The organism is Roseovarius sp. (assembly GCF_030373445.1).
GTDB lineage: Bacteria > Pseudomonadota > Alphaproteobacteria > Rhodobacterales > Rhodobacteraceae > Roseovarius.
Map to the genome: position 1 here is coordinate 1 of NZ_JAUCYU010000003.1, position 57671 is coordinate 57671.

Here is a 57671-nt window from a genome sequence, read left to right on the forward strand (position 1 = left end):
CCCGGTCGGCGCGATCCTCTTCGACCACCCCGACCCGTCGATCTTCACCGTGCTCACCGCCCCCTCAGGCGTGCCCGGCACTGCGAATATCGACTTCGTCCTGTTCCGGGAACGCTGGATGGTGGCCGAGGATACCTTCCGCCCGCCCTGGTACCACAAGAACATCATGTCCGAGCTGATGGGCAACATCTACGGCCAGTACGACGCCAAGCCACAGGGCTTCGTCCCTGGCGGCATGTCGCTGCACAACATGATGCTGCCCCACGGCCCGACCGCGACGCGTTCGAGAAGGCCTCGAACGCCAATCTCGGCCCCGACAAGCTCGACAACACCATGTCCTTCATGTTCGAAACCCGCTTCCCGCAGCACCTCACCAGCTTCGCCGCCAACGAGGCCCCGCTGCAGGACGACTACATCGATTGCTGGGACAGCCTCGAGAAGAAATTCGACGGCACACCGGGCCGCAAATGAGGCTCCACACATACTGGCGGTCTTCCACGTCCTACCGCGTCCGGATCGCGCTCGACTTGAAGGGGATCGCCTACGAGGCGGTCCCCGTCGATCTCCTTGCCGGGCAACAAAACAGGGCCGACCACGCTGCGCTGAACCCAACGCGCAGCGTGCCGGTATTGGAGCTCTCGGACGGCACGGTGCTAACCCAATCGATGGCGATTCTCGATTGGCTGGACGAAACACACCCCAAGCCCCCGCTCCTGCCCACCGGTCCTGCCGCACGGGCCCGGGTGCGCGCAGCAGCGCTTGCCATCGCCACTGAGATCCACCCGATCAACAACCTTCGGGTCTTAGATCAGTTGAAATCCATGGGCCACGGTCAGGCCGAGATCGTGGACTGGATGAACACCTGGATGAGCCGCGGCCTTGTGGCCTTCGCCGGTATGATCGCCAACGATACGCCTTTCTGCTTCGGTAAGACGCCCGGACTCGCTGATATCTGCCTCGTTCCGCAGCTCTACAATGCTCACCGCTGGGGCTGCGACCTGGACCCCTTCAGGCGGCTGAGAGAGATCGAAGCTCGCTGCCTCGCTCTGCCTGCCTTCGACGGTGCGCGCCCCGAGCAACAACACGATGCGACATGAAGAAAGAGATATGCCATGACTGACCTCGTCCGATCCTGGATCGACAGCGCCAACTCGCCCGATACTGATTTCCCGCTCAACAACCTGCCCTGCGGCGTTTTCTCCGCTGGGGAAACGGCGCCTCGTTGCGGAACGGCGATCGGTGATTTTATTCTCGACCTCCATGCGCTCGAGGAAAGCGGGCGGCTGGAGTTCGGTGGGGCACTCAAAACCGGCCGTTGGAACGCCTTCATGTCACTTGGCGCACAGGATTGGGCCCGCCTACGCAGCACGTTGACGCAATTCCTGGGAGAGGATTCGGACTTGAAGGCCGCGATCGTTCCTCATCTTGTACCGATGGACGCAGCCGCGCTTCACATGCCATTTGACGTCGCAGAGTACACCGATTTCTATTCAAGCCGCCATCACGCCTCCAACGTCGGCACCATGTTTCGCGGCCCCGAAAACGCGTTACCGCCTAACTGGCTGCACATCCCTATCGGCTACAATGGACGCGCCTCGTCTGTGGTCGTTTCTGGCACGCCGGTCATCCGGCCGCATGGCCAATTAAAGGGGCCGAACGAGACCAATCCACGCTTCGGCCCCTCGCAGCGCTTCGACATAGAGCTTGAAATGGGTGCAATCGTCGGGCAGCCATCGTCGGGGCCGATCAGCGTTACTGAGGCTTTCGAGAACATATTCGGCTACGTGCTTCTCAATGACTGGTCGGCGCGCGACATTCAGGCTTGGGAATATCAACCGCTCGGGCCGTTTCAAGCCAAAGCCACGGCCACTTCGGTCAGCCCGTGGATCGTGACCGCCGCCGCGCTGGAGGCGTTTCGCACCCCCACCCCTCAGCGCGAGGTAGAGCTCCTGCCTTATCTCGCCGAAGCCAGACCGATGCTTTACGACATCGACCTTGAAGTTGGCCTTGCGCCCGAGGGGCGAGCTGAGACGGTAATCGCGCACACGAACTACAAAGAGATGTACTATTCGGCCGCCCAGCAGCTGGCGCATCATACGAGTTCAGGGTGCCCGATGCGAGTGGGTGACCTGATCGGGTCGGGCACAATTTCCGGTCCCGATAAGACCAGTCGCGGCTCTCTTCTAGAGATATCCTGGGGCGGGAAAGAGCCCATCGCCATCGACGGCGGCACGCGTAGTTTTATCGAGGATGGCGACACGCTGACCCTGCGCGGACATGCGCGAGGTAATGGTTACAAAGTGGGTTTCGGGGAATGTACAGGCCAGATCCTACCGGCACCTACAACTTGAGGGGGGGAGCTCATTTCATTTGAATGGATGGCGATCGTTCGGGTATCTACTGGTCAAGAGGATTGAGAGCCACAATCTGCCAGTCAACTCCGGCTGAACGAATTTCCCCCACGATCTTAGCCCGTATGGCGGGCCGATGAGATCAGACAACCCTGAACAGAGCTAACTGATAAATGCGGACTCCAAGGGGAGCAGGTCACCTGTTGTCCAGTATCAGCTCCGCGACCACTTCCTTCAGCGCGGTTGCATCAGAGCGCAAGTCCTTGTCCTCGGGGGTGGTAGCCTGACGCACCGCGCCACCCGCCAGCCGGTTCTTCCCAGCCTCAAGAAAGTCCTTCGATCAGCTGAATAACAGGCTCGCAGCTATCCCTTCACGACGGCAAAGAGGTGCTATGCATTATTCGCCTCGCCTCCCGGCAAGCACAATGCGGATCTTCCCTTCCGCCGAGCAGCGTTTGCGCGTCTTACGCTTGATGCCTCTGACAAGCTCGTCAGCAGCATCCTTTGATGTTCTGGATCTCTTGTTCATCTTCACTCCATTATGGCTTCAATGAAATAGAAATCCTCCGCTACCAAAAACACCTGAAGCTGTCCGGTGGGTGCTAACGTTAGAAAGTAAACTCCATCAGCCCACCTATCTTGACGAAAACCATCCCGCACCCGGGCTCGACCAACGGGCCCGGGTGCGGGAAAATCGGCGCGCGGCTTAAAGCTTCATCCCTGCTCGATCCCCCCCTTCCGGAACTGCGTTGCCATGCCTGCCGACTGGCGGGTTCCCCACGTGCGGGGACGACAGACGGCATGACAAGCATCGCTGCAACAGCAGGTTTCATTTTTTAAGACTCTCCTCCATTCAACAAACTCTGGACGACAGGCAGCAGTCGACCGCGCCGCCCTGTTATCCCGGGTTCGCCCGACTGGTCTCATTCAACTTTGATCACCTTGCGCGACAGAACCGCCTGGTTCGCTACATCCAGGAAGCGCAGCTCGTACATGCCTGGCTCCTCCGGCAGGGTGAGCTTCACCGGCGGCTCGCCCGAGATCTTGATTGCCTCCAGCCAGGTGAAGATCTCTTGGTTGCCGCGCGCTAGGGTAATCCGCTGATCCCCGCTTTCGGTCTCCACCTCCCAGCCAACGTCGATTTCGGCACCGGGCGCACCGGTTTCCGGGGCGCTCAGGCTGGCACCGCTTTCCAGCGGCGCGTCAGCGGCCAGGATCTCGATCTTGTGACGGGCCATCGTGCGTTTGCCCTCCTCAAGCACATAGCGCAGTTCATAAAGCCCGGGCTTTTCGGGCGCCTGCATCGTTTGTCGACTCCTGTCCTTCACGCGGAAGTACTCGCCGTGGCTGCCCTCTTCGGCCCCTACCGGCACGATGGTGATGTAGTCCCTGCCATGCACGGATCCGGTCCATTCAATTGTAGCTTCCGTGCCGGCCCTGATTTCATCCGGCCCGCTCAGCGTCACCTCGGGCTCAGTGATCTCGATGGCCTGGCTCGCCATCGTCCGCTCACCTTCCTCGAGCACGTAGCGCAGCTCATAAAGCCCCGGCTCCGCCGGCGCCCGCAGCTTGTTGCGGCTCCTGTCCTTCACGCGGAAATAGTTGATGTGGCTGCCGTCCTCGGCACCCATTGCGACGATCGTAATGTAATCCCGGCCGTGCACCGTCCCGGTCCATTCCACCGGGAACAGCTCACCGGCCAGCGCCGTCTCCGGGCCGCTCAGCGTCACCTCCGGCTCGGTGATCTCGATGGCCTGGCTCGCCATCGTCCGCTCACCTTCCTCGAGCACGTAGCGCAGCTCATAAAGCCCCGGCTCCGCCGGCGCCCGCAGCTTGTTGCGGCTCCTGTCCTTCACGCGGAAATAGTTGATGTGGCTGCCGTCCTCGGCACCCATTGCGACGATCGTAATGTAATCCCGGCCGTGCACCGTCCCGGTCCATTCCACCGGGAACAGCTCACCGGCCAGCGCCGTCTCCGGACCGCTCAGCGTCACCGCGGGTTCGGTGATCTCGATGGCTGCGGTGCCGAGCACCTTATCGCCCTCGTCCGTCATGTAGCGCAGTTCGTACATGCCGGTATCCGCAGGGGCCCGGAGGTCACCCCCGGACCTGTCCTTCACGCGGATGTAGTTGCCGTACTCCCCCGCCTCGGCACCGGCGGGCACGATGGTAACGTAATCCCTGTTGTCCAGGGCCTTGTCCCAACCCACCCGCACGAGCGACCCTGCGGGCGCCGTCTCCGGGCCGTTGACGATCACTTCGGGGCGTTCCGGCTCCGGTTCCGGCTCGGGCTCCGGTTCGGAAACCGCACTGGCCACGGCGCTGAACGCCTGCCCCAATTCCTCGGCATTGCCGGCCGCAACGTACTGCCCGCCGGTCTTCTCCGCCAGGCAGGACAGCGCACCCGCATCCGCATCGCCAAGACCGAACCCAACCACATGCGCCGTGAACCCGACGCCCCCCTTCTCAAGCGTTTCCGCCAGCGCGCACGGGTCGCGGTCGCAGCTTTCGAGCCCGTCGGAGATAAGCACCACGGTGGCAGGCGTATCGGTATAGGACAGCTCTGTCGCGGCCTGTTCCACCGCACTGGTCAGCGGCGTTTTCCCCGTTGGGGTGACCCCGCCGATCCGGTCGAGAATATCGGCGCGGGTGCCGTCACCCGGGGCGACGATGGTTTCGATATCCGTGCAATCCCCGCGCCGCCGGTGGCCATAGGCCATCAGCCCGACCCTGCGGCTCTCGGTCCAGTCTCCCAGCAGGTTGTCCATCACGCCCTGGGCGATCTCGATCTTGGCGGTGCCCTCGATCTGGCCCCACATCGAGTTCGACCCGTCGAAAACGATCATGACGTTCTCATCCTCCGCGATGGCAGGGGTGGCGCACGCCATCCCCCCGGCAAGCGCGAAGGCAGCTCTGCGCAAGGCAATCTGTTTCATGTCCTGTTTCTCCCTGGTCTTGTTCTGGCACTGTCCGGCCGTGGCATATCCGTGACGGTCATGCCGGATGATCGCCATGCAGGCGGTCGATGATGCGGCGCACGGTGGTGATGTCCTCGAAGACACCGTGCAATTCCTCCTCGATGTCATCGGCCGGCGTGGTGAGGGCCCCCATCTGCAGGAAGTCGTCTTCCCTTTTGAGCGCCATGAAGAAGGACTCCTCGTGAAACCCCGCTTCCAGCCCCTCCGGCCCGTGCCGGCCGCTCTCGGCGTCCGCGATCTTTACGAAACTGTCGAGGAACCCCGGCGCCAGAATGTTGCGCGCGACGGAGGGGTTCGAGGAATAGACCTCGAAATACCGTTCAAACACCTCGTGCCCCGTGTCTACCTTCGGCAGGTCGCGCCCGGTGCCGCCCCCGAACATCTCGGCCAGCTTGTTGCCCGGCCCCTGAAAATCGCGCGCAATCAGGATGCGGTGCGAAATCGGCTCCGGCACGCGAACGCGCATCAGCAAGCCCTTGAAATGCGTCTTCGGGGAATTGTCGCCGTGCCGACGCGAATTCGAAGACAACTCCGCATGGACAAGTTCGAACGGCGTATCGCGATAGGTTCCCTCCAGCCGATCCCGGATCCTGGTTTCGCTGTACGGGCGGATCACGCCGAGCTTCTGCATCCGCTCGAGTTCGAACCCTCTCAGCGCCTCGTGGTCGTATGTCATGTCGCCAAGGAAGTCGCAGATGACGGGCATCACAGTTTGTGCCGCAGAGCCACGCCATTTCGCGGCCTGCCGCTTCCACAGGAGGAACGCGGCAACACCGCCAAACGCGACCGGAATGAAAAACCCGACAAGCAGGCCCCCGATCCCGTCCGCCCCTTCCCCGAACACCCTGAACACAAGGCCGAAGACCGCCCCGACCGCCAGCGCGATGATCGCGTGTCGCTTTGCCACTGCCAGGATCGCTTTTCTCTTATCCTCGAGTTCAGCCAGGCGCGGCACAATTCGGGCAGAGAATACCTTGGAAAAGCCTGTCTCAATCTCGACGTGCTCGGTGAATGTGGTCGTCATGATGCCTCTGTTCTTTGGGCTTTAATGCGCTCTTCTGGAATTCCGGACAGGGTGAATGAGAAGATCACGGGTCACGGAAATTCCCAGCCGTCATGTTCGATCCGGAAAATGCGAACCGGGGCGCCTGGCCTTGCGGTATCGGCGCGCAGCCGGAAGACGGCACGCTGCGACTTGCCCCAGTTGGTGAAATCCACTTCGATGGTGATCATTCCCCGAAGCATGGGCTGATCGGAGTCAGGCGCGATGCGCGTCACTTCTCCCTGGAAATCCTGTGCGTCGTAAAGCAGGTCCGCGCCACGCCCCGACAACTGAGGCGCAATCGACGCGAAGAAATAGGCTTGGCGATTTTCCGGGGAAAAAGGGTTGGCCGCGACTGTGCTGGCGGTTTCGAAGCTGCTGTAAAGATCACGCACAAGCGCCTGTGCCTCGGCCACCGACGGCTCCATCTCCGCATGCACGCCCGACATATCCTCCTGCAGGTACTGCGCGGAAACCCACCCCTTTGTCCGGCGGTCCGGGCTTGCCATCAGGCACCATCTGGGCGGCAGGTTCGCGCGTTGGGCCTCCGTCATTTGGTGATATTTCTGCCGAGTCAGGAACGGAACGCAGGTGGTCATCCGCAATCCCGTGGCATCATGCGCGAAGGTGCCGATGACCAGATGCTCCGTCCCCGGCCCCGTGCGCACATTCAGCGTGTCATTCGGTGCAACGCCCGTGACCTGCCATGCGTCCGGCCCATGCCCGTCCATCTGCGACAAGGCGGCCGCCGGAGGCAGAAACAAGGAAAGCATGATGATCAAACGCTTGGTCAATGTCAGCAAGACATCCTCCGTCACTCGTAGAATGTGAATAGTCACACCGCGTCACGCCGGCTTGGCACCGCCGTCCTGGGCCGCCTCCCCGCCCACGGCCCCAACGGCCCGTTCTTTCAACTCGCGGAATTTCCCCGACATCTGCTCCAGCTTGGCCTCCCATTCCGGGTTGGGCGTCTGGCCTTCGATGGTGCGGAAATAGACCTGCATCATGCAGGCGATGGCGAAGGGCTCCAGCAGCGCCGCCTTGACGCTCCACGCAAACAACAGCGCGAAGACAACACCCCCGGCCGCCCACGCGCCAGGCATCATGTAGACGACAAGCGCCGCAGGGGCGAGCATGACCAGAAACACCAACAAGCCCAGCCCGTACACGATAAGCGCCAGCCACGCCGCGTTCTTCAGCATGACCTTGTAGTTCTGCCCGTAAAGCACCAGCGCCTGCTTAGCGGACATCCAGGAATTCTCCGAATTGGTGCGGATTGCGTAGGCAAGGATCACCTCGTCCACGAAGCCGACCGCGACGCGCATGAAAGCCGAAAAGATGTTTGAGATCTGCTGCACCCCGGGTATCGGCAAAATGGTCAGGATCCCCTTCACCAACCCGGATATCGCCTTGATGACCCCCTTGATCAGCTGATCGATTGCGAACAGCAGGCTCGCCTGCGGAAAGCGTTCCTTTACCACGGCGGTCGCATGCGCGACCTGCCCGCGCCCCTCCGGCATAGGCTTGCCGTCGATCAGTTCGATCAGAACCGCGATATGGCCAGCCTTGACGATGTAGAGGATGTACTCCCGCACCCAGTACATGATCGCCCCGAATATCCCGAGGCCCGCAAACCCACCCCACATGGTGGCGCTTGCGCGAAAGTCCTCATCCCCGAAACCGCCGATTCCGTACCCGATCCCGGCCCCGGCCCCGGTGACCAGAATGTAGCCAAGCGTGATCCCGAAATAGACGGCCATGCGCAGAAGAATGAAGGGCATCGTGCGCGCCATCATCCCCAATGCGCCGCCAAGGCTGAAATCCCACATATCCATCTTCCCCTTGTTCAGGCTCCCGCCGGTTTCGGGCCAAGACGTCAACCCGCCGCCTGATTCTGAATTTGGGTGGAAGGGTCGGCCAACTTTCCCCGTCGCGCCCCGTTCGTTCAGAGGGGGAAGCCTAATTATTTGTAAGATAAGGGTTTGCGCAACGGTCTGAGGGCTGGTGAAGTAAGGCGCAAAACAAGGGGAGTAAGATATGCTGAATCCAACAGCCTGTATGGTGGCTACGTTGATGCTGGTCAGCGGCGACGCTCTCGCCGGTCAGGATGATATCATTCTGGAAGTCACGGGCAATATCACCGAAGGCACGGTCAGGCTCGATCGTGAGGCCCTGCAGAAGCTACCCCGGGCCTCGCTGGAGACATCCACAGTCGTCACCGACGGCACGCACAAATTCACCGGCTTCCTCATGCGCGACCTGCTCAAAAAACTCGGCGCCGAGGGCGATGAGGTCATCGCCTCCGCGCTGAACGATTACATCGTCGAAATCCCGATGACGGATTTCACCGAATTCGATGTGATCGTAGCCTACAGCATGGATGGTCAGCCCCTGCGCCGTAATGACAAGGGCCCACTCTGGATCGTCTATCCGCGCGACCAGCACCAGGCGCTACAGGATATCCGGTTTGATTACCGCTGGGTCTGGCAACTCTCCCGGCTCGAGGTGCAATGATCCGGTTTCGCAACCTGGCCTTCGGCCTGCTTTTGCCCCTCGTCGCCGTCGTTGTCTTCGCGGTACTGCTGACGTTCTCGCTTATCCGCATGCTCGAGGTCGAGAACGCGATGCGGGTCGGTGCGGAAAAGAACATGCTCTGGGTCTTCCACCAAAGCGAGGTCGCCGCCCGCCGTCTGACGGAAACGGCAGCGCTCATCGGACTGGGCGAAGCCGACACCGAGGAACTTTCCCTGCGCTTCGACATCCTGAAAAGTCGGATCGCCATCCTGAACGACGGCCCGCAGCGCCGCTTTGTCGAAGGGATCGGCTATGATGACGACCTCGACCGGATAGCCGCGGTGTTGGACGCCATGACGCCGGTCGTCGCCGACTTATCCCCGGGCGACGGGGCGCGCCTGCGAGACGCCCTGAAACCCGCAGCCAGGTTGTTCGGGCGTGCGGCCAACAAGGCAATGATCGCGGAATGGAATGATCTAGGTGAGCGGCTCGAAACCTATCGCGCCCAGCTCCGCCAGATCATCCTGTTTCTGATCGGCATCATGGCGGCGGGCGGGATACTCGCTGCGACGCTGGCGGTCGCCCTTCGCCAGTCCCATCAGCGCAACCTGATGCTCCGGCAGTCCCGGGATTTCTCGGCGCTGCTGGTCTCCTCCAGCGGCGAAGGCATCCTGGCGGTCGATCGCGCCGGGCTCTGTACCCTGTGGAACGACGCCATGGCGGGCCTGATCGGGAAATCTGCAGAACAGGCCATGGGCCGACCGCCGGCCGAGCTTGCGGGCTTTTTCGGCATCGCCCCGCTGCAAGCCGGCCTAGCCAGGGCGCTTGAGGGCCAGTCCTCCGAGCTTGCCATGCACCCGCTTTTCCAAAACGAACAAACGGAGCCACGCTACGTAGATCTCCGGTTTTTCCCCATGCGCAACGACGGCGTGGTGATCGGCGCGATACTCTTCCTGCATGACGCCACAGACCGTCACGCCGCCCAGCAACGCGAGGCCGAGGACCGGGACCGGCTGGAAGACCTGGTGACCGAGCGCACCCGCGATCTCGACGACGCGCTACAACGCGAACGCTCCGCCGCGGATCTCTACCGCAACTTCGCGGCGATGGTCTCGCACCAGTTCCGCACCCCGCTGGCCGTGGCGGATTCCGCCCTGCAACGGCTGATCCGGCGTGGGCCCCGCGTGGAGCCGGGCGAGATCGCGGAACGGGCCAACCGTGCCCGCAGCGCGATCGCCGGGCTGACCCGGCTGGTTGAAAGCACACTGGATGTAGCCCGGTTGGACGCAGGCCAACTCGGCGTTCAAAGGGTGCGGTGCGACCTGAACGACATCGTCGACACGGTCTGCGCCCGCCAGCGCGAGACCGACCCGGCCCGCGAAATCAGTATCCTTCCCTCACCGAACACCGACGATGCGGTGTTCTGCGACCCGGCCCATGCCGAACAAATTCTCGAAAACCTCCTCTCGAACGCGATAAAATATACTGCTCCCGGATCACTGGTTTCGATCCGCGTGCATGGTGACCGGCAAAACCTGTTCTGCGATGTGCACAACGAAGGCAGCCCCATCCCCGAGGACGAACGGAACCTGGTCTTCAATCGCAACTACCGGGGCACCAACAGCACCGGAAGCGCGGGCACCGGGCTCGGCCTCTTCATGGCGCGCACGCTGGCGCGGATGCAGGGCGGCGACCTCACCCTACGACCCGGCAGCGACGGCGTCACCTTCCGCATGACCCTGCCCCGCTTCAAACCGAGCATCGCATGACCACCTCCACCGATCCCCGCCTGATCTTCGTCATCGAAGACGAGGACGCCCTGCGTCGCGACATCGTCGAGGAGTTGCAAGACGCCGGCTATCGCGCCATGGAAGCGGCCAATGGCGAGGCGGCGCTCGAATTTCTAACGAGCGCCAAGCCCGATCTGGTTCTGTGCGATATCTCCATGCCCGGTCTCGATGGCTACGGCGTCCTCGAGACCCTGCGCGAGATGCCGCCCGAACTGGCAACAACCCCGTTCGTCTTCCTGACTGCCCTGTCTGAACCGCACAAGGTCGTCGAGGGAAAGCTCCTCGGCGCCGACGATTACCTGGTCAAGCCCGTCGATTACGACCTGATGCTGGCAACGATCGCGGCCCGCCTGCGTCAGGTCGAACGTATCCGCGAGCATCATCACGACGAGCTCTCCGCCTTGCGCCGCGCCCTTGCCGGGCTTTCGGGCAAGGGGGCCGAACAGGTGCTGAACCTGGTTGCATTGGGCGTGGTCCTTCTCGACGGGTCGGGGCGGTTGCTTTACGCCAACAGCGCAGCTTACGACCTGGCGGCCGCCGCCAACTGGATCCGTATTCAGAGCAAGAGTGTGATCCCGCTGGACCAAGGGTCAGGCCGTGCCTTCCTGCGCGCACTGGCCGAAACGCTAGAGGCGGCAAAAGCGGGGGATGACAAGGTCGTGGGCATCCAGCTGCCTAGCGTTACCGGCGAAGGCGCACTCTCATCGCTGGCCTGCGCCTTACCCGTACTGGAAGACGACCCGCCCGACGCCCCGGCCCTGGCCCTGTTCCTCGCGGCTCCCGACCGCCGCAGCCGCGCGCCGGAAACCCTGTTGATGGATCTATTCGGCCTGACCCCCACCGAGGCGCGTGTCGCGGGCGCCTTGGCCAACGGCGCCCGCACGGTCGACGTTGCCGAAGAACTGGACGTCTCGCAAACCACCATCGCTTTCCATATGCGCAACCTGTTTCAGAAAACCGGCACGAACCGCCAGGCCGATCTCGTAGCGCTGATCCTCGCCGGGCCGATGATGATCAAATACGAAGGGCTCACGTAATTCCGTGATATCTTCTTCGTTTTTGTGGCATCTCAAGACCTTTAAATTTTCAGGGCTAGCTTCGAGAAACCGTCGAACCTACGGCGAAGTCATCGCTTCTGAAGGAATCTCGGCGGCACGCGATCCTGATCAGCGTTTATACGCAGGGGAACTCAAACGGCATTCCTCCTCGAACCGGGCCTCAGAGGTTTTTTCCGAGCATCTCTTTCAGGGTGGCAACGTTGAGTATCTGCTCCGCCAGCATCTTCTTCAGCTTCACGTTCTTAGCGTCCAATGCCTTCAGAGGCCGAGCGTCAGACACGTCCATGCGCCCATACACCTCGACCGCAACTCGTATTACGTGGCGTCGCTGATCCCGTGTTTCCGGCACAGCTCCTTCGCACCGAAACCAGCCTGGTGCTCCTTCAGGACGCCAATGATCTGCTCTTCATTGAAACGGCTTCACTTGAGCTGACTAACCTTCCTGGGCCGTTAAAACAACAACACCAACCCCAATCTCACCCTGAGCAGAACACCACGAAGACGTCTTCCCCGGGGTGCGAATTACCCGCATGTCGAGGGGGCCCGGGAAGGACCAAACCGGCAAGCGGCATCAGTTCATCGCTCTTTACTGAGCGACTCGTATGTCTCAAGGAGGCGGCCCACCGCCTTCGAGAATGACAATTCGCCAGCCAACATCTGGCTATGCGCCAGTTCCAGTTCTCGTGCTGGAAGTTTCATCAGCCCCATGTAGCCGAAACCCTTGCGTTCAAATACTTTCACGACCCGCCTTTCGAACTCCCCTAGCGCCATTGCCTCCGAAGGCTGCCGTTGCCCTTGTGCACGTGACATCGCGGCTGACACACTCATTCTCTCAGCATTTTCTTTTTTCTTCTTTGTTTCCTTTATTGTTTCGGGTGCAGGGCGCTTCAGGTTTGAGCGGCAGCGTATTGCAGGCGTTGCGGCAACCGGGTGCATGCCAACTCGCTTTGCCCCTCTCATCTTCAGCTCCGCCAACCGCGCATTTTGCCCCAGCTCGTCCACCGAAAAAATCAGGAACTGATTGCGCGATCGCCGCGCTGCCCGATATCGTATCAAAGCGCCTCTTTCTTCCAATTCGGCAAAGGCGCCTCGGATACTCCTTTCTGAAAAGCCAGTTTCCTCCATCAGCCCAACGGCCGACGGGTCACAGCGACCGGTCTTGGGGTTCTGGCGATCCAACAATCTCATCAGGACGGCAAAGCTTGCACGGGTAAGTGGCGGATCCTGGCGGATCCAATACTGCGAAACCAGCCATTTCTGCATCAGGTCCAGGGGCTTTCGCTGGGTCATCGGGTGGTCCGCGCTCATCGTGCTGCCACGCCCGAAGCGGTGTCGACCCGGCAGGACTCGATCCAGGCCCGGAGATCGCCAACGCGATAGCGAACACTCCGGCCAATCTTGACCATCGGGGGCCCGTCCCCACGCACTGCGGAGACTTCCAGAAAACGTTGTGTGAGACCGAAGTAGCTGTGTACTTCACTCCGGCTCAAGAGACGGTCATCATTGAGGATTGTTTGCATTGGGACTGCTCCATGTTGCTCGATGCAACCCAATGTTCACCGTTCAGGCAAAGAAATCATTGGTCGGGATTCGCTTCGATTGGATTGAAACGAAATCCAACTACAGGTTCCGCTTTTTTCGTTCTTTGGCGATTGCCTTTTGAAGTCGAATTTCAGCGGCCCCCAATGAATATGAGCGGATTTCCTTTCGCCCGGGTTCCCACTTGCTCTCAGGGATTTCGCCGTATTTTGCCACCAAGAGCTGTGCCGCATTGAGCGCGCTCTTTGCCTGGCCGGTTTCAAGCATGTTCAGGCCTTCCTCGATGAAGGGCGCATCCACGGACGTGAACCCCTGATTGGATTTGCGAGTTTGTTGTCGCCTCGGCTGATCATCAGTCGCTGAGAGCATTGGCACCTTAGCAGAAGGCGCCATATCGCGGACCAAGACAAACCGCAGCCTATCGGCACCGAGTGCGAGTTTCGCCCGTTCATCCAGATCGAAGCATCCGGTTATGCCCAGGTCTTCTGGAAGTGCAAGGTCGCCATTCTCAGTAAGGCTCGGAAATCGATCCGGCGGAACCCAGGTGAAGTACCCGCCTTCCAGACCATCTTCGGCAAGGCAAAGCGCCCATCCTTCCTTCACTGCTTGCCAAGCCATTTGCGTGGAAAAGAAGATGAGTACATTGAGAGGATCAGCATCCGCCCGATAGTTCTGGTGATCGGACATCGCGCCATAACTCGGGAAAAGCTCGCTAATCGTCTGGTCGGGCACGAGCGGCTCACTATAGAAAACGGACCCCAAGTCACTCAACCCGTCTAGAACAGGAAAGTCTTCATCCTTAATGGCATGACCGAGTTGTTCTAGGTGGAGACCAAGTTTGGACACAACGAGCTCGGATTGCGTATCAGCATATGACCGAGTTGCGGGTTCTAGCACGTGTCGCCGTGCCTTTTCTCGCATTTCCTCGAGCCACCCGCTTTCCCGTCGGTTTTGGCGAGCCAACTCGCTATTCCAGAAATGCCATTTTGGTGGCAATCTATGGGCTCTCTTCCTCACCAAGCCATCCAAGCCGACGAAAGCAGCCGCTGCCCTGGTCATACCCAGCTCGAATGCTGCAAGATCAGTCATGTAATCGACCACAAGCGCTCTCACGGCGTTCATCAATTCGGATAGTTCAGAACGCGCGATCACCGCCTGCAATTCCTCTGGTTTGGCATCAGCAAGTGCGTCGGCAATGCGATACCTCCTAGAGACAGCGGACGGAAAATCGAAATCTCCAAACCGGACGTTTGCAATATCGGCGTCACTTTCTGCGATTTCTTTTAGGCGATGATATCTGTTGGCATGACCCTCGCCGGGCTTATCCCTTGTGATGTCCATTGCCTTCGAAAGCCGATCGTCGAGCCTTGCGGCGGCAAAAAGTGCGTCACTCAGCTCCTCGCATCTCTCGAAACGGTAACCAGTCTTTTTCAGCGCGGCTTCGTCCGAACTTGGCGCATGTCGGCAAGCATTTGTTAATTCGCCGCACAGAAGAAGCGCGTTGCCAAGCAACGCGACAACAAGATCGTTCAAGGTAATCGGACCGGTATCTGTCACTGTTCCTCGCCGTGACTGCATATAGGGATAAGCGCGGAGCTCTTTTCCGCGACGTACATCAAGACCCTTCAGAACGCAGGGCCAGTTCTTTGCAAATTACGTCCATCGGTGGCCTCAGGGCATCCAGCGATGGTTTGGCGTATCTTTGACCTGTAATCGACAGCGGCGTGTGATTGAGTAACCGCCCCACGATCTCTTCCAGAACCCCTGCCTCCATGGCCACAGTCGCAAACGTGCGCCGGTGGGCGTGCGGAGACCATTTGATCTTCTCAGGGGCACCTACATGGCCGGACGGGGCCTTTGGCGATGGAAACACCCACTTTCGGCTCAACCCCTGTATCGGCGCCAGTATCTCATGATGTTTTTGAAGGATTGGCAGATCGAAGCTACGGCCGTTTTTCGTCATCGGAAGATGAATGTGATCTTCGCGCACGTTCTTCCATTCAAGGGTCAGCGCTTCAGTTTTGCGCAACCCGGTGAACAGTATCAGCTCATAAAAAACCTTGTGTATCGGATTGTAGAGATCATCCACTGCATGGCGCCAGCCTTTCAGATCTTCGATAATGGTGCCCTTCGGCTGCTCGTCGTACCATTCGATTGCCATAGTTGGAGCCTCTGGCAGATCATGAATGCGCCTAGCATGGTTCCAAACCGTCCGAAACATTTTCAAAGTGTGGTTGGCTGCAGATGGCGTGGCGGCCATGGACCGATGCCGCTCCACCACCATTGACTTGGAGATCTCGTCGAGCGGTAGGCGCATCCAGTCTTTCAGATGCAGGTCGAACTGGTGTCGGACGTTATGTTTGTGCGTCTCCGAACGAAGTCTGGGCCTGACAAGATACGCTTCCATCGCGGCAGCCAATGTCGGGGCCCCGATTTGAGTTTGCTTGCCAGCCCCCCTACCCCATTCGAGTGCAAACCCCAAGGCCGTCTGACGAGCCGCGTCTGCCGAGATCACCGGAAATCGACCTATCAGGATCCGCCGCGTCTGACCGCCCACATCCTTCTGATAATACCAGGTCTTGGACTTCTTCCCCACAAACAAAACGAGGCCTCTGACCTCGCTATCCCAATACTTGTCTGTACCTGATTTTGTCTGTGGAACTTTGCGAGCGAACGTTTCTGTGAGCTTGGGCATTTTGTCGGCTTTTTGTCGGAATTGAAATGAAGCACGGTGGTACTGAGTGATAGTCAGCGCATTTCATTATTAAATGAAATGAATGAATTAGCAACTCAGTGCAGCTACGTGAAAGTCAGGTCTCTTCCTTGGAAGGCTGAGGTCTTACTATTACACAACGCCCGCTCAACACTGCAGACCAATATTTCATGCAGATAAAAGGGTCAAGTGCCGCGTAGTGAACGGCCCGCAGCCAACACTCACTATCTCAAAATCGAGGGTCCACATGTCACCAAATCAGCCGTATGACGGCACCAAGCAGGCTTGGGCTTCAGCTTTCTCCTGATCCGCATCAGGTTCTATTACACGGCCTCTTGCCCGAGGCTCATGCCAAACGTCGCTTAACCGCGGCCGTCCAGTTGCGCCGGGCAAGCACCTGACCTTTCCACACCACCTGGAGCGATGTGGCCAGATGGTAGGTATTGGCCGTGCATTGGACGTGCAGATGGGACTCAATCTGCGCAGTACCATCCGGCCGCTTCACTTCCATCCGGTGCGTAAAAGCGGTCGTCGCGCTGAGCGGGTCGTCGGGCCGAATTGCATGCTTTGCCGAGGTCTCGAAGGAAAAGGTCGTGTCGATGTCGCCATAGAGCGTCGTGACTGGCGGCTGATGCCAATCCACAACGACTGCTCCATGCGCCTTCCTCTCGCAACCGCGGCGCAGCACGGGTGCCGAAAGTACTTGAATGTCGTTCGTCGCCGTCATGCCCAGCGGCGCGGGAAACGGGGCCGAAAGCGCCCGGGGGGCGGTATTCAGAACCGGAAGGGCCAGACGCCCCGAGAGGATGCGCAGCTCGCCAAGCCGCGGAGGTGTCCAGACAAGCGGCCAGTAGGACGAGCCGACTGACAGCCGGATCCGATTCCCGGCCTTGAAACGATAGGCGCTGGTGTGAAACCGGATGCGTACGCGGCGCGGCCCGGACCCCTGCGGCGCGTCGGGATCATCAAGTCCGTCGTCCAGCGCAAGGTTGCGGATTGACAGCCCCACGCGCGACGAGGTGCCTTCGGGCGAGACGTCGTTCAGCCTAAGGCAAATCTGGCTACGCTCGACTTCGGCCTCCACCACAAGTTCCATCTCGGCGCTACCATAGAGCAGCACATCCTCCTCCAGCGGCCCGGTCTCGAACACGAGGGCCCGGGCGTCATCCTCGTTCTGCCGCAGGGGCAGCCCGCCATATCGGCCGAAATATCCCGTATCGCCCGAGGCCAACCCGTGCAGAAGGTCTGCCGGAACATCCCAACCGGTCTCATTGTCGGACGGCGAGTCGGCAAGCGCACCTCCGACGGCGAGGTGCAGCGCGGTAACGGCGGTCTCATCCGACGGTGGGCCGCTCTCGATCCAGCCGCCGTTGCGCATGTCCAGAACATCCTGCGGTACGTCGAACTCGCGCAGCCAGACCCGCAGTTTCGGCCAAGGCGCATCGCCCGGCTCCGCTTTGAGCCAGTGATCCCACCATTCGAGCGCCACTTGCTGAAATCCGATGGCGGGGCCGGGGTGGCCCTGGTCGGGGTAATGGTGCCCCCACGGCCCCACGATCCCCCAGACCTTGTCCGACCGGGCGTCCACCAGGGACATGACCGAATTGGAATACCGGTCCGACCACCCGCCGACGGACAAGACCGGACATCCGATCCGATCTGCCTGATGCCTGATCGACCCGTGCCGCCAATACGTGCCCCGCGCCTCCTCTCGAACCCATGTTTCCAGCGGGCTTTCCAGCGCCTCGAGCCGGTCCTGCCAGCGCTCATACCAGTCCTCGCCGCTTGCCGGCGTGGGCGGTAGCGCGAGGATCGCGGGCAATGTGGCCCCCCATTCGAACGTATCTGTCAGCAGGCCGCCGCCCTTGTGGTGGATGTCATCCTCGTACCGGTCATGCGTCGCACAGACGGCAATGACCGCCTTCAGCGCCTCGGGGCAGTCGATGCTTGCCTGAAGGCTGGCCGTGCCGCCCCAGGACGTGCCGAACATGCCCACCCGGCAATTGCACCAATCCTGCGCGGCGATCCATTCGATCACGTGCCGCGCGTCGTCAAGCTCGGCCTGCGTATACATGTCAGGCATCGTGCCCTCGCTGTCGCCCGATCCGCGCATGTCGACCCGCAGGCAGACATAGCCCTGTGCGGCGAACCACGGGTGGTTCTGTTCGTCCCTCGCCCGCACCATGTCGGCCTTGCGATAGGGGATGTATTCGAAAATCGCCGGGACGCCTGCCGGGGCGATCCCCGCGGGCATCCAGATACGGGCCGAAAGCCGTACTCCGTCGGGCATCGGAATCCAGACATGTTCGATGGATGTGACGCCTTCGGGCGCGGCGGGCAATTCATTCATTTGGACAGGTCTTCACGTATTTCTTGGTAAGATGAGCGCGCCGCAGCCGGCGTGCGCGGCTCTTCGCGATCAGGCGAACCACCATCGGCGCGGCAGGCGGCTGTCATCCATCCGGCGGCTCAAACCGACCGGGCCATGGGCCAGCTTTTCGGAATGCCCGATCAGGATATTCGCAAAGGCAAAGACGGCGGTGCCGCTTTCCTCCCAGAAGATGCGCTGCGCCTCGTGATATATCTCGCGGCGCTTGGCCTCGTCCGCCTCGGCACGAGCCGCGACCAGCAAGTTGTCGAAAGTCTCGTTCTGGAACGCACTCGAGTTCCAGTCGGACCCGGATGTGTAGGTCGAGCTCAGCATCCAGTCCACCGTCGGCCGCCCGTTCCAGTAGACCATGCACCACGGCACCTTGAGCCAGACGTCCGACCAGTAGCCATCGGCCGGTCGACGGTCGACGGTCACGCTCATGCCCGCCCCGCCCAGCGAGTTCTGCATCAGTACCGAGGCATCCACCGCACCGCCAAAGGCGCCGTCGCTGGTGGCCAGCGTCAGGTCGATATTCTCGAGCCCCGCCTGCTTGAGGTGATAGCGAGCCTTGTCGGGATCGTATTCGCGCTGTTCGAGTTGGTCATTGTAGAACTGCTGCCCGCGGCTGATTGGCAGATCGTTCCCTATCGTGCCATAGCCGCTCAGCACCTTGTCGACGATCTCCTGCCGGTTGATGCCCCATTTCACGGCGCGGCGCAGCTCGGCGCTGGTGAACGGGTCCATGTCGGCGCGCATGTCGCAGGTGAAATGCTGCGTGGCCGAGACCTGCACCAGCTCGAACCCCGGCGCGTTGGCAAGGCGCCCCGCCGTCTTGGTTTCGGGCGAGCCGATGGCGTGCAGCGTGTTCGACAGAAGCCCCGACATCCGCGCGCCGGGGTCGGAGATGTTGAGGATTTCCACCTCGTCGAAATGCCCCTGATCGTCGCGGTAGAAATTGGCGAACTTGCGTCCGAGATACTGGATGCCCGGCTGCCAGTCCTCCTTGACGTATGGCCCGGTGCCGATGCCCGCCGACCAGTCGTCATTGCCTTCCTTGCCGATGATCATCGCGAACGACGACAGGTGCGTGGGCAGGTCGAAATTGACCTCCTTCTGCTTGATGAGCACGGTATCGGGGCCGTCGGCGCGCAGCTCTTCGAAATTCTGAACGATCTGCTTCGCCTCGGCGACGCGGTTGTTCTCGTCCAGCTGTTGTTTCAGCGACCACACGACATCCTCGGCGGTCAGCGTTTTGCCGTCGTGAAACTCCACCCCCTTACGCAGATTGATCGCCCAGGTGCCGTCGGCGTTGCCTTCCCAGCTTTCCGCAAGGCTGGGCTGCGGGGCGCCGGTCTCGTCGATCTCGGTCAGGGTGTCGTAGCTCGACAGGATCGACAGCGTCGGATGATCGGCACCGTTCATCTGCAGCGGGTTGAACGTGTCGGTCGTCGCGCCCCCGTCGGCCCCAGCCTTCAGCGTGCCGCCCTTCTTGGGCGTCGCCGCCTGCGCCTCGCTCCAGAGCGAGCCGGCCATCGCTGCCGAAAGCCCGGCGCTGGCGGCTGTGCGCATGAAGTCGCGGCGCGATATACCGGCCTTGGCCCGGGCCGTCAGCCGCGCAAGTTTGCCATGTTCCATTTGAATCTCTCCCGTTGCTGCGCCCCTGCGGCGCTTGTGATTGGTCTGCGGGGTCGAATCGCAGACTTCTGCAACAATAATTCGCCTTTATCGAAATTTTGTAAATGAATTTCGTTGTAATCAGATTTTATACCGCTGTATGCTCCCCTTGACCGGGAACAGCGGAAGCCAGAGCATGACAGGACAGAGCAACGTAAAAGCCATGGCCAAAAGCCTTCTGACAATGGGCTCGGAGGTGCGCCAGCTGCGCAAGGCCCGTCAGATGACGCTCAAGGACCTGAGCGCGACCAGCGGCGTTTCCCTCAGCCATCTCAGCACTATCGAACGCGGGATGTCCCAGCCTTCGATGGACGCGCTTACCGCCATCGCCGATGCGCTTTCGGTGACGCCCGACTGGTTCTTCGCCCGCCGTCCCGGTGCAGGCCCGATGGAGCAGGCCTATGTCGTGCGTGCCCAGAACCGCCGCAACCTGAATTCTCTTTACGGCCAGGATGCGCAACAACTCGGTTATACCGATACGCTGATCTCCAGTTCCATCGGCGGCAACTTCTACATGGGCCTCGCCGTTTACCAGCCCTATTCCGAGCGGCCCGACGACCCGCTGCACAAGCATGAAGGCGAACAGCACGGCCTGATCCTCGAGGGCGAGCTCGAAATGCAGATCGGCGACGAGGTGATCACCCTGCGCGCCGGCGACAGCTACAGCTTCGACGCCCGCATCCCGCACCACGCCCGCAACAGAACCGACAAGAGCTGCAAACTGATCTGGGCCGTTTCGCCCGTCGTGATCCCCAAGGATGTCCGCCACAACGACGAAGGCCGCGGCACCGAGTCCCCCGAAAGTGACCGCAAATGAAACAAGACCCGCTCCTCCAGCCCTACCAGCTGAAGCATCTCACGCTGAAGAACCGGATCATGACGACCAGCCATGAACCGGCCTATCCCGAAGACGGCATGCCGAAAGCGCGCTATGCCGCTTACCACGCCGAGCGGGCCAAGGCCGGTGTCGCCCTTGCCATGACCGCGGGCTCCGCCGCGGTCTCGAAGGATTCGCCGCCCGTTTTCAACAACATCCTCGCCTACAAGGACGAGGTCGTGCCGTGGATCCGGCAGCTTACCGATGCCTGTCATGAACATGGCTGCGCCGTGATGATCCAGCTGACCCATCTTGGCCGCCGCACCGGCTGGAACAAGGGCGACTGGCTGCCTTCCATCTCGTCGTCGAAGCACCGCGAACCGGCGCACCGGGCGTTTCCCAAGCTGGCCGAGGACTGGGATATCGAGCGCATCATCGCCAATTTCGCCGACGCGACCGAGCGTATGAAGGAAGGCGGGATGGACGGTATCGAACTTCAGGTCTACGGCCACCTGCTCGATCAGTTCTGGTCGCCGCTGACCAACGATCTTGACGGTCCTTACGGCGGGGCGACACTGGAAAGCCGGATGGCCTTTCCGATGGCCGTTTTGCGCGGCATCCGCGACCGCGTCGGCGAGGACTTCATCGTCGGTCTGCGCTACACCGCAGACGAGACCACCGCCGGTGGCATCACTCCGGACGAGGGCCTCGAAATCTCGAAACGGCTGGCCGACAGCGGCATGGTCGATTTCCTGAACGTGATCCGCGGCCGCATTCACACCGACCCGGCGATGACCGACGTGATACCTGTTCAGGGCATGAAAAGTGCCCCACATCTCGATTTCGCGGGCGTGGTGAAAAAGGCGACCGGCATGCCGACCTTCCACGCCGCCCGCATTCCCGACGTGGCGACGGCCCGGCACGCGGTGGCCGACGGACTGCTCGACATGGTTGGGATGACCCGTGCCCACATGGCCGACCCGCATATCGTCAAGAAGATCACCGAGGGGCGCGAAGACGATATCCGCCCTTGCGTCGGCGCCACCTATTGCCTCGACCGCATCTACGAAGCGGGAGAGGCGCTATGCATCCACAACCCGGCCACGGGGCGCGAGCTTTCGATGCCGCACGCCATCCCGCCCGCCGAGACGCGCAAGACTGTCGTCATCGTCGGCGCGGGCCCCGCCGGGCTGGAGGCCGCCCGCGTCGCGGCCGAGCGCGGGCATGACGTCACCGTCTTCGAGGCCCAGCCCGACCCCGGCGGGCAGGTGCGTCTCACCGCCCAGAACCCGCGCCGCCGCGAGATGATCTCGATCATCGACTGGCGGATGGCCCAATGCGCGGCCCGTGACGTGATCTTCCACTTCAACACCTTTGCCGAGGCCGACGACGTCACCGCCCTGAACCCGGATGTGGTAATCGTCGCCACAGGCGGGCTACCCAACACCGAGCTTTTCGAAAGCGGCCGGGAACAGCCCCTCGTGGTCACCGCGTGGGATCTGATCTCGGGCGATGTGAAACCTGCCGAAACCGTGCTGGTCTACGACGAAAGCGGTGATCACCCGGGCCTGATGGCGGCCGAGATTGCGGCCAACGCCGGGGCGGAGGTCGAGGTGATGACCCCGGACCGCACCTTCGCCTCCGACATTATGGGCATGAACCTTGTCCCCTACATGCGCACCCTGCAAGACAAGAAGACCACCTTCACCGTCGCCCGCCGCTTGCTCGACGTGACCCGCGACGGCAACAAGCTGACCGCGCGCGTCGGCACCGATTACAGCGATCACGTTTCCAAGCACTCCTATGACCAGGTGGTCGTGAACTACGGCACGCTACCGCTCGACGATCTCTATTTCGAACTCAAGGCCCTGTCGTCGAACGCCGGCGCAGTCGACTACGACGCTCTCACTGAAGGCCGCCCGCAAAAGATCTCGCGCAACCCGGATGGCGAGTTTCAACTCTTCCGCATCGGCGATGCGGTCAGCGCGCGAAACACACACGCGGCGATCTATGATGCGCTCAGGCTGGTGAAGGACATCTGACGGAAGAGGAGCTAGGCCGATGTCGGGAACCAGCTCCATTCGCATTGGCAAGCGCGACGCAAGCAGCGGCAGGGAAGATTAGGACCACTTCAATTTTCTAGAGGCTGCGGACGCGGCCAACGTGCCGCACCATCGTTGCCACCTCAATGTTCTGTACCTGAGCACGTTTTTACTTGCCCTTCCATCATACCCGCGACCGTTACGCTGCCTTTCTCAAACTGATCCCGAACTCGAGCTCAAGCGCGTCGGTGATGAGTTCGTAGCATGATCCGACCCGAACGACCTTCATTTCGCTGAGGTCAAGAAGGGTCGAACTCTTTTCGTACAGGTGATATTTGCGCAGTCCGTAATCCACGATGACGTCAGCAACATCGCGGATCTCGGGTTCGATATCCTCGACGCGGAACTTAGTGCCCTGCATCGTACGGTTCGCGGATGACCCGAAGAGCGGATGGCATTCTTCGCGGCTCAGCCGGGAAATTTCTGCATGAAACGCTCCGGCATTGAGAAGCATGCAGACCGTGCCATCCCGGGTCGACCGGCGCAGCCCCTCCTCGTCAAGCGCCTCGATCAGAGGGTGGTCCAGATGCGCCGGTGCAATGATGCCGAGCGGCAAGCCTCGTTCCTTGGTCAGGCAGTTCACCACGTCGCGCTGTTCCGGTGTCAGGTCGTGCAAGTCCTCTGACATGGTGTTGTCGCCGATCATGGCGTTCAGCTTGTGTTCGGCCCGTTGCTTGGCATCGAAAATCCTGATCAGTGAGGGCGTCGAGCCCCCGATCAGGGAATAACCCACATCCATCGGCAGGATCGCACTGCCTCCGGACTTGAGTACATCGAAAGCCCGGCGCGCGTCGGCTTGGATATCGGTTCTTGCCATGGTCTTATCCTTTGTCGTTCTGTTGGGACCACTTGGCTTCGAAGGCCCAGACGTCCTCGAAACCCATAAGGCGGTTGAAGTCGGAGAAATCGAAAAGCGGCTGGTTGCCACCATGGCTGGAGCCGGTTTCGCGCAAGGTAGTATAGGCTTCGCGAAGGGCGGCCCCCGCGGCGAGAAAGCCGAAGGCCGGGAAAATCGCTGCGCTGTAACCCAACTTGGCGAGCGAGGGGGCGGAAAGCACCGGCGTGCGCCCCCCTTCCACGATATTGGCCACGAGCGGCGTGTCGAAACTCTGACAGATGCGTTCCATTTCCTCTTCGCTTTCCGGGCTTTCGATGAACAGGATATCGGCGCCCGCTTTGGCATAGACTTCGCCCCGGCGCAGGGCTTCGTCCAGGCCATGGACGGTGCGCGCATCGGTTCGCGCAACGATCAGCAGTTCCGGATCATCGCGGGTGTCGATCGCCACGCGGATCTTCTGGGCCATGTCCTCGGCCGGTATCACCTTGCGGCCAAGCGTGTGGCCGCATTTCTTCGGAAACTCCTGGTCTTCGATCTGGATCGCGGCGGCGCCCGCCGCTTCGTATCCCCGCACCGTGCGCTCGAGGTTCAGCAATCCGCCAAACCCGGTATCGGCATCGGCGATGAGCGGTGTCCGGGTGCCCCCGGCGATAGCGGTGACGCGAGAGAGCATCTCGGCATAGCTGATCAGGCCCGCATCCGGAATGCCCAGGTGCGAGGCCGTCGTGCCATAGCCCGTCATATACAGCGCGTCAAAGCCGATCTGGTCGGCAATGCGCGCAGAGATCATGTCGAACACGCCGGGAATGGAGGTCAGGCCCGGCGCCCGGATACTCTCTGCCAGCCGTGTGCGGAAATGAAGATTTTGGCCCGTCATGAGTGATCTCCTGAAACGGCGAGGATGTCTTTTGGCGCCCACGCCTGGCCGCCAAGATAAGCGTCGATCTTGCGCCGGGAGGTTTCGGCGCGGCGGATCGCCCGGTCGAGCGGCATGTCCCCATCGAGGATGGCTCTGCGCGCGGTCTCTTCCATCGACAGGACAAGTGCAGGCCTGCCGTCGGTCATCAGCGTACCGGTGGCGATATCTATGTGTAAGCTCGCGGTTCCGGCCGTGATATCGGGGCACAGGGCAAGGGCGGCGATCTCGTCAAGCGGTGCCGTCAGACAGGCCAGCCCGCACGTTGCCGCGTTGCCGGCGAATATCTCTCCGAAGCCGGCGGCGATGATGGCTTCGAACCCGGCATCCTGAAGCGCCCAGACCGCGTTCTCCCGCGAAGAGCCGCAGCCGAAATTTCGCCCGGCAATCAGAATGTTGGCCTTGTCATAGCGCGGGTCGTTCGTCGGGAAGCCGGGTTTCGGCGTTGCATCCGCGTGACACCGCCAGTCGGCGAAGAGCGCCTGGTCGAACCCGCCGGGCAACGTGTAGAACCGCGCGGGGTAGAGCGCATCGGTGTCCACGTCATCAAGAAAGAGCGGCATCGCGCGCCCGGTTATCGATGATTTCGCGATCATGTCCCTGCCCCCGCCAATGCGCCGGGATCGGTGATGACACCGGTGATCGCGGCAGCTGCGGCCGATGCGGGGCTTGCCAGATGCGTTCTGGCACCTGTCCCCTGCCGGTTCTCGAAATTCCGGTTGGTGGTTGAGACGATACGCTCTCCCGCGCCGGCCTTGTCTACGTTGAGGCCCGGGCACATGGAACAGCCGCTGTCGCGCCATTCGAAGCCGGCCTCCTTAAATATGAGGTCCAGCCCCTCGGCCTCGGCCGCGCGCTTGACGGACATGGAGCCGGGCACCACGAGCGCCCGGACAGTCGCAGCCACCTTCCGCCCCTGCAATATGGCTGCTGCCTCCCGCAGGTCGGACAGCCGCCCGTTCGTGCAGGACCCGATGAAGACCCGGTTGACCGGCGTCCCCAGCAGCGACGCGCCCGCGTCGAGCTGCATGTAGTCCAGCGCCCGGGCGTCAGCGGCGGCGGGGATCGTGCCGCAAATTGCCATGGCCTCGCCCGGGGTGGTCCCCCATGTGATCTGGGGCCGAAGACGCGAGACATCGAATGTGAGCGTCTTGTCCCATGTCGCCCCCGGATCGGTCGCGACGTCCTCGCAGGCGCGGCGCAGGGTTTCGAGCACGTCCGGCGAAGGCGCCAGCGGCCGCTTGGCGATATAGTCGAACGTTGCCTCATCCGGGGCCGTCATGCCGATGCGCGCGCCCATCTCGATCGCCATGTTGCACAGGGTCATCCGCGCCTCGACCGTCATGCCGGCAAGCGCCTCGCCGGTGAATTCGATCATGTGGCCGACACCCGCCGACACGCCGAATTCCGCGATCAGCCCGAGGACGATATCCTTGGCCGACCCCCCCTTGGGCAAGGTCCCCGTCAGCTCGACGCGCATCGTCCTGGGTTTGCGGATCGCCAGCGTCTGGGTCGCCAGGACCTGTGCAATTTCAGAGGTGCCGATGCCCCAGCCCATGGCCGACACCCCGCCCATGGTGCAGGTATGACTGTCGCCGCACACAACCGTCATTCCGGGAAGGATCAGGCCGAGCTCCGGGGCGACCACATGGACAATACCCTGGTGATCGTCGTCCACGTCGAAGTGCCGTATGCCAAAGTCGCGGGCATTCCTGCGGAACATTTCGAGCATTTCCGGACCGCCCGGCACATTGCCCGTCGCACGCCCCGGATCGGTTGACACGATATGGTCCGAAAACCCGATAACAAGGTCGGGATTGGCCACCTTCAGACCGCGTTTCCGCAACTCCTCGAACGCCCGCGGCGTTGACAGTTCGTGTAACAGCAGCCGGTCGATGAACAGAAGGGACTGGCCATTGTCCAGTCTCTCGACCTCGTGGTTGTCCCAAACCTTGTCCAGAAAGGTCCTTGCCTCAGGCATCTTGAGCCTCGCCCACGGCCGCCCCGCGCACCAGGTCGCGATCCGGCATCGGCGGAATCTCGATAGAGAAATGGCGGTTCAGGATGTCGCGGATCTGTTCGTAGCAAACGCCGAACCGGTGCACCTCGAAGCTGTCCACGTCGATGATTGTCGAGGAGATTGCCATCGGGTTGTTGTAGCGGCACAGGCCGTAATCCACCTTGATGGCGGCAGCATCAAGAACCGGGGCCTCGACATCTTGCAGGCGGAACTTCGATCCGCCGAGCGAGACATTGGCCGAAGAGCCCATGACCGGCGTTCCGTTCTGCCATGAGATGGCCGTCAACGCCCGATGCAGGGGCCCTGCATTCAACAACAGATCGATCGTGCCGGACTTGGTCGACCGCTCGAAGCAGAACGGGTCCAGCGCCCCGGTAAAGGCGTTGCCCTCACGGTGCTTGCCGACAATGGACAGCGGCAGGTCGTAATCCTCCGTAATGGCCGCGACCACCTCTCGCGCGCGTGTGTCCACGTCATGGACCTCGTGGAAGATGTCGCGATTGGCCAGCGTTCCGTTGGGCTTGGAAAAACTGCGCCCCTTCGCGGTGTAGATGCGCTGGATCGCCTCGGCGGTCATGCCGAAGACCGCATAGGCCACGTCCAGGGGGATAACAGCGACGCCGCCATCTTTCATCGTTTCGTAAACGCGCTGCGCGTCCGTGTCCGGATCGAGGACGGTCATGTCAGGTCCTTTCCTGAGGAAGTTTCACGATTGGTTGGAAATTGGTGCGGGTGCCGATCCAGAAGAGGCCGAAGATCAGCACGCCAAAGATCGAGATGTACCAGACCGGCACCAGAAGCGCGCCGCCGCTGGCGATCAGGATGAGCCGGCCCAGCCCGGTTACATGCGTGAACAGCCAGCCCGTCAGCCCGCCCGCGATCACGGCGGTGCCGGCCACGGCCGTGGCCACGGAAATGACCAGCCGGAGAGGATCGGCCGACTGCAGAAGCAGAACGGGGTCGTGGATGAAGATCATCGGCAGGATGAAGGCGACCGCGCCAAGCGATATCGCCCGCATCGACGTCCGGATGGGGTTCGATTGCGCGATGCCCGAGGCCGCGTAGGTGGCAAGGTCCACCGGCGGCGTGATGTGCGACAGGTTCGCGTAGTAGAAGACGAAAAGATGCACGGCGATCGGCATGTAGCCAAGCTTGATCAGCGTGGGCGCAACAACGGCCGCGGCAAGGATATAGGCCGCCGTGGCCGGCAGGCCCATCCCCAGGATGATCACCACGATCATGCCGAGGATCAGCGCAAGGATGCGGCTTTCCTGGGCGAACTCGATCAGGAATTGCGAGAACTTGATGGCAAGCCCCGTGCCGTCCATGCCACCGATGATGATGCCGGCGCAGGCACAGGCGCAGAGTATCGGCGTCGCCTGTTCGGTACTGTCGACCAACGCCGCGAAGATGGCGCGCGGCCCCATGGGCTGCAGAACCCAGGACAGGACAACACAGAAGCCGACCGTGTAGAGCGCGGCGCGCACAGGCGGGATGTCGATCGCGATGAGGCCGAGCAGAAGCAGCACCGGGATGAGATAGGGGCCACAGCGCAGCAACGCGGCGGACCGGGCCTCGCCCTCGGTATCGGAGCGGATATCGAGCTTGCGGGATTCGAAATGGACCGACAGGAACACCACGACGAAATACAGGATGGCGGGAAAGATCGCGGCGAGGATGATGTTGCCATAGGGAACTTGCAGAAGCTCTGCCATGATGAAGGCGCCGGCCCCCATCACGGGCGGCATCAGCAGCCCCCCGGTGGAAGCCACGGCTTCGATCGCGGCGGCGAAGTAGGGGCGGAACCCGGCAGCCTTCATGAGCGGGATGGTAAAACGGCCGGTGCCGACCACGTTGGCCACCGAACTGCCGGAAATCGTGCCCATGATGGCCGAGGAGAAGACGGCCACTTTGGCCGAACCGCCGTAAGACCCACGGGTGAATGCCCGGCTGAGATCGAGCACGCGATCCATTGTGCCCATGCGCGCCAGAAATGCCCCGAGCGAGACGAAGACGAAGATCAGCGTTACCGCGACTTTCGGCGCCACGCCGAACAGGCCCGCGCTCTGCGTGTAGAGCGAGAAAGTCATGAAGGACATGTCCCAGCCAGCGTGTCGCCACGCGGGTGGCAGCATGTTTCCAAGAAACGCATACCCGATCATTACCGTCGCGATGATGGGCAGGGCCCAACCGAAATAGCGCCGGGTGACTTCGAGCACCGACAGGACCGCGACGACACAGGCGATCTGGTCCCATATGCTGGGAATGACCTGGCGCACCTGGATAGCCATGTAGTTGAACACGACGTTCAGGAAGGCCGCGGAAACGGCGATGGCGAAAACAATGTTGAGTGCAGGATGGAGCCATACGCCCCGGCCACGCCGGGACGTATGAAGAAACGCAAAGGGCAGGATCAGGGCCATGGTCATGGCCGTCTGCCACATGGGCTGAAGCAGGCCGTAGTAGTTCGCCGACAGGACGAAGACCGAAATACCTGCGGCAAAGACGGCAAGACCGTTGCGCCAGAGCGCGCTACCCTTGCCGGTGCCGGTGTCTTCGAAATCTTCGTGCACGGTTCAGCCCTCCCAGCCCGGACAATCAGTCGAGCCAGCCCTGTTCGTTGTAGTAACGCTCGGCCCCCGGGTGCAGCGGCGCGATCGGCAGCAAAGACGCCTGCAGCCAATCCGGCGTCAGGTATTTCTGCGAGGGGTGGACGTTCTCGAGCTCGTCGAGGTTTTCCCACAGCGCCTTGGTCATCTTGTAGACCAAGTCTTCATCCACATCGGCGTTGATGATGTTGATGGTGTAGCCGACGATGATCGGCACATCGGCATCCGTGCTCTGGTAGCTTTCGGCGGGCACGACACCGCCGGACAGCAGGTCGCTCGCCGCATCCACCGCCTCGATCTGCTCATCCGTCAGGCCGACGATACGGATGTCGCGTGTTGCTTCAAGTTCCAGCACACCGGCGGTGGGAATGCCGGTGGTCTCGATGATTGCGTCAAGTGTGCCGTTCTTCAGCCCGGCCACCATTTCGCCATGGCCGATCTGGTATTCATCGATCTTGTCATAGCCGACGCCGAGCGTTTCAAGGATCACCTTGTTGGTTTGTTCCCCGACAGACCCCACCGAGCCGACACCGACACGCAGGCCTTCGAGATCTGTCCAGTCCTGCACGTCGCTCTCGGCCGGCACCACAAGCTGTGCGCCGTAGACGTAAATCGGCATCCAGGTGCGAACCTTGTCGGCCTTGGGCTGACCTTCGAAATTGGCGATACTGCGGACGGCCTCGTAAGGCGCACTGTTGCCGGCGGGACCAGCCTGAATGCGGCCTTGCTGAACAAGCTGCGTCGTCGGCACGCTGGGGCCCGAGGCCTGCACGGTCATCGAGACTTCGGGCACCTCGCGATTGATGACCGAGGACCAGCCAGTCATGATCTGGAAAGTCGTATGGCCTGAGCTGGACGCACCCTGAACGATGCTTTCCTGGGCACTCGCGGACGAGCCTGCCAGGGCCACCGCAACGGCGGCGGCCAGAATATTGAGTCTCATTGATGTTTCCTCCCTTGAAGTTTTGGCCTCTCCTCAGGCCGGTTGGCTGGCCAGATCCTTAGCTTTCTGGCGCAGTACGAATTTCTGGATCTTCCCTGTCGAGGTTTTCGGCAAAGCCCCGAACACCACGCGGCGCGGACGCTTGTACCCGGCAAGCCGGTCCCGGCAGAAAGCAATCAATTCTTCTTCCGAAGGCAGGCGGCCGGGTTTGGCTTCGACAAAGGCACAGACGGTTTCGCCCCATTTTTCCGACGGCTCTGCCACGACCGCCACATCTAGCACGTCGTCATGTTGGTAGAGCACGCTCTCGACCTCGATGGTCGAGACATTTTCCCCGCCCGATATGATGATGTCCTTCAGCCGATCGCGGATCTGCACATAACCGTCGGCGTGACGCACCGCGAGATCGCCGGTCGAGAACCAGCCGCCCTCGAAGGCCTTGGCCGTCGCTTCCTCGTCCTCGAGATAGCCCTTCATGACGACATTCCCGCGCAGAACGATTTCTCCCATCGTCTGGCCATCTGCCGGAACGGCTTCCCGCGTGTGAGGATCGACAACCTCCATGCCCTGCTGAGTTGCATAACGCACGCCCTGTCGGGCCTTGCGCCCTGCCAGTTCGTCTGCCCCGATTGACGGCCAGTCGGTCTGCGGCTCGCAGACCACGCAGGGGCCGTAAACCTCGGTCAGGCCGTAGACATGCGTGATCTCGATGCCGAGCTTCTCGACATTGCCGATCACGCTTGGCGCGGGGGCTGCTCCGGCGGTGAAGGCCTGCACCTTCTGTGCAAGTGGGCGGCGCACGTTCTCCGGCGCGTTGGCCAGCATGTTCAGGACCACGGGCGCACCACAGAAATGCGTGACGCCACATCCATTGATCGCCTCGAAGATCGCCTCTGGCTCGACCTTGCGCAGGCAGACATGCGTGCCCGCATTGGCGGTGATCGTCCACGGGAAACACCACCCGTTGCAATGGAACATCGGCAATGTCCAAAGATAGACGGGATGGCGAGGCAGGCACCAGGCTTGCTGGTTGCCCAACGCGTTCAGATAGGCACCACGATGGTGATAAAGCACGCCCTTCGGCCGCCCGGTCGTGCCCGAGGTATAGTTGAGGGCGATGGTCTGCCATTCATCCTCGACCGCGTCGGGCAGTGGGGTATCGGCCCCTTCTGCCAGAAGATCCTCGTAGGAGGGCACGCCCAGCACCGGAAGGTCCGCAGTGGCCGGGTCATTGATCTCGAACACGGTCAGGCGGTCGGACAGGCGCAAAAGAACGTCCTTGAGGGGCTGGCCCAGCTCCCTGTCGACAAGCAGCACGCGGGCACCGGAATGGGTCAGGATATACTCGACTGTCGCCGGGTCGAGCCGCGTGTTGACCGCGTTGAGGACGGCCCCGATATGCGGCACGCCGAAATGACATTCCAGAAGCGCCGGAACGTTGGGTGCCATCACCGCGACGCAGTCACCGGTGCCGATGCCCCTACCCGACAGCGCGCTGGCCAGCCGTAAACAGCGCGCCTGCATCTCGCGGTAGCTGTACCGCCGCTCGCCGTAAACAACCGCAGTTTGGTCAGGGTGCACATCGGCCGTTCTTGAAAGAAAGGACAGCGGCGTCAGCGGCACGTGATTTGCCGCCGACATTGAAATTGCGTTCAGGTTCGGCCGTTCCGTCATCCTTCGCTTTCCTTCCTGATACCGGCACGCTCCTTCGCGGGCACGAGAATGCGCTTGCCTCTCGACATCGGCACGCGGCGCGCTTGGCTGCCGGCCCGCTTCGTTTTCTTCACCGACATTCGGTCGCGGGCGGCCCAGATATGCTCACGCATCAGCCCCGCCGCACGGTCCGCCTCCCCGGATGTCAAAGCGGCCAGAATGTTGACATGGGCCGCATGGCTCTCTGTCAACTGCTCTGCCGAGAAACTGAAGAAGTTTCGCAACGCCAGGGGCAGGTCCGCTGTCGACGCGATCTGGCGCAGCAGGAATTCATTGCCGCAATTGTCATAAATCTGCCGGTGAAACCGGTGGTTCATCTTGAGAAACCACGCCCGCTGTTCTGCACTGTGGTCCGGAATGTATACAATTTCCTCCATTTGCCGGGTCAACTCCGTCAATTCCCTGACAAGGACTGCCGACAGGCCGCGACGCCCGCTCAGCCTGACGGCCTCGGCCTCCAGGATCGCCCGCACGCCATAGATCGCCCGCACATCCTCGATCGAGAAGACCGTGACGCGATATCCGCGGTTCGCTTCCCATGTCAGAAATCCCTCGGCCTCAAGCCGCGCCAGAGCGATCCGGACGGGCGTTCGCGAGACCTGCGTATCCCTGGCAAGCTGCGTCTCGGACATCTTGTGCCCCATGGGAAACTGTCCATCGCAAATGCGCACCTTGATGTGCTCATAGGCGATCTGGGCCAAGCTGTTATCTTCCATTTTCCCGTCCATACCCGGTTGTTCCCACTTCGGGACAAATCCGGCAACATAGATCTACAATATACTTAAATTGTTGTTTAATCTGATATTTTGAGCATTTAGTTAACCATAATTGTATTCAAAATTTCCAATAACTAAGTCGTAAACGATTTAAAAACAAATACATATGACATTTAAATTATCACGATATAGCAGAACCGGTAGACGCGGCTTCGCCGTCCGTGATGCGACCCCGGCTCACCCGTAATTACAGCATTTGAATTATACGCGTACCGGCCCGCCAATGATCGCGGAACGCCCCCTAGAGACGATCAACCCACTGAAGGGGAATGGAAAAAGAACCTTCAGCCAGTCTGCAGAAACAACGGAACGCTCCTATCGCCGCCGGCTCACCTCAGCCCGCGCAAAAGCTCCACCGACGGCTCGCCCGTCACAGGCAGCCCCCGGCTCGCCTGATACCCCCGCAGCGCCTCCCGCGTATCGGGACCGATCACGCCATCGGTGCCGCCCGTGTCGAACCCGCGATTGGTCAGACCCCGTTGCAGCGCGATCCGGTCATCCTTGGTCAGCCCGTTGGCATCCGGCGGAAACTGGCCAACAAGCGGCCCGGCGCCGCCAATCCGGTCTGCCAGATGCCCCACGCCGATAGCATAGGCGTCAGAGTTGTTGTACCGTTTGATCACCTGGAAATTGCTGTTGACCGCGAAACGCGGCCCGCCCGGCTGGGGTTGCAGCACACGACCCGACGTGCCCGCCGGCACCTCGCGCCCCCAGCCCCGACCGCGGGTCCAGCCATTTCGTGCGAGATAGGCTGCGGTAGAGGCCAGCGCATCGGATGGGTCATCCGACCAGATATCGCGACGCCCGTCGCCGGTGAAATCCACGGCAAACGCCTGGTAGGAAGTCGGAATGAACTGCGTGTGCCCCATGGCCCCGGCCCAGCTACCGGTCATCCCGCGTGGTGAGATATCTCCGTTCTGCAAAATCCGGAGAGCCGCAAGAAGCTGTTTCTCAAAGAAGGCACCGCGGCGCCCATCGTAGGCCAGCGTAGAGGTGGCGGAGATCACGGGGACATTGCCCCGACGCGCACCGTAGAAACTTTCCAGCCCCCAGATGGCGGTCACGATTTCAGCGTCTACGCCGTATTGGCTTTCAATGGCGCTTAGCGTTGCCCTTTCCCTTTGCAGAGCGGCACGGCCCTTCATCACGCGCTCATCCGAGGCGGCAATCGAGAGATAGTCTTCAAGGCTGCGCTTGAATTCGGTCTGGTTGCGGTCCCGTTTTATGACACCGGGTAGGTACCCGGCTCCGCGGAATCCTGCGTCTAGAGTGGTTTCGCTTATCCCCTGTCGAACGGCCCGGGCCCGGAAAGAAGCGACCCAGGTATCATACCCTTCATTTCGCACAGGCTGAAGATCGGCAGGCAGGATCTCCGACCCGCCGGTATCCTCTGACCGGGGGCCGCTTACGCCTGTACATGCTGAGAGGCTGAGAACTGCGGCCCCAAGGCCGAACTGACGGCGAGACAAAATCATTCTTCAAGGGCTCCTACGGCAGTTGATCATACGCTCCTGACAAACTGAGCTAACGCTCTCTCTGTCCGAAACAAGCTCGACTGTAAATCAAGCGCGTCCAACCAGTCCAATGCTGAACGGCACGACAGCGATTCCAATTCTGGCGGTCACGCAGACACTCGGTTTTCCACCGACAGGATGCCACCTGGCAAGCGAATGACCTCTCTGAGAGTTACTTCTTCTCCATTGCCTCGCGAAGCGCAGCGCCGAACGATCCCGTCGAATCCGGCTCCGCGCGTGTTTCGTTCTCCTTTTTCGAACGTTTTTGCTTACCAGGGCCCCGTGGCTTCCCACGACTCCCTGCGGGCGGATTTCCGGACTGGTCGTGGCCCCCCTTGGGCTGGTCGGCTTGTTTGCGCATGCTGAGTCCGATCCGGTTTCGCGGAACATCGACCTCCATCACGCGCACCTGGACGACATCCCCGGCCTTCACCACCTCGTGCGGATCCTTGACGAACCTGTCCGCCAATTGGCTGACGTGAACGAGGCCGTCCTGGTGGACCCCGATATCCACGAATGCACCGAAGGCGGCGACGTTGGTGACGGTGCCTTCCAGCCGCATGCCGGGCTTAAGGTCAGTGACCTCGTTTACATCTTCCGCGAACGTCGCTGTCTTGAAGGAGGGTCGCGGATCTCGTCCGGGCTTTTCCAGCTCGCCAAGGATGTCGCGAACAGTGGGCAGGCCGAAACGGTCATCGACGAACCTCTCGGGCTCAACGCGCCGGAGGGTTTCCGGGTTGGACTGAATGGCGCGGAGGTCGCGCCCGCAGGCAATGACGATCTGTCGAGCAAGGTCATAGGCCTCCGGGTGAACTGACGAAGCATCCAACGGCTCCTTGCCATCCCGGATCCGCAGAAAGCCCGCGCATTGTTCAAAGACTTTGGGTCCCAAGCGGGGAACCTTGAGGAGTGCGTCGCGCGTGCGGAACGGACCATGTTCGTCCCGGTAGGCCACGATAGCCTCCGCGAGACCCGCGGTGAGACCCGAGACATGGGCCAGGAGGGGTGCGGAGGCTGTGTTCAGGTCGACACCGACGGCATTCACTGCGTCCTCCACAACAGCATCCAGGGCCAGGGAGAGGCGCTTCTGATCGACGTCGTGCTGATATTGCCCGACACCGATCGCATTTGGCTCGATTTTCACCAGTTCGGAGAGCGGATCCTGCAGCCTGCGGGCGATAGAGACGGCCCCCCGCAGCGAGACATCGAGGTCGGGGAATTCTTTCGCGGCGTTCTCTGAGGCGGAGTAAACCGACGCCCCGGCTTCGCTGACGATGACTTTCGCGGGCTTTGCGGTGCCTTTCGGCATAGATACGAGCGCGTCGGCAACCATCTTGTCGGTCTCCCGCGACGCGGTGCCGTTGCCTATCGCGATGAACGCTATACCATGGCGCTTGACTAGTTCGACGATCTTCGCCTGTGCCCCGCGCAGATCCTTGCGGGGCTGAAACGGGTAGAGCGTGTCGGTTTCCAGAACTTTTCCGGTCGCGTCAATGACGGCAGCCTTCACGCCGGTACGGATGCCCGGGTCGAGCCCGAGGGTCGGCTTTGCGCCGGCAGGAGCTGCCAACAGCAGATCCTTGAGGTTCCGAGCAAAGACCGCGATCGCCTCCTCGTGCGCCCGGGCACGAAGATCAGCAAGAAGGTCAGTCGTGAGCGTCAAGGAGATCTTCGACTTCCAGGCATGACTGGCGGCCTCCCGGAGCCATTGATCTCCAGCCCCCGTGCCGACGGGCTCAAGTGCCTTGGCAACCATGGCCTCACAACGAGGCTTGCCGATCTCAATGTCCGGACCGATATCAAAGCGGATCACGCCCTCGTTCACGGCGCGCATCAGGGCCAGGGCACGGTGCGCAGGCATGTCGGCCCATTTTTCCGTGCGATCGAAGTAGTCAGCGAATTTCGCGCCCACCGCCTCCTTTCCTTTGATGACCTTCGTCGTAACCAGGGCCTCCTTTTTGAGGTAGTCGCGAAGCTTCTTCCGAAGTTCCGCCGTCTCGGCGAGCTCTTCGACGATGATATCCCTTGCGCCGCTAAGGGCCTCCTCCACGCTGGGGACGTTCTCATTGATAAACCGAGCAGCAATCTGTGCCGGGTTGGCGCTGCGGTCCGACAAGATGGCATCGCGCAGTGGCCCCAACCCGTTTTCACGCGCAATCGTCGCCTTGGTGCGACGCTTGGGTTTGTAAGGCAGGTAGATGTCTTCCAACTCGGATTTGGTCTTGGCGTTGGCAATGGTACGCGCCAAGGCATCGGTGAGCTTGTCCTGCTCGCGGATCGATTTGAGGATTGCGTCTCTGCGATCGTCCAGGGCCCGCAGATAGACAAGGCGTTCTGACAATGTGCGAAGCTGGGTGTCATCGAGGCCGCCGGTGGCCTCTTTCCGGTAACGGGCGACAAAGGGAACCGTTGCGCCGTCGTCGAGAAGGGTTACTGCGGCCGCGACCTGGGCAGGGCTGGCGGCAATTTCCTGGGCAATAGTCTGAGCAATACGGGCGGCTTGATCCATGGAGAGAATTTCGATCCTGATTCGAGGTGTCGCAAGGCACCCCCGTCGGAGGGGCTTGTGTGGGTCCTGCAGGATATTGTCTCCTGCTGCCCTCGACCAGAGGCGTTTTCGGGAACGGAAGTGGCACTTGGTGCCATGTCGTTCGAGGTCCCGGAAAAAAGCGGTTACATATCACGCAAATTCCGCGCAGACCCATTCAGCTTGAGACAAGATATCATTTCATTGCCGGACTTCGACTTATTGGACATTCCTTGCCCCGATCAGGAACGTCGAAACTGTTCCAGCCATCCTGAATCTATTTCTGGGACGGATTTGACTAGCTTTTCCGTGTAGGGCTCGAAAGGCGGACTGAACACGACATCGCGTGAACCTCGGTCGACGATTCTTCCCTTGCTCATCACGATAACCTCGTCGGATATAGCCTTGGCTGCCAACACGTCATGCGTAATGAAGATATAACTGGTACCCATTTCCTCCTGCACCCGGTTCAAAAGACGGATGATATCCTCTTGCACAAGTTGATCCAGGGCCGACGTGACTTCGTCGCAGATCATGATTTCCGGCTCGGGCGCCAATGCGCGTGCAATGCAGACCCTTTGCTTTTGTCCTCCCGATAATTCCTCCGGGTAACGTGAGGCAAGCGACGGGTCCAGTTCGACCATCGAGAGCAGTTCCTCCATCCTGCGACGCGCCTTTTCTCGCGGCAAACCCGTAAACCAACGCAGGGGACGCAGGATAATCTGACCGACGGTCTGCCGCGGGTTGAGGGCCGTGTCGGCCATTTGAAAAATCATCTGTACATGGCGAAGCTGTTCCTTGTTCCTGTTCTTCAAGTGGAGTGGAAGTCGCTTTCCGGCCAGCGTAACCTGTCCCTCCACATCTTTGACCACTCCCGAAATGCATCGTGCCAAGGTAGATTTGCCGGAGCCGGATTCTCCCAGAATCGAGACGGTTCGCCCCACCGGAACCGTAAGGCTGACATTGTCGAGCGCCTTGAACTTCCCGTAATAGGCCGTGAGGTTCTCGATGGTCAGCCTTGGCTCCGCCCCGATCTTTGCATTTCGTTCAATGTTCCTGACGGCCCAGAGAGATCTGGTGTATTCTTCCTTGGGCGCGTTAATCATCTCTTGTGTTTCGGCCTCTTCAACCTCCTTGCCATGGCGCAAGACCTTGATCCGGTCTGCCATCTGGGAAACGACGGCAAGATCGTGACTGATGTATATGGCACTGCTGCCCAGCGTGCGCATCGCGTCCTTGATCGACAGCAGCACTTCGACCTGCGTGGTGACATCAAGTGCCGTCGTCGGTTCGTCGAAAACTATGAGTCCCGGCTCAGGAACCATCGCCATGGCCGTCATCACCCTTTGAAGCTGACCGCCTGAGACTTGATGCGGAAACCTCGAGCCAATGGTTTCAGCCCCGGGAAGGCGGAGCGTGCCAAATAGCTTGATCGCATGACGGCGCGCCTTTGTACCGTTCCAGCCACGCTTTACCAACGAGGTTTCAATCGTTTGACGGATCAAGCGATGTGCAGGATTGAAAGCGGCGGCCGCCGACTGTGCGACGTAGGTCATACGATTGCCGCGAAGGCGATTCAGCGTCTTAATGCCCGCGGCCCTCAAATCCTGCCCCTCGAACAGGATGGTTCCGCCCGATATCCGGCAGCCAGCCCGCGCATACCCCATGGAAGCCAGGCCCAGACTTGACTTTCCTGCCCCGGATTCGCCGATAAGGCCGAGAACTTCGCCAGGATAGACTTTTAAATCCACCCGGTCGACGATGGTGGTCCATCGATCGTTGCTGAACCCTTCGATGACCACGCCTTGCATATCCACGAGCGGCTTGATCTCATTCTGGGCGGCAGCGTGATTATCCATTTGGTGTATCTCCGTCAGACAACAGGAACCAGTCGACAAGCGCGTTCACGGAAACAGTAATCAACGCGATCACGATGGCAGGCACCAAGGGTGTGATACCGGCGCGCAGGTCGAACCGTGCAAACTGGATGAGGTTTGCATTCTCGCGAACCATCGACCCAAGATCGGCAGTGGGCGGCTGGACCCCCACCCCCAGGAACGACAGCGCAGCGATTGTCAGGAATACGAAGCAAAAGCGAAGACCGAATTCCGAAAGCATGGGGGCGGTGATATTCGGCGCCACTTCGCGCAGCATGATCCAAGGCAGGCGCTCGCCGCGCAACCGGGCGACTTCCACGTAGTCCTGAACGACAACACCGTAGGAAACCGAGCGGGCCAATCGAAAGACCCGGGTGGATTCCAGCACTGCGATCACCACGATCAGATTCCAGATCGTGGACCCGAAAATAGACAACAGCATAAGCGCGAAGATCAGGCTGGGGATGGCCATAAGCACATCTGTAAGGCGCGCCAGAAGCTGATCAAGCACACCGCCAAGGATCGCTGCTATCAGGCCAAAAATCCCCCCGATCACGAATGCCAGCACCGTCGCGAGCAGGGCGATCAGGATGGAGTTTCGTGTTCCGTAGAGAAGTCGCGTGAGTATGTCCCTCCCGATCTGATCGGTCCCGAGCCAGTGCTCGGGGCTCCACGGGGCGAAAGGTTCGGGAAAAACCTGTGCCTCGCCATAAGGGGCGATCCATGGTGCGAACACGGATGTAAGCACCAACACCCCCAACAGAGCGCAAATAACGGTCAGGCGACCATGATTGAATGCAAGAGCCATGGTTTTCACGAGGGTACTCATTTTGGATGCAGCAGCCGCGGGTTGGTCATGATCGCGATGACATCGGCCAGAAGGTTCAGGACGATATACGTTCCCGCAAATACCAGGGCGCAGGTCTGTACGACGGGAATATCGCGCGACGTCACTGCATCGACCATCAACTGGCCGATACCCGGATATGCAAACACCACCTCCACCACGACCACCCCAACGATGAGATACGCCAGGTTGAACGCGATGACAGTCGCGATTGGCGCCCAGGCGTTGGGAAGTACATGCACCAGCACAATCCGCCGGCGGGAGAGCCCTTTGAGTTTGGCGGTCTCGACATATGGCCGGGCCATCAGGTCATTCAGGGCCGCCCGTGTCATTCGCATCATATGCGCCATGATCACGATCGTCAGAGATGCCGCCGGCAGGGCCATGCGGCTCAGGCGTTCGTCCCAGGCCATGTCCGGCGACACGTTCGCTAGTGCCGGAAAGACCGGGAAGAGCGACGCAAGAAGAAGTATCAATGCATAAGCGATAAGGAATTCCGGGAACGATATCGCGCCCAGGACCGTCCAGTTCAGGGCACGGTCGAACCATGTCCCGCGATACAAAACCGCGGCGAAACCCAGGCCAAGGGCAAGCGGCACGCTGATCGCGGCCGTGAGCCCCGCAAGCAAAATGGTATTGCTCATTCTCGGCGCCACGAGGTCGACGACGGCTCTTGAGCGGTCATAGCCGGACGAGGCCCGACCGGAGAACGACTGGCCGAAATCACCCTGTAGCGCATTCAAAAGCCAGTCGAAATAACGCACGAAAACCGGCTGATCCAGCTGGAGTTCAGCTCGGAAGGCACGCACGGTCTCTTCGGTGGCGGATTGACCCAGCACGGCTTGGGCAAAGTCGCCGGGCAACAATTCCATTGCGCCAAAGATCACCATGGACGTGATGAGCAAGGTTACGATGCCAAGCAACAGACGCCCGGCGACGATTTTGGAAAGCGCGATCATGACTCAGCTTCGGTTTGTGGTATCAACGGCGATTTAAGGCCCGGCGCCGGTTCACAGCGCCGGGTCGGCGCGAGCCCTATGCGAACCACCAGCGTTCCGCGATCTTGTTGCCGTCGAGATCCCAGTTGGCTGCCACTTGCTCGTCATGGTCCAGCTTGTTGCTCGCGGCCATGATGTAATTGGCGAACATCGGCACGATCACCCCGCCGTCATCCCGCACGAGCGTCTGAGCCTCGGTGTAAAGCTGTTGCCGCTTGCCGGTGTCGAGCTCTGCCCTCGCCTGTTTGACAATCGAGTTGAATTTGTCAGCCGCCGGCGTATCCCGCCACGCGGTATCGTTCCACTCGGTGTCCGCCGTATAGGCCGTCGAGAACATCCAATCCTCGGTAGGGCGTCCGCCCCAGTAGCAGGCGCACCAGGGCTTCTTGTTCCATACGTTGGACCAATAGCCATCTGTCGGCTCACGAACGACTTCGATCTCGATCCCGGCTGTAGACGCCGAGGCGGACAAAAGCTGCGCGGCATCGACCGCACCTGCAAAGGCGGCATCCGATACGTGCAACTGCACCGGCCCGGCGTGGCCGGATTTTTCGAAATGGTGCCGCGCACGATCCGGATCGTAGCTGCGCTGTTCCAGATCGTCGGCATGGTAGGCATTCGCCACGGCAATGGGGTGATCGTTACCCAAGACACCATGACCAAGCAGTATCTTATCCAGCATTTCCTGCCGATTGATGGCGTATTTCATGGCCAGCCGCATATCGACATTGTCGAAGGGCGACGAGTCGAGACGCATCGGAAACGTGTAATGCTGCGTACCGGTAACCTCGAGGATGCTCAGGTTTGGGGCCCGGCTCATGATGCTGACCGTCTTCGGGTCGACGCGATCAATGACGTCGACATCGCCGTTCAGAACCGCGTTCTGCCGTGCGGTCACGTCAACAAGTGAAAGGATGGTTACGGAATCGAAATGCCCGCGTCCTTCCTTCCAGTAATTCGGATTTCGTGAAAACTCCGCACGAACCCCCGGATCGAAGCGATCAAGCTTGTAAGCCCCTGTCCCGACACCGCCGGTGGCATCGATCATTCCATCTTCAGACGGCAGGATGACCAGGTGGAAATCGCTGGTCAGAAAGGCGAAGTCGGCGTTCGGCTCCGAAAGTTCGAATACGACACCGTCTTTTCCGTCACGGCGCACGCTTTCGACCGAGGACAATAGCCCTTTGGCGGCCGAACGCGACCCGTCGCGAATGTGGTGCTCGAAGCTGGCGACGACATCGTCTGGTGTCAGCGTTTTCCCGTTATGAAACTCGACCCCTTTGCGAAGACGGAAATACCAGGTCTTGCCGTCCTCCGTTTCATGTTGCTCGGCCAGCTCATTCACCAGCGAGCCATCATTACCAACTTCCATGAGGTTGTTGGCATAGGTGTAATTGATGTTGATGGTCATGCCATGTTCGGTCGTCGCCGGATCCAGCGAGTCAGTGGTTGACCCGAACCCGGTTCCGACGCGCAGATGCCCGCCCGACTTTGGTGACGCAGCCCTGGCCGACCCCGGCAGAATGCCCTGCACGGCGGCGAAGGCGCCAAATCCACCAGCACTTTTCAGAAGGTCGCGCCGACCAAAATTCCGTGCTCCGCCGATCACCGACGATGCTCTGATCTTACCGTTCATATCCGAAGCTCTCCCTATTTTGTGATTCTTGATCAAACATCATTCATTCTTGATCATATAATGTCAACGTTCGTTTCCCTTGCACTCACCCCGCAAGCACCGATTGACATCACCGCAAGCAAGTATCACTAATTGAGATTAGTTGCGTTTTTTGGAATCAAAGGCAAGGGAAAATGACGAAATCAATGACAAACCACCGACACCTGCTCGACACCCTGAGGATACAGGACAAGGCAATCGTCGGAGGAGACCTGTGCCAATCCCTGTCGGGCGAATCGTTCAAAGTGATCGACCCTTCGACGGGCAAGGCCCATGTCGACATAACCCACTGCGGGCCGGAAGATATCGACCTTGCTGTAAAGTCTGCGCGCCGCGCTTTCGAGGCGGGGGCATGGTCCCGGATCTCGGCGACGGAACGCAAGACCACCCTTATGCGCCTCGCCAGCCTTATGCGCGAACATGCTGAAGAACTGGCATTGCTGGAAACACTCTGCGTCGGCAAACCCATAAACGATGCGCGCAGCGTTGATATCCCCGCGTCCTGCAACACACTGGCCTGGTTTGCCGAAGCAGCCGACAAGGTTTACGGCGAAGTCGCGCCCTCCGATGACAACTCCCTCGGTTTTGTCGAGCATGAACCGCTTGGGGTCGTCGGGGCCGTCGTCCCTTGGAATCTCCCCTTGCTGATGACCATCTGGAAAATCGGCCCGGCACTGGCGACCGGAAACAGCGTCATCCTGAAGCCGGCGGAACAATCCCCCTTGTCGGCGCTCCGGCTCGGCCAGCTGGCCCTGGAAGCGGGCATCCCGGAAGGCGTGCTGAACGTCGTGCCGGGCTACGGGGAAACCGTCGGGAAGGCGCTCGGTCTTCATCCCGGCGTCGACGCCATCGGCTTCACCGGATCGGCCGAGGTTGGCAAGCTCTTCCTCACCTACTCGGGTCAGAGCAACATGAAGCGCATCTGGCCCGAATGCGGGGGGAAATCGCCTCACATCGTCACCCGGAACTGCAAAGACTTGAAAAAGGCGGCCGCGGCCGTGGCGACCGGCATCTTCTTCAATCAGGGCCAGGTGTGCAACGCCGGTTCACGTCTGCTGGTGGACCGTCAGATCAAGCAGGAATTCCTCGCCCTCGTCCGCGAGGCCTCTTCAGACCTGATACCCGATGACCCGTTCCTGACCACAACCAAGCTTGGCGCGATTGTCAGCCGCCCGCAAATGGAACGCGTTCTGTCGTACATCGAAACAGGTCGGAACGAGGGCGCAGACCTCGTGATGGGTGGCAAACAGGTCCGCCAGGATAGCGGCGGCTATTTCGTGGAACCGACGATTTTCGACAATGTCACGAATAACATGACGATAGCCCGGGACGAAATCTTCGGCCCCGTCCTCGCAACCATCTCCTTCGATACTCTGGATGAAGCTATCGCGATTGCCAACGACAGCATCTACGGCCTCGGCGCCGGCATCTGGACGGATGACCTGGACGAGGCATTGACGGCCTCGAAGCGGCTGCATGCCGGTACCGTCTGGATCAACAATTTCGACGATGCAAACGTCACGGTGCCCTTCGGCGGCTTCAAACAGTCCGGCTTCGGGCGTGACAAGTCCCTGCACGCCCTTTCGAAATATACCGACTTCAAGACCACTTGGATCGCAAAATGACCAAGGATGCCCCCTCGATGAACCTCTCACAAGCCATCGCCGACATCATGGCCATGAGCGGCGCCAAGCATATCTTCACGCTGACCGGCGGCCCGCAGGAGCCATTGATCGAAGCAAACCGGCGACATGGCATCAAGCCAATCCTTGCCCGATCCGAGCGATCTGCCTTCGCAATGGCGGATGCCTATGCCCGGATGACGGGCAAGCCGACGTTCGGCACGGCCCAGGCAGGATGCGGCACCTCTGCCCTGCCATTCGGCATGGTCGATGCCTATTGGGCCAAAAGCCCGGTCATCGCCATCAACAGCGCGGCCAATTCCTCTACGGCACTAAGCCACGACTACCAGGAGCTCGACCAGATCCCATCGATGAGGCCGGTGACGAAATGGTGCGAAATGCTGCCTTCTCCGGACCGGATTTTCGATGTCCTGCCCATGGCCATCCGCGCCGCTCTTTCGGGGAATGCCGGCCCCACCTACCTTGGCATCCCGATGGACTGGTATACACGCGACGTGAATGGCAACTGGCTGCAGGAATTCGCGATCAGCTCCCTTCAGTCCCACGCTTGCCCCGCTGATCCGGATGATGCCTGCCGGGCGGCGCAACATCTCGCATCCGCAGAGCGCCCTGTCATTCTCGCCGGCGGCGGGATTCTCGCCGCACACGCCTGGGATCGTTTGACAGATTTCGCACGGCGCTTCGGCATACCCGTAGCAACCACCATGTCCGGCAAAGGCGCATTTCCGGAAACCGACGCCCTTGCCCTCGGCGTGTCCGGGCGGTACGGGCGTAGCGCCGCCAATGCAATCATCGCCGAAAGCGATTGTGTTCTGGCAATCGGAACACGCATGGGATCAATGGGCACAGACAGCTTCGCATGTCCCACACGCGATTGCCGGATCGTTCACATCGATATCGAACAGACGAATTTCGGCCGGACATATCCCAATACGGTTGCCTTGCTGGCCGACGCAAACGCCGGTCTTGAGGTCCTTCAAAGCGCGATGGACGGCGTGACCCAAAGGGATCGAACATCATGGCTGGACGCCGTCAGGGGTGCCATGGCCACCTGGCGCCGTAAATACAAGGCATTCGCCGACACCCCGTTGCTTGGCGGTCGCCTGAACCCGGTGTCTGTCATGCAGGTCCTCGATGCGACGCTGAAAGATGACGTCATCGTCTCCGATACCGGCTACATGGCGGCTTGGGCGGCGACATTGATGGATCAGCACACGCCCGGCCGCCAGCACCTGCGCGCCGCAGGGTCGCTTGGCTGGGCGTTTCCCGGCGCGATGGGAGCCAAGCTGGCGACCGGAAATGACCGTCACGTGGTTTGCATAACCGGCGACGGCGGCCTCGGCTACCACCTCGCCGATCTCGAGACCGCGTGTCGGCTGAACCTCCCGACGGTGACCATCGTGATGAACAATGCCGGGTTCGGTTTTTCCTATGACGCACAGCGGCAAGGATCCATTGGCAACGCATGCCTGCACGAGATCACCGATTTCGAGGATAACGACTTCTGCGCAATTGCCCGGGCGTTCGGCGCGCATGGCGAAACGGTAACCGACTTGTCGGACCTCCAGCCGGCCATTGAAAGGTCAAAGGAATCTGGCCGTCCCGCCATTCTGGACGTGAAGGTGTCCCGCGAGATCGGCCCGCCGGTAGCACGGTTCGCAGAAAGCTCCGCGCACGGGCTTTGAAGCCCGGCAAATGCCAAATCGAGCGTTGAGGTTGGAATGCTAGGCCAGGATATCGAAGTTAAGAACGCGTCAGTCACCTCTGCCGCCAGACGCCTGTTGAACGGCGACTTCCGGCAAGAGCCTTACTGGTGGACGGCCGCGCCGCCAGAGGAGTTTTCAGACGGCTTCCCCGACTCTACGGATGTTCTGATCGTCGGAAGCGGCGTAACCGGGACAAGTGCTGCCTATCATCTGGCCAAGCTTGGCCACCAGGCAGACGTCCTCGACGCAAACCTGATTGGCAGCGGAGCAGCAAGGCGCAACGCCGGATTTCTCAGTCGGACGCTGAAAAAGACATTCACAACCCTCGCCAGATCCCACGGCGAGGGTTTCGCGGACGCCGCCTTCAAGGAGGTCAATCATGCCTTTGATTTCGTAACCTCATTGATCCGGGAACTGGAGATCGACTGTGCCCTGGAACCCTCGGGGCGCCTCGTCATGGCCACCTCCCCCGCTCATCTCACCATGATGATCGACACATTCAATGACCTGCATCGACAGTACGGAACACCTTACGAGGTTGTTTCGGAAGCCGATATCCACCGCGAGGTCGGAACGACCCATTACCACGGTGCCGTATTGATCCCCGGCCTCGCCAAGTTTCACCCCGGCCTCTTTCATTCCGGGTTCGTCAATCGTGCCCGAAGTGCCGGCGCGCGCTTCCACGCCCGCACGAAGCTGGAAAGACTGAAGCAAACCGGGAACGGGTTCGTGGCCCACACAACGCGTGGAACCATTCGGGCGCGCCAGGTGCTCATCGCGACCAACGGCTATAACGACAACGAAATGCCGTGGCTGAAACCGCGCCTGGCGCCTTTCAGCGGCCACATGCTCGCCACCGAAGAACTGTCGCCGCAACTCCTCCGGCGCCTGCTGCCGACAAACAGGGGATGCACCGACAGCAACACCAATCTCGATTACTTCCATCTGGCACCGGGCGAGAACCGGCTGTTATTCGGCGGCAGAACCGGTGCGACCCCGGAAATCCCCTTGGACATGGCCTGGTATCTGCACCGAAGAATGTGCCGGGTCTTTCCCGAACTCGAGGATGTAAGGGTCAGTCGCCTATGGTCCGGCAAATGTGCAGGCACGTATGACCTGATGCCCCATGTGGGAGAACGAAACGGGGTGTTCTTCGCATCCGGGTACAACTTCGCGGGCACGCCGATCGGCGCGCTCTTCGGCAAGAAGGTTGCCGATGCCGTGGCGACCGGGAAAGCGGTGGATTCGATCTTCGCCACGACCAGGATGCCCCGCTTTCCCCTGCCCGTTCGCCGTTGCGGCGGCGTCAGAATTGTGATGACCTATCTGGACGTGAAGGATTGGTTGATCGCGCGAGGAATTTTGTGAAAAGTGACGGACCCGAGGAAACATCTGGCGACACACCACTGGAACGCTATCTCCGGGTGCTCGAATTTGTATCGGGGCTTTCTGACGGCGCAACCGCCAATGAAATTGCCACGCACCTGAATCTCCCGAAGCCAACTGTGCACCGGTTGGTGCGCGCGTTGGCCGCGTCCGGCGCGTTGAAACTGTCGGAAGAAACACCGCTCAAGTATGTGCTCGGGCGCCGCGTTCTGGATCTCCTCCATGCAGGGGCAACAGCATCCTGGCTCAGCAGCATGAGCAAACCGGTCCTGGAAAAGCTTGCGGCCCAAAGCGGTGCAGCCTGGTTCGTGGCTGAACTGAAAGACGGAAAGATCCAGAGCATCTGCTTCGCCGCCCCGAATACCGAGGTCCAAGCCTACGTCATCCCGGGTGCCCCCGTCGTGCCTCACGCCGGTGCCAGCGGCAAAGCCATTCTCGCGCATCTCTCCCCGGCGGAGCGTAAATCCCTGCTCGGCGCCCGTTTGACCCGACTGACCGACGCGACGATTGTCGATAAAGCAGCGCTCGACCGCCACCTCGAAGAAGTGCGCCGAAGGAACCTCGCCATCTGTGACGAAGAAGACCTTGAGGGGTTCGCCGCGATCGCATCGGCGCTCGTGACCGACAATTTCCCGGTGAAGTTCGCGATCTGTGTCACCGGCACGCGAAGACGCATTCTCGGTGACGCACGGCAGGAACTGGAAGCCATGGCGCAAAGCGGCGCATCAAGTCTGTCCGCAATGCTCGAAACCCGGCTACGCGGCGAACTGAACCCCGAATCCGTCCTCCAGTAAGACCACCAAGGTTGTTCGACGCACCGTTCGATGATATCACTTTTCGAGATTTAACTCGAAAAGTGAGGAATCCAATGTTCAAGCCGGATGGAAATGGTCGCAGGGCACGTATCGGAATTCTGGAGGCGCATCTCGACCCGGTGCCGGAGTCGGAAATGCGCATGCTCACGCCTTCCGGCGTGTCCATCCACACGACCCGGGTTCCTTACGGTCTGAACGCCGGATCCTCCGAAACGGTCGACCGGGCAAGCGCTGCATCCTATGTCGCGCCGCCGAAAATCGATGAAGCGGTCGGGCTGCTGGCCGCGCTTCGACCCAACGCGATTGCCCACGCGTTCACGTCCAGCAGCTATCTTCTCGGCAAGCAGGCCGATCTCGCCCTGCGGGACCGGCTGACGGACGCCGGCGGTGGCATACCGATCGTCATTCAGGCATTGGCCATTGTTGACGCGCTCGAGGAGCTGGGCGCCTCCAGGATCGCTCTCTTCCACCCGCCCTGGTACCAGGAAGATGTCGACGCGCTCGGTGTCGAGTACTTCCAGTCTCACGGCCTTGACGTCGTTCAACACGGGGTAGCGAAGATCGAAAGTGAATTCTGCGACGCCAAGTCCCATGATGTGTACACATGGTGCACCGAACAGACCTGTGACGCCGCACAGGCGGTGGTTCTGGGCGGCGCCGGTTTCCGTTCCATCGGGGCGATCGATGCCATCGAACAAACCCTTGAACGGCCAGTGGTGACGGGCAACCAGGCGACGTTCTGGCGCGCCCTGCACCATGCGGACATTCATGATGCCGTACCCGGATATGGAAGACTGTTTCTCCGGCACCCGGCCCGAGATCACAGGTAAGAGACCATTTCCTCGGAAACCCGTTTCAATGTGCGACCCAACCGGTCGCACAATTCCTCGGCCTGCGACCTGGACGTAATCAGGGGCGGTGAAATCATCAGCCATTCCCCAAAGACCCCACCGGACGTCCGGCGCGCGTAAAGGGCAAGGCCCTCTTGCATGCCGATTGCAACCGTGCGGCCAATCACGTTGGCATCCGCCGGAAAAATGGACTTGGTCTCTTGATCCTGCACCAGTTCCACCGCCATGAGCAGCCCCTTCCCCCGTACGTCGCCAATGATGGGGCATTCCTCGGCAACGCCCCACAAGCCGGCTTTCAGGTGCCTCCCCACGGCTTCGGCATTGGCAATGAGCTCATCTTCTTCGAGGACGGAAATGACTTCGGACGCAACGGCGCAGGAAAGCGGATTGGCGGCGTACGTATGTCCATGACTGAAACCTCCGCCGTTGACGACCGGCTCGACGATGCGATCGGGCGCCAGCACGATACCCAACGGTGTGTATCCCGCCGCGACACCCTTCGCCAAAACAACGATATCCGGGCGGCAATCGGGCCAGTGATGCGCCGCAAGAAAGGCCCCGGTCCGGCCCGCGCCGCTCATCACTTCGTCAAAGATCAGGAGAATGCCGTAGCGGTCACAAATTTTTCTAACCTCGCTGTAGTAGATGTCCGGCGCGACTAGCGCCCCGGTCGCAAGGCCGCCCACCGGCTCCATCAGGAAGGCCAGGACCTTGTCTCCCCCGACTCGTTCGACCTCGTCGGCGATGGCCTGGGCACAGTGACGCGCATAACTCTCCGGCGAAAAGTTATCCGGAATTCTGTAGGTAAAAGGCGCCGGAACAAGAGGTTGGGGGTTCATCAGGTCGGCAAACAGCTTGCGCGACATCGCATCTCCGGTAACCGCGGCCGCCCCCAGGGTTGCGCCATGATAACTCGGGTTCCTCGCCAGAACGATGGATCGGTCCGGCTGCCCGATGGCCTCCGCGTACTGTTTGGCGAGCTTGATTGCAGCTTCGATGGCTTCCGAACCGCCCGACACCACGTAAGCCTGGTCGAAACCGTCCCCAGCAAGCGCGGTAACCTTTTCAGCCAGTTCGCGGTTCGGAGCATTCTCGAAATGTGCTCTGCTTGCATAGGCGACTCTCTCGGCCTGCCGCGTCATCGCTGCGATGACACGCCGGTTCGCGTGCCCGATGTTGTTCACCACCGGACCGGACGAGGCGTCGATGTACCGGGCGCCATTCGTGTCCCAAAGGTAGATACCCTCCCCATGAGATATTTCCGGCAAGGAAGATGCCCCGTTTGAGAGATAGAAACGTTGGATGGCTTTTGACGGGTAAGACATGACCGCATTCTCGTTTTTCAACATTATTTTCATTTATCGGAATCTATCATCATAAAGTCAAGCAACCAGAGCCATCGACCACATGATTTCCGCACCCAAAGGCCTATGCCCCACTGCGGTCATTTTCATCCTGGAGAAAATGTCGAGGGCGCCCGAAACGGCCCCCTACTTCAGAAATGCCCGAATGGCGGCAAGCGTCTCTATCGGGGCCTCCTCGGGGATGAAATGACCGCTTGGCAGCGGCACGAACCGGGCATCATCGCACCATGAGCTCCAAACGTCCCTCATGTCGAAATGCTTCTTGATAACTCCCTTTTCGCCCCACCCGACCAAGGTCGGACAGCTGATCCGACGGCCCGCCTTGATGTCCTGACGGTCGTGGTCACGATCGACGTGAAACCCGGCCCGGAAACATTCACACATCGCGACAATCGCGTCCGGTCGTCTCGACGAAGCGAGATAGGCCGCCATGGCTAACGGATCGTAGTCAACCACGTCTTCCGACAGCCCCAACATCATTGTCCGCATGAAGGTCTCGGGGGCTCCGGCGATCATCTTCTCTGGTACCGGCGCGGGTTGCGTCAGAAAATTGAAGTAGAAGTAATCCTGTGCAAGCTCCGCATCCAGCCGATCGTAAAAATTCAGCTCCGGGATGATATCAAGAACGGCCAGCTTGCGAACGGCCCCCGGATGATCCAGTGCCATGCGCCGCGCCGTACGCGCGCCACGATCGTGTCCGACAAGGTAAAAACTTTCAAAACCCAAACCCCTCATCACCTGCAACTGTTCCTGCGCCATCGCGCGTTTCGTGTAGTTGCGGTGATCTTCGGTCGGCTCCGCGATGTTACCCTCTCCGCGGCCGCGAAGATCCGGCAGCACGACCGTGAAGTCGAGCGCCAGACTTGGCGCGATCCTATGCCAGCACAAATGTGTCTGCGGGTCGCCGTGCAGCATCAAAAGCGGCTCGCCCTGACCGGCAATCAAGGCCAGGATGGCAACCCCGTCGACCTCTACGAACACCCGCTTGAACGCTGGCAGAAGCGCGCGATCGGCTTCCTCGAATATCGTCACTTCATACTCCTGCAGTTTGCGTGCGTTTCACGCGCGAAGGCGCCATCTTCAGCCGCCAAGATAGGCATCGACGATACTCGGATCATCCACCAGTTCCGCCGAGGCAACCGACTTCGTGATGCGGCCCAGTTCGATGACATAGGCCCAGTCGGAATGCTCCAGAGCCAGCATCGCGTTCTGTTCCACCAGCAGAACCCCAAGGCCAAGCTCGTTGGCAACCTGCCGGATAGAGGCCATGAGCTGCTCTTCGATCAACGGCGCCAGCCCGATCGACGGCTCATCAAGTAGAAGAAACCGAGGTGACGCCATCAGCGCCCGCCCAACCGCAAGCATCTGTTGTTCACCACCGCTGAGGTTCCTTGCCGCCATCGACAGTTTTCGGCCCAGCACGGGAAAAAGCTCGGTTACGGTAGCGAGGTTTCTCTTTTTTCTGGCCTCGTCCCCGCCAAGGCTGGCACCGACTTGCAGGTTTTCCAAGACGGTCATCTTTGGGAACAGCTCCCGCCCCTCCGGCACGAGGACAACGCCCCGCGCCACGATCTCACTGGTCGATAGCCCCGCTAGCCGTATCCCGTCCAGGCGCACCTCGCCGGCCAACGGGGGCTTGAGGCCCATGATGCCCTTCATCAGGGTCGACTTACCCGCCCCGTTGCTTCCGACCAGCGTGGTGACGGTGTTTTCCCGCACCCTGAGCGAAACCTCCTCCAGCACGCGAATTCCTGCGTATCCGAGTGTGAGGCCATCAACCTGCAGCATGCCGCGCCCCCTTTTCCCCGAGATAGGCTTTGATAACGGCTTCGTTCCTGCCGATCTCTGCGGGCGATCCATCAGCGACGCGCTGACCGAAATTGATGACCGTGACGCGGTCGCACAAACGCATGACCGATTTCATATCGTGTTCCACCAGCAATATCGTGATGCCCTCGTCGCGCAGCAGCTCGATGCGCGTCGCAACGTCGGCCTTCTCGGTGGCGGTCAGCCCCGCCAGCGGTTCATCCAGAAGAAGACATTGAGGGGTAGCAGCCAGTGCAGTCGCGATCGAAAGCACGCGTTGCCGCCCGCCCGGCAGGCTTCCGGCGACCTGGTTCGCCACATCTCCTAGCCCCATTTTCTCGATCGCCTGCATTGCGCGATCCGCGCTGGGGCCACGCTTGGGAAATGGCAGTACTGCGCGCCAGTTCAGGCGCCCGCGGTCCCCGGCCAGCGCCCCGAGCCGCACGGCTTCGAATACGGTGAGTTCGGCAAAGACCCGCGTCAACTGAAACGTCCGTATCAGACCGTCCCGTGCCAGCGCATCCTGGCTCTTGCCGTCGATACGGCAATCGTTCAGCGAGACCTGGCCGGCACTCGGCTTTAAAGATCCGCTGATTAGGTTCATGGTCGTGGACTTGCCCGACCCGTTGGGCCCGATAAGCCCGTGTATGGTCCCGCGTCCGACCGACAAATCAAGTCCGTCCACGGCAACCAGTTTGCCGAAACTGCGTGACAATCCCTTCGTCTCAAGCATGACGACGCCTCCGCACCAGGCTCGTCCTCAGCCGGTCGACCAGGCCTTCCAGCCCGTTGGGCACGTAGAGCGTTGCAGCCAGCACCAACCCGCCCCAGACAAAGGGCACATACTCGGGCACGCCGCGGAACGCTTCCTCGACAATGGTCAGAAACGTAAGTCCCAGGATCGGCCCGTACAGCCGCCGTGTCCCGCCAACGATGCAGGCGGCGACGATCTTGAACATCAACTCGGGGCTGAAATCCGCCGGTGCAACGATGCCGTTATAGCTGACCAGCAGCCCCCCCGCGACACCCGCCCCGACCGATCCCAGCACGAACGACAGCGCGCGCAACCGCCACGGATTCATTCCAAGCGACTGGGAGAGTGTCTCGTCCAGCCCGACGGCCCGGATCTTCATGCCCGTCTCCGAGGCGTCGAACATCAGGTAGAATAGGCCCAGCAGGAAGAAGACCGCCAGCACCAGCGCGAGGAACTGCAGGGTATCGCCAGTCTGGACGAATGCCGGGTACTCGATGAACGCAATCCCCGAGGTGCCGCCCGTCAACTGCCGGAACTGGATGAAACATTGCCGCAGGGCCTCACCGGCCGCGAAGGTCGACAGGAAGAAATAGTACTGTCGGGTCCTCAACACCGGATAGGCGAGCAAAGCCGAGACCAGGCCCGCCGCAAGACCACCCAGAGCGAATGTCACGGCAACGGGGATATCCATTGGCGGCTTGGACAGCACCGCCACCGCATAGCCCCCGACGCCCATGATCGCCACATGCGCAAACGACCAGCCTCCCATCGTCGTGATGGTGCGATAGGAGATGACGAGAATTGCATTTATCGAGAAGATGACCAACGCACCTTGCAGGTAGGACGACCCGACGGCTGCCAACACTGAGACGCCTGCAATGACGACCAGCACCGTGACGAGGTCCAACACCACCGTGCGGGGCGAATCCAGTTTCGCGAAAAGTTGCATCGGCCTACTCCTTCTCGCCGAACAGGCCGGAAGGCATGACGCTGAGTACGCCCAACATGATCACCGCGTTGGTCAGGGCAAGGTAACGCCCGGCCCCCGCGACCGTCATGAAGGTGTCGATGGTCCCAAACAGAAACGCCGCCGCGACCGCGCCCCAGATACTTCCGATACCGCCGACGATGATGATAATGAACGCTTTCCATAGCGCCGCGGCCCCCATGAACGGAGTTATCCCGCCGATCGGAGCCATAATGGCGCCCGAAACACCGGCAATCATCGATCCCGCGACAAGCGTCATCATCCCCACGCGGGTGACGCTGACCCCTTGCAAAACGGCGCCGGTGGGGTTCTGGGCGACCGCCCTGACCCGGCGCCCGACATCCGATCGCATCAACAGGAACCAAAGCCCCACCGATAACGTCGAGATCGCGACGATCACGAAGACCCGCGACCAGGGAAGGATGGCATCGCCGATCCGCACGATCCCCGGTATCGGTGACGGCAGACTGCGACCGACCGGCCCGAACAACTCCACGACGACCACCTGGAGCATGTACGACAGCGCCAGCGTCGCAATGAAGATGGTCAGGGGCTTGTCCATCAGCTTCCGGACAACAACCAGATAAAGCAGTACTCCAAGCAGGCCCGTCACGATCGCCGCCGCTGCGAAACTCACGATATATGCCGGCAGAGCGCCCGTCGTCGGCCCGATCAGGGACACGCACAGGAACGCGCTGTAAGCGCCGATCATGTAGAATTCGCCATGCGCGAAATTGATGACCCGCATGACCCCGAAAACAAGGGCAAGGCCCAGCGCGAAGCACATGTAGAAGGATGTCAGCGAAAGGATGTTGAGTGCTATTTGCATGATGTCATCTTCGATCTCGAGCGGGGATCGCGTGGGAGAAACACAACCCCCGCCGCCTGCGTCACTGCATCGTCACTGGGCCGTCACCTGGCCGCCGGCTTCCAGTTCGGTCAGCGCCGCTTGCGCGTTTTCCTGCCACCACGCGCCGACATCGACGATGCCGTCCAGCGTCACGTTACCCTCGGCATCGGTGACATAGACAGGCAAAGGCGTGAGGAGATGCGTGTCCGCCCCGTATATCTCCGAACCGGCCCAACGGGACTCGCCGAACAGTGGATTGTCGACCGTCTCTTCGGCGAAAAGCGCGGCCCGAACAGCCTCGCCGGTCGGCTCTTCAGCCATTTGGATGCCAGCTTCGATCGTTGTCATTGCGGCATAGGCGACAGAGGCAAACACCGACCATTCGGCCTGCCCGTATGTCTCGACATAAGCGTCGTAGAACTGTGCCACGCGTGGGCTGAAGCTCTGCTCCGAAGCGTCGACGACATAGGCGCTGTAGATGCGACCATCGAGGTAATCGGCCTTCAGCCGGTCGGTCAGGAAATTCATCGTCCAGCCTTCGCTGGCGAACAGACCGGAATATCCCAGCTGCTGCATGGTCTCCACGAAGCTGGCCTGCTGGCCCGGAGTGAACCCCAGCTCGACGATCAGGTCCGGCTCAGAAGACGCGATTGGCCCGGCGATCGAGAACATGTCGCCCGCCATCGCAGGGTCGTAAGGATCCGAGAACACGATCTCCACGCGGTCAGTATAAGGCGCGATGCCTGCCTTGTAGAACGCCCGCGCAGCTTCGCCGAAGGAGTGGTCCGCGGTCACGATTGCCACCTTTTCGATGTCCGGATTTTCCTCGATCAGGTAGCTGACGAGATACATGTAAGACGCCGGAGACCCGGTCACCGAGCCGATCAGATAGGGATAATCCGCGCTGAGATACCCTGCACCATAGCTCGTCGTCAGGACCTTGTTTTCCGTCGCGAGCGGCGCAATCGCCTTGCGGGAGGCCGGCGTGAATGTCTGCAGGATGAACTCGACCCCATCGTCAAGAATTGCCCGCCGGAAAGCCGTCAGTTCTTCGCCGGCAGTGTAGCAGGCATTGTCGTAACCGGTCACCTCGATCTGGTGCGAGTTGCCGCTCGCATCCTTGATTCCGCCGGCCTCGTTGAACTCCTTCGCCCAAAGCTCGACACCGCGCGTAATGGGCACGCCCCACTGCGCACATTCCCCGGATTGAGGCTGGACGACACCGACCTTGATCACCGAGTCCTGTGCGAAAGAGACCGACGCGGCCGCAAGCGCGGCGGCGCCCGCCAATATGGAAATCTTACGTTGCATTGTCATTGCTCCCTGTTTTGGATTCTTGAACTTCCGTTACCTGAGGATTTCCGTGTTTCCGCAGACCCCCAGAGACTGGCCGGAGATCGAACGCCCGCTATCGGATGCCACGTAGACCACCAGATCCGCGATTTCGTCGGGCTCGATCATGCGACCGAGGGACATGGCAGCAGTTTCCTCGGCCTCGACCTCGGCCAAGGACTGGCCGGTGGCCTTCGCCTTTGCCTGCATGACACGTGTCATCCGGTCGCCACGCACGGATCCGGGCAGGATCGCGTTTACACGGATATTGCTCGGGCCAAGCTCCATCGCCAGCGTCTGGGTCAGTCCAATGACAGCCCATTTGGCGGCCACATACGGGCTACGCATCGGCATACCCAACCGACCGGCGGCAGAGGACATGTTGAAAATCACACCGCTTTCCTGCCGCTTCATCGCAGGCACCACGCCGCGCGTGAACAGGAACTGGGAGTTGAGATTAACCCGGATCGCCTGATCCCATTCCGTCACATCGATGTCTTCCACACAGGCCGTCGGCCCCGCGGATCCGGCATTGTTGACCAGGATGTCGACGCCCCCCAGCCCGTCCAACATCATCTCCATGGCCGTCTCGACGGATTCCGGGTCGGAAACATCGCAGCGCACGGCGGTGATATCCGGCCAGACTTCCGTTACGGCACGCAACGCGGTTTCTTCGATGTCGCAGATGGCGACCCTGGCACCGGCGGCACGCAGACGCTCGGCGACGATCCGGCCGATACCTGATCCACCCGCCGTGACGATGGCGCGCTTGTCCCGAAGTTCCTGCGCCATCAATGTGCCCCCGCGAGGCCGAGCTCATCGCGCGTCGCCTGAACCGATTTCACCCGACTGCCCATGCTCTCCACGATCGTCCGGGCTCGCGTGACCAAATCCACATTGGTGGCCGGAACACCTTTCGAAAGCCAGATATTGTCTTCCAGCCCGACACGCACGTTGCCGCCCAGAAGGGCAGCCTGAGCGACCATGGGCAGTTGCATTCGCCCCACGCCAAAGGCCGACCAGACGACATCACGGCCCCCGAGCGCGTCGCACATGGCCTTCAGCGCACCGGGTGTCGCCGGTGCGCCGCTGCCCACGCCAAGGCAGAACTGCACCATCGCGGGCCCCTCGAACGCGCCCTCGTCGATCAGGCGAAGCACAAGACCCAGATGCCCCAGGTCGAACACCTCGAGCTCCGGCTTGACCCCGAAACCCCTGATCATTCTCGCACCCTCCCTGATCTGGTCGGGCGTGGAGACATAGATCACGTTGCCGTCCGCCATGTTGTACGTCCCGCAATCGAGGGTGCAGACATCGGGCCGAAGCGCATCGATATGGACGACCCTTTCCGCTTGCGACACCAGGTCGGTCGCTGGCCCGAATTGCGTGGGATCCTCTGCGCCAACTTCGAGGTCACCGCCCATGCCAGCCGTGAAATTGATGATGATATCCGTGCCCGCGTCCCGCACCCGCTCCATCACCTCGGCATAAAGGCCGGTTTCGCGGCTGCCCTCGGTGGTGGCCGTGTCACGCACGTGAATATGCGCGATCGCCGCCCCTGCTTCGCCCACGGCAACCACGTCCGCCGCGATCTGCTCCGGCGTCACCGGTACATTGGGGTTCTTTTTCGGGCCATCTCCGGCACCGGTGACGGCGCACGTAATGAATACGTCTTGCTTCATCTCTGTCTTCCTCGAATATCTCAGCTGCGAAGCCGTTTCGTGGCCGCTTCGTCCACGGTCATCGTGTCGCGATCGATGGCCACGAGGTAATCGCGCTCCGCGGCTTCCATGGTGATGTACTCGTCGAGCACGTCATCAAGCACGCGCTCGGGATCTCTCGATCTGACCGTCCCCCAGCCGCCGCCACCGGTACTGAGAAATTCGAACGACTCTCCGGGCCCGAACTTGTGCGAAGACAGCAAGGGCGAGGTCCAGGACCCGTCCTCCGAAGTGCCCCCGATAACCTTGCGCA

At 60.9% G+C, this 57671-nt stretch carries 46 protein-coding genes and 3 pseudogenes (1 of these 49 running past the window's edge); 13 read left to right on the plus strand and 36 right to left on the minus strand.

All coding sequences use genetic code 11. The features are described from left to right. The 3 genes and pseudogenes from QUV18_RS06435 to fahA form a co-directional block, all read left to right on the plus strand. Positions 1 to 471 (plus strand): annotated as a pseudogene (locus QUV18_RS06435) (homogentisate 1,2-dioxygenase domain-containing protein); the annotation flags it as partial. After that, a complete protein-coding gene (gene maiA / locus QUV18_RS06440) occupies positions 468 to 1097 on the plus strand; it encodes a maleylacetoacetate isomerase (RefSeq protein ID WP_300892672.1) in 630 nt (209 codons plus the stop codon). The pseudogene QUV18_RS06435 and the gene maiA, both read left to right, overlap by 4 nt. Positions 1098 to 1112: 15 nt before the next feature. Continuing rightward, positions 1113 to 2351: a fumarylacetoacetase gene (fahA, locus tag QUV18_RS06445; RefSeq protein ID WP_300892674.1), complete on the plus strand. Its 1239-nt coding sequence runs from the start codon at positions 1113 to 1115 to the stop codon at positions 2349 to 2351. Positions 2352 to 2556: 205 nt separating this feature from the next. Here fahA and QUV18_RS06450 read toward each other — a convergent pair. From QUV18_RS06450 to QUV18_RS06470, 5 genes and pseudogenes are all read right to left on the minus strand, one after another. Continuing rightward, positions 2557 to 2880 (minus strand): annotated as a pseudogene (locus QUV18_RS06450) (IS3 family transposase); the annotation flags it as partial. A gap of 394 nt (positions 2881 to 3274) precedes the next feature. Next, on the minus strand, positions 3275 to 5287 hold the full coding sequence (locus tag QUV18_RS06455) for a VWA domain-containing protein (protein WP_300892676.1): 2013 nt from the start codon (positions 5285 to 5287) through the stop codon (positions 3275 to 3277). 58 nt (positions 5288 to 5345) lie between these two features. After that, on the minus strand, positions 5346 to 6353 hold the full coding sequence (locus QUV18_RS06460) for a DUF3137 domain-containing protein (protein ID WP_300892677.1): 1008 nt from the start codon (positions 6351 to 6353) through the stop codon (positions 5346 to 5348). A 71-nt stretch (positions 6354 to 6424) separates the two neighbouring features. Beyond that, on the minus strand, positions 6425 to 7174 hold the full coding sequence (locus tag QUV18_RS06465; protein WP_300892678.1) for a hypothetical protein: 750 nt from the start codon (positions 7172 to 7174) through the stop codon (positions 6425 to 6427). A 42-nt stretch (positions 7175 to 7216) separates the two neighbouring features. Then, a complete protein-coding gene (locus QUV18_RS06470; protein ID WP_300892679.1) occupies positions 7217 to 8206 on the minus strand; it encodes a hypothetical protein in 990 nt (329 codons plus the stop codon). A 202-nt stretch (positions 8207 to 8408) separates the two neighbouring features. Here QUV18_RS06470 and QUV18_RS06475 point away from each other — a divergent pair, with 202 nt between their 5' ends. The 3 genes from QUV18_RS06475 to QUV18_RS06485 are packed head-to-tail and all read left to right on the plus strand — an operon-like array spanning position 8409 to position 11712. Beyond that, positions 8409 to 8885: a molybdopterin-dependent oxidoreductase gene (locus QUV18_RS06475; RefSeq protein ID WP_300892681.1), complete on the plus strand. Its 477-nt coding sequence runs from the start codon at positions 8409 to 8411 to the stop codon at positions 8883 to 8885. Beyond that, on the plus strand, positions 8882 to 10654 hold the full coding sequence (locus QUV18_RS06480; RefSeq protein ID WP_300892682.1) for a PAS domain-containing sensor histidine kinase: 1773 nt from the start codon (positions 8882 to 8884) through the stop codon (positions 10652 to 10654). The genes QUV18_RS06475 and QUV18_RS06480 overlap by 4 nt, the downstream gene beginning before the upstream one ends. Beyond that, positions 10651 to 11712, plus strand: a complete 1062-nt coding sequence (locus QUV18_RS06485; RefSeq protein ID WP_300892683.1) for a response regulator — start codon at positions 10651 to 10653, stop codon at positions 11710 to 11712. Before QUV18_RS06480 ends, QUV18_RS06485 begins: the two co-directional genes overlap by 4 nt. Before the next feature lie 155 nt (positions 11713 to 11867). On the opposite strand, the pseudogene QUV18_RS06490 reads toward QUV18_RS06485, so the two are convergent. The 6 genes and pseudogenes from QUV18_RS06490 to QUV18_RS06515 all read right to left on the minus strand — a co-directional run. Further along, positions 11868 to 12132 (minus strand): annotated as a pseudogene (locus QUV18_RS06490) (transposase); the annotation flags it as partial. A 177-nt stretch (positions 12133 to 12309) separates the two neighbouring features. Next, complete coding sequence (locus QUV18_RS06495) at positions 12310 to 13023, minus strand: helix-turn-helix domain-containing protein (protein WP_300892685.1); 714 nt, start codon at positions 13021 to 13023, stop codon at positions 12310 to 12312. A gap of 330 nt (positions 13024 to 13353) precedes the next feature. After that, the gene (locus tag QUV18_RS06500) at positions 13354 to 14829 is read right to left on the minus strand and encodes a hypothetical protein (RefSeq protein WP_300892686.1); all 1476 of its coding nucleotides are present in this window, start codon (positions 14827 to 14829) and stop codon (positions 13354 to 13356) included. Between the two features lie 58 nt (positions 14830 to 14887). Beyond that, positions 14888 to 15967, minus strand: a complete 1080-nt coding sequence (locus QUV18_RS06505) for an integrase family protein (protein WP_300892687.1) — start codon at positions 15965 to 15967, stop codon at positions 14888 to 14890. Positions 15968 to 16331: 364 nt separating this feature from the next. Beyond that, a complete protein-coding gene (locus QUV18_RS06510; RefSeq protein WP_300892688.1) occupies positions 16332 to 18335 on the minus strand; it encodes a CocE/NonD family hydrolase in 2004 nt (667 codons plus the stop codon). A 69-nt stretch (positions 18336 to 18404) separates the two neighbouring features. Then, a complete protein-coding gene (locus QUV18_RS06515; RefSeq protein ID WP_300892689.1) occupies positions 18405 to 19991 on the minus strand; it encodes an ABC transporter substrate-binding protein in 1587 nt (528 codons plus the stop codon). A 175-nt stretch (positions 19992 to 20166) separates the two neighbouring features. Here QUV18_RS06515 and QUV18_RS06520 point away from each other — a divergent pair, with 175 nt between their 5' ends. Both QUV18_RS06520 and QUV18_RS06525 read left to right on the plus strand, forming a co-directional pair. Continuing rightward, positions 20167 to 20847 (plus strand): cupin domain-containing protein, encoded by a 681-nt coding sequence (locus tag QUV18_RS06520; protein WP_300892691.1) that lies wholly within the window; start codon positions 20167 to 20169, stop codon positions 20845 to 20847. Next, a complete protein-coding gene (locus QUV18_RS06525; protein ID WP_300892692.1) occupies positions 20844 to 22889 on the plus strand; it encodes an NADH:flavin oxidoreductase in 2046 nt (681 codons plus the stop codon). The genes QUV18_RS06520 and QUV18_RS06525 overlap by 4 nt, the downstream gene beginning before the upstream one ends. A 199-nt stretch (positions 22890 to 23088) precedes the next feature. Here the strand turns inward: QUV18_RS06525 and QUV18_RS06530 are convergent, their stop codons facing one another. From QUV18_RS06530 to QUV18_RS06600, 15 genes are all read right to left on the minus strand, one after another. Next, on the minus strand, positions 23089 to 23766 hold the full coding sequence (locus QUV18_RS06530) for a Sua5/YciO/YrdC/YwlC family protein (protein WP_300892693.1): 678 nt from the start codon (positions 23764 to 23766) through the stop codon (positions 23089 to 23091). A 4-nt stretch (positions 23767 to 23770) separates the two neighbouring features. Continuing rightward, a complete protein-coding gene (locus QUV18_RS06535) occupies positions 23771 to 24664 on the minus strand; it encodes an isocitrate lyase/PEP mutase family protein (RefSeq protein WP_300892694.1) in 894 nt (297 codons plus the stop codon). After that, positions 24661 to 25299, minus strand: a complete 639-nt coding sequence (locus QUV18_RS06540; RefSeq protein WP_300892695.1) for a 3-isopropylmalate dehydratase small subunit — start codon at positions 25297 to 25299, stop codon at positions 24661 to 24663. The genes QUV18_RS06535 and QUV18_RS06540 overlap by 4 nt, the downstream gene beginning before the upstream one ends. Beyond that, on the minus strand, positions 25296 to 26684 hold the full coding sequence (locus QUV18_RS06545) for a 3-isopropylmalate dehydratase large subunit (protein ID WP_300892696.1): 1389 nt from the start codon (positions 26682 to 26684) through the stop codon (positions 25296 to 25298). The genes QUV18_RS06540 and QUV18_RS06545 overlap by 4 nt, the downstream gene beginning before the upstream one ends. Then, positions 26677 to 27405 carry a Sua5/YciO/YrdC/YwlC family protein gene (locus QUV18_RS06550; protein ID WP_300892698.1) on the minus strand — a complete coding sequence of 243 codons (729 nt, stop codon included), beginning with the start codon at positions 27403 to 27405 and terminating at the stop codon, positions 26677 to 26679. Before QUV18_RS06550 ends, QUV18_RS06545 begins: the two co-directional genes overlap by 8 nt. A gap of 1 nt (position 27406) precedes the next feature. Next, positions 27407 to 29296, minus strand: a complete 1890-nt coding sequence (locus tag QUV18_RS06555; RefSeq protein ID WP_300892699.1) for a TRAP transporter fused permease subunit — start codon at positions 29294 to 29296, stop codon at positions 27407 to 27409. Positions 29297 to 29321: 25 nt separating this feature from the next. Next, positions 29322 to 30275, minus strand: coding sequence for a TAXI family TRAP transporter solute-binding subunit (locus tag QUV18_RS06560; protein WP_300892700.1), 954 nt, complete (start codon positions 30273 to 30275; stop codon positions 29322 to 29324). A 33-nt stretch (positions 30276 to 30308) separates the two neighbouring features. Further along, a complete protein-coding gene (locus QUV18_RS06565; RefSeq protein WP_300892702.1) occupies positions 30309 to 31949 on the minus strand; it encodes an AMP-binding protein in 1641 nt (546 codons plus the stop codon). Next, a complete protein-coding gene (locus QUV18_RS06570) occupies positions 31946 to 32704 on the minus strand; it encodes a GntR family transcriptional regulator (protein ID WP_300892703.1) in 759 nt (252 codons plus the stop codon). The genes QUV18_RS06565 and QUV18_RS06570 overlap by 4 nt, the downstream gene beginning before the upstream one ends. A 389-nt stretch (positions 32705 to 33093) precedes the next feature. After that, positions 33094 to 34239 carry a lytic murein transglycosylase gene (locus QUV18_RS06575; protein ID WP_300892705.1) on the minus strand — a complete coding sequence of 382 codons (1146 nt, stop codon included), beginning with the start codon at positions 34237 to 34239 and terminating at the stop codon, positions 33094 to 33096. Between the two features lie 211 nt (positions 34240 to 34450). Beyond that, on the minus strand, positions 34451 to 36787 hold the full coding sequence (locus QUV18_RS06580) for a Tex family protein (RefSeq protein ID WP_300892706.1): 2337 nt from the start codon (positions 36785 to 36787) through the stop codon (positions 34451 to 34453). 260 nt (positions 36788 to 37047) lie between these two features. Continuing rightward, the gene (locus QUV18_RS06585; RefSeq protein WP_300892707.1) at positions 37048 to 38664 is read right to left on the minus strand and encodes an ABC transporter ATP-binding protein; all 1617 of its coding nucleotides are present in this window, start codon (positions 38662 to 38664) and stop codon (positions 37048 to 37050) included. Beyond that, positions 38657 to 39511, minus strand: a complete 855-nt coding sequence (locus QUV18_RS06590) for an ABC transporter permease (protein ID WP_300892708.1) — start codon at positions 39509 to 39511, stop codon at positions 38657 to 38659. The genes QUV18_RS06585 and QUV18_RS06590 overlap by 8 nt, the downstream gene beginning before the upstream one ends. After that, positions 39508 to 40488 (minus strand): ABC transporter permease, encoded by a 981-nt coding sequence (locus QUV18_RS06595; protein ID WP_300892709.1) that lies wholly within the window; start codon positions 40486 to 40488, stop codon positions 39508 to 39510. The genes QUV18_RS06590 and QUV18_RS06595 overlap by 4 nt, the downstream gene beginning before the upstream one ends. 76 nt (positions 40489 to 40564) lie before the next feature. Next, entirely contained in the window at positions 40565 to 42163 is a 1599-nt protein-coding gene (locus tag QUV18_RS06600) for an ABC transporter substrate-binding protein (protein WP_300892711.1), read from the minus strand. Positions 42164 to 42348: 185 nt separating this feature from the next. On the opposite strand from QUV18_RS06600, the gene QUV18_RS06605 reads away from it, so the two are divergent. From QUV18_RS06605 to QUV18_RS06625, 5 genes are all read left to right on the plus strand, one after another. Continuing rightward, on the plus strand, positions 42349 to 43827 hold the full coding sequence (locus QUV18_RS06605; RefSeq protein WP_300892712.1) for an aldehyde dehydrogenase: 1479 nt from the start codon (positions 42349 to 42351) through the stop codon (positions 43825 to 43827). Continuing rightward, complete coding sequence (locus tag QUV18_RS06610) at positions 43824 to 45530, plus strand: thiamine pyrophosphate-binding protein (protein WP_300892713.1); 1707 nt, start codon at positions 43824 to 43826, stop codon at positions 45528 to 45530. The genes QUV18_RS06605 and QUV18_RS06610 overlap by 4 nt, the downstream gene beginning before the upstream one ends. A gap of 36 nt (positions 45531 to 45566) precedes the next feature. Then, positions 45567 to 46919 (plus strand): FAD-binding oxidoreductase, encoded by a 1353-nt coding sequence (locus QUV18_RS06615; protein WP_300892714.1) that lies wholly within the window; start codon positions 45567 to 45569, stop codon positions 46917 to 46919. Beyond that, positions 46892 to 47731, plus strand: a complete 840-nt coding sequence (locus tag QUV18_RS06620) for an IclR family transcriptional regulator (protein WP_300892715.1) — start codon at positions 46892 to 46894, stop codon at positions 47729 to 47731. The genes QUV18_RS06615 and QUV18_RS06620 overlap by 28 nt, the downstream gene beginning before the upstream one ends. A gap of 74 nt (positions 47732 to 47805) precedes the next feature. Continuing rightward, on the plus strand, positions 47806 to 48582 hold the full coding sequence (locus QUV18_RS06625) for a hypothetical protein (protein ID WP_300892716.1): 777 nt from the start codon (positions 47806 to 47808) through the stop codon (positions 48580 to 48582). Here the strand turns inward: QUV18_RS06625 and QUV18_RS06630 are convergent. The 10 genes from QUV18_RS06630 to QUV18_RS06675 all read right to left on the minus strand — a co-directional run. After that, positions 48573 to 49952, minus strand: a complete 1380-nt coding sequence (locus QUV18_RS06630) for an aminotransferase class III-fold pyridoxal phosphate-dependent enzyme (RefSeq protein WP_300892717.1) — start codon at positions 49950 to 49952, stop codon at positions 48573 to 48575. The two genes, QUV18_RS06625 and QUV18_RS06630, sit on opposite strands and share 10 nt — an antisense overlap. A gap of 141 nt (positions 49953 to 50093) precedes the next feature. Further along, the gene (locus QUV18_RS06635; RefSeq protein ID WP_300892719.1) at positions 50094 to 50999 is read right to left on the minus strand and encodes an alpha/beta hydrolase; all 906 of its coding nucleotides are present in this window, start codon (positions 50997 to 50999) and stop codon (positions 50094 to 50096) included. Positions 51000 to 51047: 48 nt separating this feature from the next. After that, entirely contained in the window at positions 51048 to 51755 is a 708-nt protein-coding gene (locus QUV18_RS06640) for an ABC transporter ATP-binding protein (RefSeq protein WP_300892720.1), read from the minus strand. Continuing rightward, positions 51742 to 52506 (minus strand): ABC transporter ATP-binding protein, encoded by a 765-nt coding sequence (locus QUV18_RS06645; RefSeq protein ID WP_300892722.1) that lies wholly within the window; start codon positions 52504 to 52506, stop codon positions 51742 to 51744. Before QUV18_RS06645 ends, QUV18_RS06640 begins: the two co-directional genes overlap by 14 nt. Further along, the gene (locus QUV18_RS06650; RefSeq protein ID WP_300892724.1) at positions 52499 to 53476 is read right to left on the minus strand and encodes a branched-chain amino acid ABC transporter permease; all 978 of its coding nucleotides are present in this window, start codon (positions 53474 to 53476) and stop codon (positions 52499 to 52501) included. The genes QUV18_RS06645 and QUV18_RS06650 overlap by 8 nt, the downstream gene beginning before the upstream one ends. A gap of 4 nt (positions 53477 to 53480) precedes the next feature. After that, complete coding sequence (locus tag QUV18_RS06655; protein ID WP_300892725.1) at positions 53481 to 54344, minus strand: branched-chain amino acid ABC transporter permease; 864 nt, start codon at positions 54342 to 54344, stop codon at positions 53481 to 53483. Positions 54345 to 54416: 72 nt separating this feature from the next. Further along, on the minus strand, positions 54417 to 55676 hold the full coding sequence (locus QUV18_RS06660; protein ID WP_300892726.1) for an ABC transporter substrate-binding protein: 1260 nt from the start codon (positions 55674 to 55676) through the stop codon (positions 54417 to 54419). A 36-nt stretch (positions 55677 to 55712) separates the two neighbouring features. Beyond that, positions 55713 to 56489: an SDR family oxidoreductase gene (locus QUV18_RS06665; protein ID WP_300892727.1), complete on the minus strand. Its 777-nt coding sequence runs from the start codon at positions 56487 to 56489 to the stop codon at positions 55713 to 55715. Further along, the gene (locus tag QUV18_RS06670; RefSeq protein ID WP_300892729.1) at positions 56489 to 57379 is read right to left on the minus strand and encodes a 3-keto-5-aminohexanoate cleavage protein; all 891 of its coding nucleotides are present in this window, start codon (positions 57377 to 57379) and stop codon (positions 56489 to 56491) included. Before QUV18_RS06670 ends, QUV18_RS06665 begins: the two co-directional genes overlap by 1 nt. A gap of 20 nt (positions 57380 to 57399) precedes the next feature. Next, positions 57400 to 57671, minus strand: the 3' end of a protein-coding gene (locus QUV18_RS06675; RefSeq protein WP_300892730.1) for a hydantoinase B/oxoprolinase family protein. Its footprint extends 1498 nt past the window's final position; only the last 272 of its 1770 coding nucleotides appear in the window; its start codon lies off the right edge, out of view; its stop codon occupies positions 57400 to 57402.

Bases quoted from the DNA above. Each gene is read 5' to 3' on its own strand.
- QUV18_RS06625 (WP_300892716.1), top strand. From the start codon at position 47,806: ATGTTCAAGCCGGATGGAAATGGTCGCAGGGCACGTATCGGAATTCTG.
- maiA (WP_300892672.1), top strand. From the start codon at position 468: ATGAGGCTCCACACATACTGGCGGTCTTCCACGTCCTACCGCGTCCGG.
- QUV18_RS06665 (WP_300892727.1), bottom strand. From the start codon at position 56,489: ATGGCGCAGGAACTTCGGGACAAGCGCGCCATCGTCACGGCGGGTGGA.
- QUV18_RS06510 (WP_300892688.1), bottom strand. From the start codon at position 18,335: ATGAATGAATTGCCCGCCGCGCCCGAAGGCGTCACATCCATCGAACAT.
- QUV18_RS06640 (WP_300892720.1), bottom strand. From the start codon at position 51,755: ATGCTGCAGGTTGATGGCCTCACACTCGGATACGCAGGAATTCGCGTG.
- QUV18_RS06535 (WP_300892694.1), bottom strand. From the start codon at position 24,664: ATGACGGGCCAAAATCTTCATTTCCGCACACGGCTGGCAGAGAGTATC.
- QUV18_RS06470 (WP_300892679.1), bottom strand. From the start codon at position 8,206: ATGGATATGTGGGATTTCAGCCTTGGCGGCGCATTGGGGATGATGGCG.
- QUV18_RS06630 (WP_300892717.1), bottom strand. From the start codon at position 49,952: ATGTTGAAAAACGAGAATGCGGTCATGTCTTACCCGTCAAAAGCCATC.
- QUV18_RS06590 (WP_300892708.1), bottom strand. From the start codon at position 39,511: ATGAGTACCCTCGTGAAAACCATGGCTCTTGCATTCAATCATGGTCGC.
- QUV18_RS06575 (WP_300892705.1), bottom strand. From the start codon at position 34,239: ATGATTTTGTCTCGCCGTCAGTTCGGCCTTGGGGCCGCAGTTCTCAGC.
- QUV18_RS06580 (WP_300892706.1), bottom strand. From the start codon at position 36,787: ATGGATCAAGCCGCCCGTATTGCTCAGACTATTGCCCAGGAAATTGCC.
- QUV18_RS06565 (WP_300892702.1), bottom strand. From the start codon at position 31,949: ATGACGGAACGGCCGAACCTGAACGCAATTTCAATGTCGGCGGCAAAT.
- QUV18_RS06650 (WP_300892724.1), bottom strand. From the start codon at position 53,476: ATGCAACTTTTCGCGAAACTGGATTCGCCCCGCACGGTGGTGTTGGAC.
- QUV18_RS06480 (WP_300892682.1), top strand. From the start codon at position 8,882: ATGATCCGGTTTCGCAACCTGGCCTTCGGCCTGCTTTTGCCCCTCGTC.
- QUV18_RS06660 (WP_300892726.1), bottom strand. From the start codon at position 55,676: ATGCAACGTAAGATTTCCATATTGGCGGGCGCCGCCGCGCTTGCGGCC.
- QUV18_RS06540 (WP_300892695.1), bottom strand. From the start codon at position 25,299: ATGATCGCGAAATCATCGATAACCGGGCGCGCGATGCCGCTCTTTCTT.
- QUV18_RS06645 (WP_300892722.1), bottom strand. From the start codon at position 52,506: ATGCTTGAGACGAAGGGATTGTCACGCAGTTTCGGCAAACTGGTTGCC.
- QUV18_RS06655 (WP_300892725.1), bottom strand. From the start codon at position 54,344: ATGCAAATAGCACTCAACATCCTTTCGCTGACATCCTTCTACATGTGC.
- QUV18_RS06525 (WP_300892692.1), top strand. From the start codon at position 20,844: ATGAAACAAGACCCGCTCCTCCAGCCCTACCAGCTGAAGCATCTCACG.
- QUV18_RS06455 (WP_300892676.1), bottom strand. From the start codon at position 5,287: ATGAAACAGATTGCCTTGCGCAGAGCTGCCTTCGCGCTTGCCGGGGGG.
- QUV18_RS06515 (WP_300892689.1), bottom strand. From the start codon at position 19,991: ATGGAACATGGCAAACTTGCGCGGCTGACGGCCCGGGCCAAGGCCGGT.
- QUV18_RS06545 (WP_300892696.1), bottom strand. From the start codon at position 26,684: ATGCCTGAGGCAAGGACCTTTCTGGACAAGGTTTGGGACAACCACGAG.
- QUV18_RS06530 (WP_300892693.1), bottom strand. From the start codon at position 23,766: ATGGCAAGAACCGATATCCAAGCCGACGCGCGCCGGGCTTTCGATGTA.
- QUV18_RS06595 (WP_300892709.1), bottom strand. From the start codon at position 40,488: ATGATCGCGCTTTCCAAAATCGTCGCCGGGCGTCTGTTGCTTGGCATC.
- QUV18_RS06585 (WP_300892707.1), bottom strand. From the start codon at position 38,664: ATGGATAATCACGCTGCCGCCCAGAATGAGATCAAGCCGCTCGTGGAT.
- QUV18_RS06520 (WP_300892691.1), top strand. From the start codon at position 20,167: ATGACAGGACAGAGCAACGTAAAAGCCATGGCCAAAAGCCTTCTGACA.
- QUV18_RS06605 (WP_300892712.1), top strand. From the start codon at position 42,349: ATGACAAACCACCGACACCTGCTCGACACCCTGAGGATACAGGACAAG.
- QUV18_RS06460 (WP_300892677.1), bottom strand. From the start codon at position 6,353: ATGACGACCACATTCACCGAGCACGTCGAGATTGAGACAGGCTTTTCC.
- QUV18_RS06485 (WP_300892683.1), top strand. From the start codon at position 10,651: ATGACCACCTCCACCGATCCCCGCCTGATCTTCGTCATCGAAGACGAG.
- QUV18_RS06560 (WP_300892700.1), bottom strand. From the start codon at position 30,275: ATGAGACTCAATATTCTGGCCGCCGCCGTTGCGGTGGCCCTGGCAGGC.
- fahA (WP_300892674.1), top strand. From the start codon at position 1,113: ATGACTGACCTCGTCCGATCCTGGATCGACAGCGCCAACTCGCCCGAT.
- QUV18_RS06670 (WP_300892729.1), bottom strand. From the start codon at position 57,379: ATGAAGCAAGACGTATTCATTACGTGCGCCGTCACCGGTGCCGGAGAT.
- QUV18_RS06570 (WP_300892703.1), bottom strand. From the start codon at position 32,704: ATGGAAGATAACAGCTTGGCCCAGATCGCCTATGAGCACATCAAGGTG.
- QUV18_RS06615 (WP_300892714.1), top strand. From the start codon at position 45,567: ATGCTAGGCCAGGATATCGAAGTTAAGAACGCGTCAGTCACCTCTGCC.
- QUV18_RS06600 (WP_300892711.1), bottom strand. From the start codon at position 42,163: ATGAACGGTAAGATCAGAGCATCGTCGGTGATCGGCGGAGCACGGAAT.
- QUV18_RS06610 (WP_300892713.1), top strand. From the start codon at position 43,824: ATGACCAAGGATGCCCCCTCGATGAACCTCTCACAAGCCATCGCCGAC.
- QUV18_RS06505 (WP_300892687.1), bottom strand. From the start codon at position 15,967: ATGCCCAAGCTCACAGAAACGTTCGCTCGCAAAGTTCCACAGACAAAA.
- QUV18_RS06495 (WP_300892685.1), bottom strand. From the start codon at position 13,023: ATGACCCAGCGAAAGCCCCTGGACCTGATGCAGAAATGGCTGGTTTCG.
- QUV18_RS06550 (WP_300892698.1), bottom strand. From the start codon at position 27,405: ATGACCGTCCTCGATCCGGACACGGACGCGCAGCGCGTTTACGAAACG.
- QUV18_RS06475 (WP_300892681.1), top strand. From the start codon at position 8,409: ATGCTGAATCCAACAGCCTGTATGGTGGCTACGTTGATGCTGGTCAGC.